The 56,112-nt window shown below is 71.2% G+C and carries 55 protein-coding genes, 1 tRNA gene and 2 pseudogenes (1 of these 58 only partly in view); 20 read left to right on the forward strand and 38 right to left on the reverse strand.

Features of this window, described 5'->3' with window-relative positions; translation table 11 throughout:
- The 5 genes from ABZS77_RS10640 to ABZS77_RS10660 form a co-directional block, all read right to left on the reverse strand.
- On the reverse strand, window positions 1–885 hold an 885-nt coding region (locus ABZS77_RS10640; protein WP_354820508.1), incomplete at its 3' end, for a non-reducing end alpha-L-arabinofuranosidase family hydrolase.
- A 280-nt stretch (window positions 886–1,165) separates the two neighbouring features.
- Window positions 1,166–1,933, reverse strand: a complete 768-nt coding sequence (locus ABZS77_RS10645) for a serine hydrolase (RefSeq protein ID WP_354820511.1) — start codon at window positions 1,931–1,933, stop codon at window positions 1,166–1,168.
- Between the two features lie 145 nt (window positions 1,934–2,078).
- Window positions 2,079–2,762 carry a hypothetical protein gene (locus ABZS77_RS10650; RefSeq protein ID WP_354820514.1) on the reverse strand — a complete coding sequence of 228 codons (684 nt, stop codon included), beginning with the start codon at window positions 2,760–2,762 and terminating at the stop codon, window positions 2,079–2,081.
- Window positions 2,763–2,849: 87 nt separating this feature from the next.
- Window positions 2,850–3,350: a SigE family RNA polymerase sigma factor gene (locus ABZS77_RS10655; RefSeq protein WP_354820517.1), complete on the reverse strand. Its 501-nt coding sequence runs from the start codon at window positions 3,348–3,350 to the stop codon at window positions 2,850–2,852.
- Window positions 3,343–4,227 (reverse strand): hypothetical protein, encoded by an 885-nt coding sequence (locus ABZS77_RS10660; RefSeq protein WP_354820520.1) that lies wholly within the window; start codon window positions 4,225–4,227, stop codon window positions 3,343–3,345. The genes ABZS77_RS10655 and ABZS77_RS10660 overlap by 8 nt, the downstream gene beginning before the upstream one ends.
- A gap of 482 nt (window positions 4,228–4,709) precedes the next feature.
- Between ABZS77_RS10660 and rph the strand changes: the two genes are divergently transcribed.
- On the forward strand, window positions 4,710–7,307 hold the full coding sequence (rph, locus tag ABZS77_RS10665) for a rifamycin-inactivating phosphotransferase (RefSeq protein ID WP_354820523.1): 2,598 nt from the start codon (window positions 4,710–4,712) through the stop codon (window positions 7,305–7,307).
- A gap of 26 nt (window positions 7,308–7,333) precedes the next feature.
- Here the strand turns inward: rph and ABZS77_RS10670 are convergent, their stop codons facing one another.
- Genes ABZS77_RS10670 through ABZS77_RS10680 form a run of 3 tightly spaced genes read right to left on the reverse strand, consistent with a single transcriptional unit; the run spans window position 7,334 to window position 11,851 of the window.
- On the reverse strand, window positions 7,334–9,061 hold the full coding sequence (locus tag ABZS77_RS10670) for an IlvD/Edd family dehydratase (RefSeq protein ID WP_354820526.1): 1,728 nt from the start codon (window positions 9,059–9,061) through the stop codon (window positions 7,334–7,336).
- 52 nt (window positions 9,062–9,113) lie between these two features.
- Complete coding sequence (locus ABZS77_RS10675) at window positions 9,114–10,643, reverse strand: aldehyde dehydrogenase family protein (protein WP_354820529.1); 1,530 nt, start codon at window positions 10,641–10,643, stop codon at window positions 9,114–9,116.
- Entirely contained in the window at window positions 10,640–11,851 is a 1,212-nt protein-coding gene (locus ABZS77_RS10680) for a fumarylacetoacetate hydrolase family protein (protein ID WP_354820532.1), read from the reverse strand. The genes ABZS77_RS10675 and ABZS77_RS10680 overlap by 4 nt, the downstream gene beginning before the upstream one ends.
- 194 nt (window positions 11,852–12,045) lie before the next feature.
- On the opposite strand from ABZS77_RS10680, the gene ABZS77_RS10685 reads away from it, so the two are divergent.
- Complete coding sequence (locus tag ABZS77_RS10685; protein ID WP_354820535.1) at window positions 12,046–12,822, forward strand: IclR family transcriptional regulator; 777 nt, start codon at window positions 12,046–12,048, stop codon at window positions 12,820–12,822.
- Between the two features lie 56 nt (window positions 12,823–12,878).
- Here the strand turns inward: ABZS77_RS10685 and ABZS77_RS10690 are convergent, their stop codons facing one another.
- From ABZS77_RS10690 to ABZS77_RS10700, 3 genes are all read right to left on the reverse strand, one after another.
- Complete coding sequence (locus tag ABZS77_RS10690; RefSeq protein ID WP_354820538.1) at window positions 12,879–13,598, reverse strand: alpha/beta hydrolase; 720 nt, start codon at window positions 13,596–13,598, stop codon at window positions 12,879–12,881.
- A 109-nt stretch (window positions 13,599–13,707) separates the two neighbouring features.
- A complete protein-coding gene (locus ABZS77_RS10695) occupies window positions 13,708–14,613 on the reverse strand; it encodes a siderophore-interacting protein (RefSeq protein ID WP_354821271.1) in 906 nt (301 codons plus the stop codon).
- Between the two features lie 109 nt (window positions 14,614–14,722).
- The gene (locus ABZS77_RS10700; protein ID WP_354820541.1) at window positions 14,723–14,989 is read right to left on the reverse strand and encodes a helix-turn-helix transcriptional regulator; all 267 of its coding nucleotides are present in this window, start codon (window positions 14,987–14,989) and stop codon (window positions 14,723–14,725) included.
- A 102-nt stretch (window positions 14,990–15,091) separates the two neighbouring features.
- Between ABZS77_RS10700 and map the strand changes: the two genes are divergently transcribed.
- From map to ABZS77_RS10715, 3 genes are all read left to right on the forward strand, one after another.
- The gene (gene map / locus ABZS77_RS10705) at window positions 15,092–15,910 is read left to right on the forward strand and encodes a type I methionyl aminopeptidase (RefSeq protein ID WP_354821274.1); all 819 of its coding nucleotides are present in this window, start codon (window positions 15,092–15,094) and stop codon (window positions 15,908–15,910) included.
- A 57-nt stretch (window positions 15,911–15,967) separates the two neighbouring features.
- Window positions 15,968–16,089 (forward strand) — tRNA-OTHER (locus tag ABZS77_RS10710).
- Window positions 16,090–16,144: 55 nt separating this feature from the next.
- Window positions 16,145–18,298, forward strand: a complete 2,154-nt coding sequence (locus tag ABZS77_RS10715) for a hypothetical protein (protein ID WP_354820544.1) — start codon at window positions 16,145–16,147, stop codon at window positions 18,296–18,298.
- Between the two features lie 177 nt (window positions 18,299–18,475).
- Here the strand turns inward: ABZS77_RS10715 and ABZS77_RS10720 are convergent, their stop codons facing one another.
- Window positions 18,476–18,691 (reverse strand): DNA-binding protein, encoded by a 216-nt coding sequence (locus ABZS77_RS10720; RefSeq protein ID WP_354820547.1) that lies wholly within the window; start codon window positions 18,689–18,691, stop codon window positions 18,476–18,478.
- Between the two features lie 195 nt (window positions 18,692–18,886).
- On the opposite strand from ABZS77_RS10720, the gene ABZS77_RS10725 reads away from it, so the two are divergent.
- Window positions 18,887–20,341: an alkaline phosphatase PhoX gene (locus ABZS77_RS10725; protein WP_354820550.1), complete on the forward strand. Its 1,455-nt coding sequence runs from the start codon at window positions 18,887–18,889 to the stop codon at window positions 20,339–20,341.
- Window positions 20,342–20,401: 60 nt separating this feature from the next.
- Here ABZS77_RS10725 and ABZS77_RS10730 read toward each other — a convergent pair whose 3' ends face one another.
- Window positions 20,402–20,971 (reverse strand): hypothetical protein, encoded by a 570-nt coding sequence (locus ABZS77_RS10730; protein ID WP_354820553.1) that lies wholly within the window; start codon window positions 20,969–20,971, stop codon window positions 20,402–20,404.
- Window positions 20,972–21,097: 126 nt separating this feature from the next.
- Here ABZS77_RS10730 and ABZS77_RS10735 point away from each other — a divergent pair, with 126 nt between their 5' ends.
- Window positions 21,098–21,307, forward strand: coding sequence for a hypothetical protein (locus ABZS77_RS10735; protein ID WP_354820556.1), 210 nt, complete (start codon window positions 21,098–21,100; stop codon window positions 21,305–21,307).
- Window positions 21,308–21,387: 80 nt separating this feature from the next.
- On the forward strand, window positions 21,388–21,630 hold the full coding sequence (locus ABZS77_RS10740; protein ID WP_354820559.1) for a potassium transporter TrkA: 243 nt from the start codon (window positions 21,388–21,390) through the stop codon (window positions 21,628–21,630).
- Between the two features lie 50 nt (window positions 21,631–21,680).
- Here the strand turns inward: ABZS77_RS10740 and ABZS77_RS10745 are convergent, their stop codons facing one another.
- From ABZS77_RS10745 to ABZS77_RS10800, 12 genes and pseudogenes are all read right to left on the reverse strand, one after another.
- On the reverse strand, window positions 21,681–22,010 hold the full coding sequence (locus ABZS77_RS10745) for a TraR/DksA C4-type zinc finger protein (protein ID WP_354820562.1): 330 nt from the start codon (window positions 22,008–22,010) through the stop codon (window positions 21,681–21,683).
- 314 nt (window positions 22,011–22,324) lie between these two features.
- A complete protein-coding gene (locus ABZS77_RS10750) occupies window positions 22,325–22,903 on the reverse strand; it encodes a dihydrofolate reductase family protein (protein WP_354820565.1) in 579 nt (192 codons plus the stop codon).
- The gene (locus ABZS77_RS10755) at window positions 22,900–24,099 is read right to left on the reverse strand and encodes an RNA polymerase sigma factor (protein ID WP_354820568.1); all 1,200 of its coding nucleotides are present in this window, start codon (window positions 24,097–24,099) and stop codon (window positions 22,900–22,902) included. Before ABZS77_RS10755 ends, ABZS77_RS10750 begins: the two co-directional genes overlap by 4 nt.
- Window positions 24,100–24,119: 20 nt before the next feature.
- Window positions 24,120–24,473, reverse strand: coding sequence for a YciI family protein (locus ABZS77_RS10760; RefSeq protein ID WP_354820571.1), 354 nt, complete (start codon window positions 24,471–24,473; stop codon window positions 24,120–24,122).
- 39 nt (window positions 24,474–24,512) lie between these two features.
- A complete protein-coding gene (locus ABZS77_RS10765; protein WP_354820574.1) occupies window positions 24,513–24,926 on the reverse strand; it encodes a DUF6069 family protein in 414 nt (137 codons plus the stop codon).
- A gap of 113 nt (window positions 24,927–25,039) precedes the next feature.
- Window positions 25,040–25,537 (reverse strand): YcxB family protein, encoded by a 498-nt coding sequence (locus ABZS77_RS10770; RefSeq protein ID WP_354820577.1) that lies wholly within the window; start codon window positions 25,535–25,537, stop codon window positions 25,040–25,042.
- A 78-nt stretch (window positions 25,538–25,615) separates the two neighbouring features.
- A complete protein-coding gene (locus ABZS77_RS10775; protein WP_354820580.1) occupies window positions 25,616–26,098 on the reverse strand; it encodes a hypothetical protein in 483 nt (160 codons plus the stop codon).
- 31 nt (window positions 26,099–26,129) lie between these two features.
- Window positions 26,130–27,359 (reverse strand): cellulose-binding domain-containing protein, encoded by a 1,230-nt coding sequence (locus tag ABZS77_RS10780; protein ID WP_354820583.1) that lies wholly within the window; start codon window positions 27,357–27,359, stop codon window positions 26,130–26,132.
- A 301-nt stretch (window positions 27,360–27,660) separates the two neighbouring features.
- Window positions 27,661–28,239, reverse strand: a complete 579-nt coding sequence (locus tag ABZS77_RS10785; RefSeq protein WP_354820586.1) for an AMP-binding protein — start codon at window positions 28,237–28,239, stop codon at window positions 27,661–27,663.
- Window positions 28,240–28,255: 16 nt separating this feature from the next.
- Window positions 28,256–28,795 (reverse strand): annotated as a pseudogene (locus ABZS77_RS10790) (AMP-binding protein); the annotation flags it as partial.
- Entirely contained in the window at window positions 28,795–29,862 is a 1,068-nt protein-coding gene (locus ABZS77_RS10795; protein WP_354820589.1) for a cytochrome P450, read from the reverse strand. The gene ABZS77_RS10795 and the pseudogene ABZS77_RS10790, both read right to left, overlap by 1 nt.
- Window positions 29,859–30,023: a hypothetical protein gene (locus ABZS77_RS10800; protein WP_354820592.1), complete on the reverse strand. Its 165-nt coding sequence runs from the start codon at window positions 30,021–30,023 to the stop codon at window positions 29,859–29,861. Before ABZS77_RS10800 ends, ABZS77_RS10795 begins: the two co-directional genes overlap by 4 nt.
- 179 nt (window positions 30,024–30,202) lie before the next feature.
- Here ABZS77_RS10800 and ABZS77_RS10805 point away from each other — a divergent pair.
- The 3 genes and pseudogenes from ABZS77_RS10805 to ABZS77_RS10815 form a co-directional block, all read left to right on the forward strand.
- Window positions 30,203–30,409: pseudogene (locus tag ABZS77_RS10805) on the forward strand (hypothetical protein); the annotation flags it as partial.
- A gap of 64 nt (window positions 30,410–30,473) precedes the next feature.
- On the forward strand, window positions 30,474–31,388 hold the full coding sequence (locus tag ABZS77_RS10810) for a thioesterase domain-containing protein (RefSeq protein ID WP_354820595.1): 915 nt from the start codon (window positions 30,474–30,476) through the stop codon (window positions 31,386–31,388).
- Between the two features lie 21 nt (window positions 31,389–31,409).
- Entirely contained in the window at window positions 31,410–32,663 is a 1,254-nt protein-coding gene (locus ABZS77_RS10815) for an MFS transporter (protein ID WP_354820598.1), read from the forward strand.
- Between the two features lie 49 nt (window positions 32,664–32,712).
- On the opposite strand, the gene ABZS77_RS10820 is transcribed toward ABZS77_RS10815, so the two are convergent.
- Both ABZS77_RS10820 and ABZS77_RS10825 read right to left on the reverse strand, forming a co-directional pair.
- On the reverse strand, window positions 32,713–34,188 hold the full coding sequence (locus tag ABZS77_RS10820) for an RICIN domain-containing protein (protein ID WP_354820601.1): 1,476 nt from the start codon (window positions 34,186–34,188) through the stop codon (window positions 32,713–32,715).
- Window positions 34,189–34,217: 29 nt separating this feature from the next.
- Window positions 34,218–35,657: a glycoside hydrolase family 43 protein gene (locus ABZS77_RS10825; RefSeq protein ID WP_354820604.1), complete on the reverse strand. Its 1,440-nt coding sequence runs from the start codon at window positions 35,655–35,657 to the stop codon at window positions 34,218–34,220.
- A gap of 222 nt (window positions 35,658–35,879) precedes the next feature.
- On the opposite strand from ABZS77_RS10825, the gene ABZS77_RS10830 reads away from it, so the two are divergent.
- Window positions 35,880–36,698: a transglutaminase domain-containing protein gene (locus tag ABZS77_RS10830; protein ID WP_354820607.1), complete on the forward strand. Its 819-nt coding sequence runs from the start codon at window positions 35,880–35,882 to the stop codon at window positions 36,696–36,698.
- A gap of 18 nt (window positions 36,699–36,716) precedes the next feature.
- On the opposite strand, the gene ABZS77_RS10835 is transcribed toward ABZS77_RS10830, so the two are convergent.
- Window positions 36,717–38,354 carry a thiamine pyrophosphate-binding protein gene (locus tag ABZS77_RS10835; protein ID WP_354820610.1) on the reverse strand — a complete coding sequence of 546 codons (1,638 nt, stop codon included), beginning with the start codon at window positions 38,352–38,354 and terminating at the stop codon, window positions 36,717–36,719.
- Window positions 38,355–38,367: 13 nt separating this feature from the next.
- Window positions 38,368–39,129, reverse strand: a complete 762-nt coding sequence (locus tag ABZS77_RS10840) for a cyclase family protein (RefSeq protein ID WP_354820613.1) — start codon at window positions 39,127–39,129, stop codon at window positions 38,368–38,370.
- 171 nt (window positions 39,130–39,300) lie between these two features.
- On the opposite strand from ABZS77_RS10840, the gene ABZS77_RS10845 reads away from it, so the two are divergent.
- A complete protein-coding gene (locus tag ABZS77_RS10845; protein WP_354820616.1) occupies window positions 39,301–40,164 on the forward strand; it encodes a TIGR03620 family F420-dependent LLM class oxidoreductase in 864 nt (287 codons plus the stop codon).
- A 24-nt stretch (window positions 40,165–40,188) separates the two neighbouring features.
- Here the strand turns inward: ABZS77_RS10845 and ABZS77_RS10850 are convergent, their stop codons facing one another.
- The 4 genes from ABZS77_RS10850 to ABZS77_RS10865 form a co-directional block, all read right to left on the reverse strand.
- Window positions 40,189–41,328, reverse strand: coding sequence for a glycosyl hydrolase 53 family protein (locus ABZS77_RS10850; protein WP_354820619.1), 1,140 nt, complete (start codon window positions 41,326–41,328; stop codon window positions 40,189–40,191).
- 31 nt (window positions 41,329–41,359) lie between these two features.
- Entirely contained in the window at window positions 41,360–42,517 is a 1,158-nt protein-coding gene (locus ABZS77_RS10855; RefSeq protein ID WP_354820622.1) for a cellulose binding domain-containing protein, read from the reverse strand.
- Between the two features lie 147 nt (window positions 42,518–42,664).
- A complete protein-coding gene (locus ABZS77_RS10860) occupies window positions 42,665–43,951 on the reverse strand; it encodes a glycoside hydrolase family 16 protein (protein WP_354820625.1) in 1,287 nt (428 codons plus the stop codon).
- Window positions 43,952–44,012: 61 nt separating this feature from the next.
- Window positions 44,013–45,137, reverse strand: a complete 1,125-nt coding sequence (locus ABZS77_RS10865; protein ID WP_354820628.1) for an ROK family transcriptional regulator — start codon at window positions 45,135–45,137, stop codon at window positions 44,013–44,015.
- A gap of 86 nt (window positions 45,138–45,223) precedes the next feature.
- On the opposite strand from ABZS77_RS10865, the gene ABZS77_RS10870 reads away from it, so the two are divergent.
- The 4 genes from ABZS77_RS10870 to ABZS77_RS10885 are packed head-to-tail and all read left to right on the forward strand — an operon-like array spanning window position 45,224 to window position 49,550.
- Window positions 45,224–46,540 carry an extracellular solute-binding protein gene (locus ABZS77_RS10870; protein WP_354820631.1) on the forward strand — a complete coding sequence of 439 codons (1,317 nt, stop codon included), beginning with the start codon at window positions 45,224–45,226 and terminating at the stop codon, window positions 46,538–46,540.
- Window positions 46,533–47,474, forward strand: a complete 942-nt coding sequence (locus ABZS77_RS10875; RefSeq protein WP_354820634.1) for a sugar ABC transporter permease — start codon at window positions 46,533–46,535, stop codon at window positions 47,472–47,474. Before ABZS77_RS10870 ends, ABZS77_RS10875 begins: the two co-directional genes overlap by 8 nt.
- Window positions 47,471–48,277 carry a carbohydrate ABC transporter permease gene (locus tag ABZS77_RS10880; protein WP_354820637.1) on the forward strand — a complete coding sequence of 269 codons (807 nt, stop codon included), beginning with the start codon at window positions 47,471–47,473 and terminating at the stop codon, window positions 48,275–48,277. The genes ABZS77_RS10875 and ABZS77_RS10880 overlap by 4 nt, the downstream gene beginning before the upstream one ends.
- A 10-nt stretch (window positions 48,278–48,287) precedes the next feature.
- Window positions 48,288–49,550: a Gfo/Idh/MocA family oxidoreductase gene (locus tag ABZS77_RS10885; RefSeq protein WP_354820640.1), complete on the forward strand. Its 1,263-nt coding sequence runs from the start codon at window positions 48,288–48,290 to the stop codon at window positions 49,548–49,550.
- A gap of 191 nt (window positions 49,551–49,741) precedes the next feature.
- On the opposite strand, the gene ABZS77_RS10890 is transcribed toward ABZS77_RS10885, so the two are convergent.
- From ABZS77_RS10890 to ABZS77_RS10900, 3 genes are all read right to left on the reverse strand, one after another.
- A complete protein-coding gene (locus tag ABZS77_RS10890; RefSeq protein ID WP_354820643.1) occupies window positions 49,742–50,149 on the reverse strand; it encodes a nitroreductase family deazaflavin-dependent oxidoreductase in 408 nt (135 codons plus the stop codon).
- Between the two features lie 236 nt (window positions 50,150–50,385).
- Entirely contained in the window at window positions 50,386–50,670 is a 285-nt protein-coding gene (locus ABZS77_RS10895; RefSeq protein ID WP_354820646.1) for a hypothetical protein, read from the reverse strand.
- Window positions 50,671–50,788: 118 nt separating this feature from the next.
- Window positions 50,789–51,667, reverse strand: coding sequence for an NAD(P)H-binding protein (locus tag ABZS77_RS10900; protein WP_354820649.1), 879 nt, complete (start codon window positions 51,665–51,667; stop codon window positions 50,789–50,791).
- A 101-nt stretch (window positions 51,668–51,768) separates the two neighbouring features.
- Between ABZS77_RS10900 and ABZS77_RS10905 the strand changes: the two genes are divergently transcribed.
- The gene (locus ABZS77_RS10905) at window positions 51,769–52,626 is read left to right on the forward strand and encodes a LysR family transcriptional regulator (RefSeq protein ID WP_354820652.1); all 858 of its coding nucleotides are present in this window, start codon (window positions 51,769–51,771) and stop codon (window positions 52,624–52,626) included.
- On the opposite strand, the gene ABZS77_RS10910 is transcribed toward ABZS77_RS10905, so the two are convergent.
- On the reverse strand, window positions 52,623–53,552 hold the full coding sequence (locus ABZS77_RS10910) for an alpha/beta hydrolase (protein ID WP_354820655.1): 930 nt from the start codon (window positions 53,550–53,552) through the stop codon (window positions 52,623–52,625). The genes ABZS77_RS10905 and ABZS77_RS10910 overlap by 4 nt on opposite strands.
- 177 nt (window positions 53,553–53,729) lie before the next feature.
- Here ABZS77_RS10910 and ABZS77_RS10915 point away from each other — a divergent pair, with 177 nt between their 5' ends.
- Window positions 53,730–54,995 (forward strand): PHB depolymerase family esterase, encoded by a 1,266-nt coding sequence (locus tag ABZS77_RS10915; protein WP_354820658.1) that lies wholly within the window; start codon window positions 53,730–53,732, stop codon window positions 54,993–54,995.
- Between the two features lie 273 nt (window positions 54,996–55,268).
- The gene (locus ABZS77_RS10920) at window positions 55,269–55,526 is read left to right on the forward strand and encodes a DUF2283 domain-containing protein (protein WP_354820661.1); all 258 of its coding nucleotides are present in this window, start codon (window positions 55,269–55,271) and stop codon (window positions 55,524–55,526) included.
- Between the two features lie 114 nt (window positions 55,527–55,640).
- On the opposite strand, the gene ABZS77_RS10925 is transcribed toward ABZS77_RS10920, so the two are convergent.
- On the reverse strand, window positions 55,641–56,112 hold the end of the coding sequence (locus tag ABZS77_RS10925) for an aldo/keto reductase (RefSeq protein ID WP_354820664.1). It continues 524 nt past the right edge of the window; 472 of the gene's 996 nt are visible here — the last part of the coding sequence; the start codon falls outside the window, past its right edge — the gene reads right to left on this strand; its stop codon occupies window positions 55,641–55,643.

Here is a 56,112-nt window from a genome sequence, read left to right on the forward strand (position 1 = left end):
GTTCTTGGGCGCGAAGTAGAACAGTGTCGGGGCGACGGTGGCCGAGTTCATGGTGTTCTGACTGGCCGAGGCCATCTCCGACCAGTTCGTGAACAGCCCGAAGTTCATCGACCCCCACGACGTGCCGGTGTTGTGGGTGGTGGCGTACACCAACTGCCGGCCGTTGTACGGGGCCACGGTGAAGTCCTTCAACGACACCCAGCCCGACTTCGGGTTCGCCAACACACCCGTGGAGGACCACCGGTACGACGACGGCAGGCTGCACGTACCCGTCGGAGGCGGCGTGGTCGGGTTGCCTCCACCGTCGACCCGGACGAGCTGCCACTGCTGGTTGCTGCCGTTCCAGTCGTCGTACTGCACGATGTTGCCACCGTCGGCGGTCGAGGCGCCCTGCACCTCCACCACCTTGTTGCTGTTCCGGTTGATCAACCGGATGTAGCCGCTGTCCGAGTCGGCGAGCCGGAACTGCTGGTTCGTCCCGTTGCCGTCGCTCCACTGCACGATGTTGGCGCCGTTGGCCGTGGAGAAGTTGTAGACGTCCAGCACCTTGCCGGACAGTCGCGACTTCAACCGGTAGTAGCCGCCGCCCGAGTCCACGAACTGCCACTGCTGCTGGTTGCCGTTGTTCCGCGCCCACTGCGTGATCCGGGCGCCGTCGTTCGTCGCCAGGTTGTACACGTCCAGGGCCTTACCGCTGTTGCGGTTGACCAGCACGTACCAGGCATTCGTGTCGACCGTCGCCGCGGCGGCGGGCGATGTCACCGCCACGGCGGCGACACCACCGGCCACCATCGCCGCCACGCCGGCGGTGACGAGTCGCAGCAACCATCCCCGCCGCCGCCGCGACGGCGGTGCGATCGATGGAGACCTATCAAGGGCAGACATGATCCTCCTCCAGTGACCAGGAGCCGAACGGTTCACCCGACCTGGGCGCTCCGCGACGCACGGCCGGGCGCATGCAGCGGAGATGTTCGCGTTAACACGCCTCCGGCATGCCCTGACGCACGTGTGATTCGAGGTCGACGTAGCAGGCTCGCCCGGTAAGCCGCGGGTGCCGTCGTCCTTGTCCATCGACTGTGAGCGATAACATGCTGTTCGTCAAGTCGTAATCCACAAGGAACATTGCCGTCGCCGAAGCGGACCGACAGCGGGGGCGACACACCACCTACCCCTGGGAGGGGGCAGCGTGCGCCGCGGCCGCGCGCAACTCCTGGAGCACGTACGTGGCGGCCTTCTCGACGACCCGGACCCCCGCCTCACGGCTCACGTGATGGTCGGAGAGCACGGCGACCAACCAGTCGTGCCGATCCTCGACGATCCGGCCGATGCTGTTGACCAGCCAACGCCCACCGTCAGCTTCGGCGGTGTCCCAGCCGTTCTTGACGTACGTCCCCCGGTTGCCCGCCTCCCGCGCGGCGGTGACCCCCCACCGCTGCTCGGGCACCACCTTCGCCATGAGACCCATGACGAGACGACGGTCATCCGGGGTCAGCGGCCCGGTCGGCGCCGTCAGCGCGGTCAGCAGACGGATCTGGTCGGCTGCCGTGGTGGTGGTGCGCCCCCACTGCGAGTTGGGTTTGGTCTCCCGCAGGCCGAGCACGCGATTCGCGGCGGTGAGCCCCCGCGATCCCTCGATCTTCTGCCACAGCGTGCTCGCCGCGTCGTTGTCGCTCGACTCGATCATCGCCTCGGCCAACCCACGGGTCGCGGAGCCCAGGGCTCTGCCGGGCGGTCGCTGGCGCAGCAGAAGTGCCGCGAGGATGTTGACCTTGACGATGCTTGCGGTCTCGAAGCGTCTGACCCCGGCCGTCACCGTGGCCGATCCACGCCGATCCAGCGCGGCGACCGCCAGGTGACCGTCGTACCGCCGCACGTAGGCCTCGATCCGCGTCCTCGCCTGCCCCATCCAGTCGACGGCCGGTGTCGTGGGCACCGGTGGGGAAGGCGAGGCACCGGGCGAGGCGGTGCCGGCTCCGTCGTGACCGCGCGTCGCGCCGTAGGCGGCCGTCGCGACGCCGGCGAGGGACATCGTGACCGCCGAGACGACCCAACGGCGCGGCAACCGCGCGCCTCTCCGCTCAGCCAAGGCGGGCCTCCACTCTCGCCGCGATGGAATCCAGGACGGCCCGACTGCCCGGGTCCGGGAGGCTGAACGTCGAGACCATCTCCCCCCGCCTCAGCACCACGAAGTACGTGACGGTGGGCGGACTCGCCGCATGCTCGATCCCGCCCCGGATGAGCAGGCCGGTGCCCGCGCGGTACCGCGAGTCGACGATGGAGAACGAGACGTGCGATCCGAGCATCCGGTAGCTCGCACAGCGCGCCAGTACGCGGCGGACGTCCTCGACATCGCGCTCCGCCCAACCCGGCTCGAACTTCTCCACCACGTGGTGCGCCGGCGACGAACCGTCCGACGGGTGGTAGAAGCGCTCCACGGCACCCTGCCGGTACGACCTGGCCGGGTAGTCGTCGCTCCGGTAGTGGGGGCAGGTGCTCTGCTCCCACGGCCAGGGCGGCAGCCCGACCCGAGCGTCACCCTCCCGCCAGTTCGAGCCGAGTTCACCCGCCCCCAGCAGCATGCTCAGGTCACGCCACTGCGCGCTCGCGGTCTGCCGCTCACCGGACACGCTGCCCGGCTCGGGCCGCTGGCAGCCGGCGGCCGACAGCACCACCGCCGACAGCACCACCGGCAGGACGGCGACCCGGCGTCGACTCCCGCCGCACCTCCGGCCTCCACCCGTCCCTCTGCTCCACACGGACACGATGGACCTCCCCAGACCCACGAAACATGGCGCGTACGCGCCCGACCGCCACGCCCGCCGCGATCACCGTCGACCGGACGGGACCGCTCAGTGGCGCTCCTCGGCGAACAGCTCGAGACGGCTCTCGCCGAGCAACTCGCGCAGACGGCTGAGGGACCTCATGCTCTGGCTCTTGACCACTCCGGTGGACACGCCGACGACCTCGGCGACGGTCTCCACGCTCAGGTCGTCCCAGTACCGCAGGACGACGATCGCCCGGTCCCGCAACGGCAGGGTCGCAATCGCGTCCAGCAGCGTCATCCGCAGCTCCGCCGGATGTTCCTCGGCCCGCTCCGGCGGCTTCGGCACGGCCAACTCGTGGCTGGAACGACGCCGCTGCTGATCGATCACGCAGCGCAGCAGGATCTTGCGGGCGTACGCGTGGGGATCGTCGGCACGCCGGACCCGCCTCCAGTTGGCGTACACCTTGGCCAGTGTCGTCTGGGTGAGGTCCTGCGCGAGATGCCAGTCGCGGCACATCAGGAACGCGGCGTCGCGCAGACGGCCGCTGGCCGCCTGCGCGAAGTCGACGAAGTCCTCGTCAGCCATTCGACCGGTCCAGCGTCGAGAATCTCTTGGTCCCTGCGGCAACGATGTCGGCCGGCAGCTCCGTACCCCAGAGCGGGTTGGACGCGATCTCCACCGCCTCCTCCACGGAGAGTGCGGGGACCGCCGCCGGACTCCCGATGCCATCGCCCGCCAGGCAGCTGGAGATCAGCACGTCGATCTGCAGGCCTGCGTAATGGTGCACGGTCACCCTCTTCGCCGCCACGCAGTCGTCCGGCATCTCGGTCAGTTCCACCGTTCCCGGGGCCGGGCCGGCGCCGAGGTCGTCCTGGTAGATGGAGAACCGCAGCACGCCCGGTCCCTTGCCCCGATCCAGGCGAAGCTGGACGAACGGCATGCCGGGGCTCGCCCCGTCGCCCGGCAGGACCGCGTAGTCGCTCGTCCTCCCCTTCGGCAGAAGCCGGGTCAGCAGCTCCAGCGCGCCCTCCGGGGAGGCGGTCCGCGTCTCGCCGACCGGCTTTCTCCTGATCGTCACGGTGCCGAGCACCCGTGTCGCGTTCGCCGGCGCCTCCGACCAGCGGAGCTGGTGCTGGGACTCCACCCCGCCCGGCGCCATGGGGGGCAGTGGCCCTGAGGGGGTACCCACCGGGCCGTCCGGCGGCCCTAGACCCGGCCCGCCGGGCGGGCCGGCGTGTCCCGGGCCGGCATCGCCCGGGACGGCCCCGATCGGGTCGAACGGTCCGACGGCCAGCCCGATGACGAGTAGCAGCACGAGAGTCGACCCGCCGCCGAGGCGTGCCAGCCGGCGTCGGCGGCGCAGCCGGCGACCCTGCGCCATCGCCTGCTGGACCAGATCACCCAGCGGCGGGGCGGGATGCCTGGCCAGATCGTCCCCCAAGAGCCTGCGGACGTCGTCCATGTCCCGTTCTCCTCCTCGGTCGGTCACCGGCACGGCGACCCCGTCACCTGACCTGACGGGTTGGCCGGCCGGTTTGGTTACCGCCGGGCCGGTCGCAATTTCGGCGCGCCCGGCGGGCGGCCCTGCGACGCGGAGGAGTCACGGGGTGCGGCGATCGAGGAGTGCCAGCACCGTCGCCGCCGCGCTGAGGTCGTCGTCCTGCTGGCCCTCGCGGCCGGGCCGGTCGGATGACCGTGAGGCGCGCTGATCCCCGGACGGTTCCTGAGGACCGTTTTTCGCGGAAGGAATTTCGCCCGGCGGCGGCGGAGAGATGAGGACGGGAAGTGCTCCCACTAAAACGTATATCGCACCCCGGGGCTTGCCACAAGACCCGGGGGGCGGCGCAGAATCGTCGGCCGGAGCCAGGAACAAAGCGAAGAATCGGGACACCGATCCGTCCGGTGGAACGCCAGCGCCGGACGGACGTCTCGGAGGGGGCCGTGATGAACGAGCGGTATGTGGTGAGCCTGCGCGAGGTCGACGAGTCGCGGATCGCCCTCGTCGGCGGCAAGGGCGCGCAGCTGGGGGCGTTGTCGCGGGTCGAGGGTGTCCGCGTGCCGGCCGGCTTCTGCGTGACGACCGACGCCTTCCGGCTGATCATGGCCGAGGCGCCGTCGATCGAGGAGCTGCTCGACGGCCTGTCCCGGCTGGACCCGGACGATCGGGAGGCGGTCCGTACGGACAGTGCGCGGATCCGCCGGACCATCGAGGGTGTCGCCCTTCCCGACGAGGTGTCGGCGGCGATCGACCGGGCGCTCAGCCAGCTCGGCGACGACGCGGCCTACGCCGTGCGGTCGAGCGCGACGGCTGAGGACCTGCCGACGGCCTCGTTCGCCGGCCAGCAGGACACGTACCTGAACGTCATCGGGCCGGCGGCCGTCCGTGCGCACGTCAGCCGGTGCTGGGCCTCGCTCTTCACCGAGCGGGCGGTGACCTACCGCCAGCGCAACGGCATCGACCACCGCGCGGTCGACATGGCCGTCGTCGTCCAGAGGATGCTCTTCCCGCAGGCGGCGGGCGTCCTGTTCACGGCCGACCCGGTCACGTCCAACCGGAGGGTCGCATCGGTGGAGGCCACCTTCGGTCTCGGCGAGGCGCTGGTCTCCGGGCTCGTGAACGCGGACGCCTACCGGGTACGCGACGACCGCGTCGTCGACCGGGCCATCGCCGCCAAGCGGCTCGCCGTCCACGCACTGCCGACCGGCGGAACGACGCGCCAGACGATCAGCTCGCACCGGCAGGACCAGCCGGCGCTGACGGACGAGCAGGTCGTGCGACTCGTGCGACTCGGACGAGGGATCGAGGCGCACTTCGGCTGCCCCCAGGACATCGAATGGTGCCTGGTCGACGACGACTTCCAGATCGTCCAGAGCCGGCCCGTCACCACGCTGTTCCCCGTCCCGGTGTCCGACGACGGGGACAACCACGTCTACCTGTCGGTCGGTCACCAGCAGATGATGACCGACCCGATGAGGCCCCTGGGACTCTCCATGTGGCAGCTGACGGCCATGGCACCCATGCACGAGGCCGGCGGGAGACTGTTCGTCGACGCCACCCGGCACCTGTCCTCCCCCGCCGGCCGCGCCGCCTTCCTGGCGATGGTGGGGAGGTCCGATCCGCTGACCAGGGACGCCCTGGAAACCGTCCTCGACCGTGCCGAATTCGTCCCGGTGCTGCCGGACGCCGCTCCCGCCGGGCCGCCGCGGGGCCCGGCCCCCACTCCGATCGAGACCGACCCGGCCATCGTCACCGAGCTGATCGAGCGCAGCCAGGAGTCCATCGCCGCCCTGCGGCGCGACATCGCGACGGTCACCGGGCCGGCGCTGTTCGACTTCCTGCTGGAGGCCTTCCAGGAGCACAAGCGGGCCCTCGGCGATCCGCGGAGCATGCAGGTGATCATGGCGGGGATGGAGGCCACCTGGTGGCTCAACGACCAGCTACAGGAATGGCTCGGTGAGAAGAACGCCGCCGACACGCTCACCCTGTCCGCGCCGCACAACATCACCTCCGAGATGGGGCTGGCGCTCCTGGACGTCGCCGACGTCGTCCGCCCCCACCCCGAGGTGGTGGCGTTCCTGCACAAGGCCGGGGACGAGAGCTTCCTCGACGACCTGGCCCGGCTACCGGGCGGCCCGCAGGCGCGCGACGCCATCCAGGCCTACCTCGACCGGTACGGGATGCGCTGCGTCGGCGAGATCGACATCAGCAGGCCACGGTGGGTCGAACGCCCGAGCACGCTCGCTCCGCTCATCCTGGACAACGTCAGGAACTTCGAACCGGGCGCCCGTGAGCGACGCTTCGAGCAGGGACGCCAGGCGGCGCGGACGAAGGAACAGGACATCCTGGAACGCCTCCGGGAGCTGCCGGACGGGCATCGCAAGGCCGACGAGACCAAGCGGATGATCGACCGGGTCCGCACCTTCATCGGGTACCGGGAGTACCCGAAGTACGCCATCGTCAGCCGGTACCTCGTCTACAAGCAGGCACTCCTGGCGGAGGCCGAACGCCTCGTACGGGCCGGTGTGCTCCGCGCGACCGACGACATCTTCCACCTGACCTTCCACGAACTGCACGACGTCGTCCGCACCAACCGGGCGGACGACCAGCTCATCCGCCGACGCAGGGACGCGTTCCGGTCGTACCTGTCGCTCACCCCGCCCCGGGTGCTCACGTCCGAGGGCGAGGCGCTCTTCGGGGCGTACCGGCGTGACGACGTACCCGCCGGCGCGCTGGCTGGCCTCGCGGTGTCCGGTGGGACGGTCGAGGGGCGCGCCCGCATCGTCCTGGACCTGGCCGAGGCCGACCTCGAACCCGACGACATCCTGGTCACCGCGTTCACCGACCCGAGCTGGTCCCCTCTGTTCGTCGCGGTCCGGGGGCTGGTCACGGAGGTGGGCGGCCTCATGACGCACGGCGCGGTGATCGCCCGGGAGTACGGGCTACCCGCCGTCGTCGGCGTCGGGCAGGCGACCACGCTGATCCGCGACGGGCAGCGGATCCGGGTGAACGGCACGGACGGGTACGTGGAGATCCTGCCCTGACCGGACGACGCGCCGGGGGCGGTGGGTCAGTGTGAGTGGCGGGGCACCGCGCTGCCGCTGCCGCCGACGAGGAAGTCGAGGTCGGCACCCTGGTCGGCCTGGAGGACGTGCTCGCTGTACAGGCGCGTCCAGCCACGGTCCGCCGTCGGTCGGGGCGGTTGCCATCCGGCACGTCGGCGGGCCATCTCCTCGTCGTCGACCAGCAGGTCCAGTCGGCGCGTCGTCACGTCGACGTGGACCAGGTCGCCGGTACGCACCAGGGCGAGCGGGCCACCCACCGACGCCTCCGGGGCCACGTGCAGGACGCAGGTGCCGTAGCCGGTGCCACTCATGCGGGCGTCGGAGATCCGCACCATGTCGGTGATGCCGTCGGCGAGCAGCCGGCGGGGCATGGGCACGTTGCCCACCTCGGGGAAGCCCGGGTAGCCGCGGGGGCCGGCGTTGCGGACCACGATCACCGTCTCGGGGGTGACCTCCAGGTCCGGGTCGTCGGCGGCGACGACGTAGTCCTCGATCCGGTCGAAGACGAGCGCCGGTCCGGTGTGCGTGAGCAGGTGGGCCGAGGCGGCGGAGACCTTCAGCACCGCACCGGACGGCGCGAGCGACCCGCGCAGCACCACTGTCCCCGAGCCGGCGGCCTGGAACGGCTCGGCCATGGTGCCGATGACGTCCCGGTTCCAGCACCGGGCGTCGCCGATGTTGTCGGCCACCGTCGTCCCGCTGACGGTGACGTGGTCCAGGTGCAGCAGCGGGGCGATCTCCGCCATCACCGCCGGCACGCCGCCCGCGTAGGCGAAGTCCTCCATCAGGTACGCCCCGGACGGCATCAGGTTGACCACCATGGGCACGTCGGCGGTGAGGGTGTCGAAGTCGTCGAGCGACAGCGGTACGCCGAGCCGCCCGGCGATCGCGAGCAGGTGGACGACCGCGTTCGTGGAACCGCCGATCGCGGCGTTGACGCGGATGGCGTTCTCGAACGCCTGCCTGGTGAGCACCGAGGACAGCCGTTGGTCCTGCGCGACCATGGCGACGATCCGGCGGCCGGCGGCGTGCGCGAGCGCGTACCGGCGGGAGTCGACCGCCGGTACGGCGGCGGCGCCCGGCAGTTGCACGCCCAGCGCCTCGGTCACGCAGGCCATCGTGGAGGCGGTGCCCATGGTCATGCAGTGGCCGCGGCTGCGGGACATGCCGACCTCGGCCTCCGCGCAGTCCGCCGCGGTCATCCGACCGGCCCGCATCTCCTCGGTGAAGCGCCAGACCACGGTGCCCGAGCCGATGTCCTGGCCCCGGAACTTGCCGTTGAGCATCGGGCCGCCGGTCATCATGAGGGTCGGCAGGTCGACGCTCGCCGCACCCATCAACAGGCCGGGGGTGGTCTTGTCACAGCCGGAGAGCAGGACCACCCCGTCGAGCGGGTTGGCGCGGACGGACTCCTCCAGCTCCATCGCCAGCAGGTTGCGGTAGAGCATCGTGGTGGGGCGCATGAGGGGCTCACCCAGGCTCATCGCCGGGAACTCCAGGGGCAGGCCGCCGCTCTCCCACACGCCCCGCTTCACGGACTCGGCGAGGTCCCGCAGGTGGGCGTTGCAGGGTGTCAGCTCCGACCACGTGGTGGCGATGCCGATGACCGGACGACCGTCGAACACGTCGTCGGCGAATCCCTGGTTCCGCATCCAGGACCGGTGGATGAACCCGTTACGGCCCTGGGCACCGAACCACTCGCCGCTGCGCAGCGAACCGTCGGTCGTCGACATCGGCGCACCTCTCTCCTCGTGAGTCCGACCGCGAAGCCGCGGGACTGGTGACCTACCGGCGTGGTTGGTCCGTCCCCGGTTCCCATCTCCCGTCGACCCGCCGGGCAATGGCTGTGTGTTCGTCCCGCAGTTCCTCGGGGAGGATCCAGGCCGGGGCGTCCTGCCACGCCAGGGGGCGCAGGAACCGTCTGATCGACGTGGCGCCCACCGACGTGTGCACGGTGTTCGTCGACGGCCAGGGCCCGCCGTGGTGCTGTGCCCACGACACCCGGACCCCGGTGGGATAGCCGTCGAAGACGAGGCGACCCGCGCGGGCCGCGAGCACGTCGACCACTCGGCGCACGCCGTCGGCGTCGTCAGCCGGGCCGTGGTGGACCGAGCCGGTCAGTGACGGTGGGACGGTGGCCAGCGCGGCGTCGAGGCCGGCGACGTCGCCGTACCGGACGACCACCATGAGCGGGCCGAAGCACTCGTCGGCGATCTCGGCGGTCAGGCCCGGCAGGCCAACCTCCAGCAGCGTCGGCGCGACGGTGAACCCCGCGCCGGGCTCGACCCGGGCCTGCGCCGAGACGCGCGCGCCGGCCCGCTCGAACGCCGAGGCCCCGCTCTCGTACGCGTCCCGGATGCGCTCGTTGAGCAGGACCGCGCCGCCGCAGGAAGCGACCCGCTCCCGTAGCCCCTCGACGAGGCGGTCGCCGCCCGGGTCGGACGGGATGAACGCCAGGCCCGGCTTGGTGCACAGCTGGCCGCCCGACGCCGTGAAGGAGGCGAACAGCCCCTCGGCGATCAGGTCTCCCCGGTCGGCCGCCGCCCCGGGCAGGACGACGATCGGGTTCACGCTGCTCAGCTCGGCGTACAGGGGAATGGGGTCGGGCCGTTCGTCGATGGCCGCCTGGATGGCGCGGGCCGCGCTGAGGGAGCCGGTCAGGGCGGCCGCGCAGATCGCCCGGTGGCGCACCAGCGCACGGCCGGCCTGCTCGCCGTACACGATCGCGGTCACGCCCTCGGGTCCACCCAGCTCGCGGATGGCCGACCCGATCGCCTCGGCGGACGCCCGCGAGGTCAGCGGGTGTGACGGATGCGCCTTGAGGAGGGTGGGGCAGCCCGCCGCGAGGGCGGCGGCGGTGTCGCCCCCGGCGACCGAGAAGGCGAACGGGAAGTTGCTCGCGCCGAAGACGGCGACCGGCCCGAGGGGTACGAGCATCCGCCGCAGGTCCGGGCCGCGCCCCAGCGGTGTGTCGGCGGCGTGGTCGATGTGCGCCTCGACGTATCCCCCGTCGCGCAGCACCTCGCCGAACATCCGGAACTGGAGTGCCGCACGGGTGAGTTCCTGGTCGAGTCGTGCGTGGGCCAGTCCGGTTTCGGACTGCGCGGCCGCGACGAGGTCCGCCCGGCGGGACTCAAGTGCCGCCGCTGTCGCGTCCAGCATGTCCGCTCTGCCGCTCCGGCCCAGGTCGGACAGCCACCGCGCCGCCGCTGCCGCCCGGGAGGCGGTGGCCTCCAGAGTGGACTCGTCGGTCTCGACGAGGTCCGTCGCGCGACGCCGACCGTCGCGCGGGTCGACAGTGCTGACCACGTTCACAGCAGTCCTCTCCGTCCCAGATTGCCCATCAGATCGCGGATGCCGAAGTGCCAGGGCTCGCACTCCTGGGCGTGCCGCACCCTGTTGACCAGGGCGCCGAGTGTCGGGCAGGCGATCCGTACCACGTCGTCGATCTTGTGGGTGAAACCCTCGCCGGGGCGGTCCCGGTCCTGGATGGGCGCGAACATCGTGCCGAGCATCAGCACGGCGCCGTCGGGATACTGGTGGTGGGGGCCGACCAGCTGACGCACCAGCGCCTCCGGGTCGCGTGACATCCGGGTCATCTCCGAGACCGCCTCCAGGCGGAAGCCGTCGACCCCACGGATGGTCAGACCCACTTCCAGGCCGCGCACCCGGGCCAGGTCGAACCGTTCGTCGAACAGCCGGATCAGGGGACCGAGGGCGCACGAGGCGTTGTTGTCCTTCGCCAGGGGAAGCAGGAGCGCCGAGCGCCCCTCGACGTCCCGCAGGTTCACGTCGTTGCCGAGGGTGGCACCGACGATCCGGCCGCTGGACTGGATGACGAGCACGACCTCGGGCTCCGGGTTGTTCCAGGTCGACGTGGGGAGCACGCCCACCGGAACGGCGGTGCCGACGGCGGAGAGGATCTGACCCTTCGTGAAGATCTCCGCGTCCGGGCCGATCCCCACCTCCAGGTACTGACTCCACATGCCCTCGGCGACCAGCAGATCCTTGAGCCGCTGCGCCCGCGCCGAACCCGGGGCCAGAGTGTGCAGGTCGGCACCGATGTCGGCGACCATCCGGCCCCGGAGGTCCGCCGCGAGCGCCAGGTCTCCCCGTGCCCGCTCCTCGATGACGCGTTCGATCATCGAGACCGGAAAGGTCACCCCGGCGGCCTTGAGCGCCTGGAGGTCGACCGGCGCGAGCAGCCACGGCCGGGTGCGGTCGCGGGTCGCGGCGCCGGTGTTGGCCAGCACCGCCGCGAAGCTGCCCACCAGCGGCCCGTCCAGCCCGGCGACCGTCGCGGCGGGGTCGGGCAGCTCGCAGATGTCCCGAACGGTGGGGAACCGGTGGCTGATGTCGACGACCTGCCCGTCCCGGACGGTCACGGCTGAGGGGCCGTCGACCGACGGGTCCCAGATCCGGCCGACGAGGACGCTCTGCGCGGCGTCATCCGGCAGCGCTTCGGCGGCCGTCCCGAACCAGTCCTCGTCGGCCGCCCGCCCTCGGGGCTCGGGCACCGTCATGAACCGCTCCCCGGGTTGAAGAAGCACCGCTCGTCCCGGGACGGTGGTCGGAGGCGACACCACGGAACGCATTTGCAACGATCGTAGCGACATATGCAACGACGTCAAGGTGTTGTTGCGTATCGCGTCCGCTACATTGCACATTACGCAACGCTCAGCGCCGCGCAGCCGTCGCACGAAGGGAGACCTGGCCGGTGGCCCAATCCATCCGCCGCGCGATCGACCTGATCCGTCGATCCGCGGAACGCCCGCTGTCACTCACCGAGGCGGCGGACGTGCTCGGCGTTCACAAGTCCACGGCCCTGCGGATCCTGCGGACGCTGGAGGCCGAACGCTTCGTACGCCGCACCGGCGCCGGCACCTACGTGCTCGGAAGCGGGCTCATCGAACTGTCCGAACTCGCGCTCGGCTCGATGGACCTGCGCCAGTTCGCCGCCGCGCCCCTGCGGGCCCTGCAACGCGCGACCGGCCACACCGTGCACCTGGCCCAACTCACCGGCGACGAGATCATCTACATCGACAAGGTGGACAGCCAGGCGTTCGACGCCGTGACGCTGCCGTCCCGGGTGGGGCGTGCGGTGTCGGTCTACGCCAGTGCCGTCGGCAAGACGATCCTGGCCTACCTACCCACCGAGGACCGCGACCGCCTCCTCTCGCACGTCACCTTCGAGAGGTTCACCGCCACCACCCTCGCCGACCACGACCTGCTCGACGCCGAACTCGATCGGATCCGTGAACGCGGCTGGGCCGCCGACAACGGCGAGCACGACGCGTACGTCATGTGTGTCGCCGCGCCGATCCGGGATTCGCGTGGACGTGTCATCGCCGCCGCCTCGATCACCGCGATCGAGGTCATCGCCGACCTGGACCAGCTCAAGAGCAACCTTCCCCTGCTCCTCGCCACCGCGAACCAGATCTCGTCCGAACTCGGCTACACGGCCTCCGCCGACGGGAGCCGCGACGGCGTGTGACGCGGCGCGCGTCCCCGCCGCACGACGGCACCGGCGGGGACGCCACGCCGCGATGGTCAGGCCCCGACGCCCCGCATCGCCTCGATGACGGACTCCGCGACCTCGGCGGGCTGCGACACCGCCATCGCGTGGGAGGCGCCGGCCACCTCCCGGACCCCGCGCGCGTCGGCCCGTTCGGCCATGAAGCGATGCACGGCGACCGGGATGTTGCGGTCCCCGTCACCGAAGACGAACCAACTGGGCAACGTCTGCCAGGCCGGGGCCGCCGTCGGCAGACCCTCGCCGAGCGCCTGCTCGGTGATCGGCCGCTGCGTCCGGGCCATCAACGCCGCCATGTCGTCACTGACGTCGGCGGCGAACTGCGCGTGGTAGGCGTCCTGGCCGATCGCCACCTCGTTGCCCCCGCTGGACACCGGGTAGGAGACCAGGGTGTCGCCGAGCGTGCTGCCCGGGAACTTGGCGGACAGCGCCAGCGCCGACTCCCCCGTCTCGGGCGCGAACGCGTTGACGTAGACCAGGCCACGCACCGTCGGGTCGCCCGCCGCCGCCTCGGTGACGACCATTCCGGCGTACGAGTGGGCGACGAGCAGGACGGGGCCGCCGACCCCCCGGACGACGTCCCGCAGGTACGCGGCATCTGCCGTGACGCTGCGCAGCGGGTTGGCGGCGGCCACCACCGAGTAGGCGGAACCGAGCCGCTCGATCACACCGTTCCAGCTCGCCGACTCGGCGAACGCGCCGTGCACGAGAACGACTGTGGGCTTCTGATCCGACACGGCTGGCCGCTCCTTTGCTCCAGGACGAGGATGCCGAGGCGTCCCGCCCGACTGCGTGGGCGCGGCTGATTACCCGCCGTACGATCGGGAAACGTCCCGACCGGCCGGGTCAGATCGGGTCGGCGCGGCCGAGCCGCCAGTAGCCCATGAAGGCCACCGCCCGCCGGTCGAGACCACGCTCGACGACCAGGTGCCGACGCAGCGACCGGATGACGCCCGCCTCCCCCGCCAGCCAGGCGTACAGCGGCGACGGCGGCACCTGCTCGGGCACCTCCCAGAGGATCTCGGTGTCCACGTCCACGTCGGTGATGGGTTGCGCGGCCACCGGCGTACCCCCGGTCAGGAGTTCCCCCGTCGCCGCGGCGACGGCCGGCACCAGGCGGCTGCCGTGCCCGCCCGCGCCCCGGGGCAGCCACCGCACCTCGATACCCGGAGGCGTCACCAGCGGCAGCACGTCACCGGCGTCGGGCACCTCCAGCAGGACCGTGCCGCACGCGTCGAGCGGGAGGCGTTCGCAGATGGCACCGATGGCCGGCACGGCCGTCTCGTCCCCGGCCAGCAGCAGACGCCCGGTCGACGGGGGCCGGAACTCGACGCCACCGTGGTCACCGTCGTAGCCGGCGTCCGGGCCGAGGAGGGAGATCTCGTCGCCGGGGCGCGCCCGCCGCGCCCAGCGGGTGGCCGGGCCGCCGTCGCCGTGCAGGACGAGGTCGACGTCGACCTCGGACAGGTGCGGACGGACCGCCCGGACCGTGTAGGTGCGCAGCGGACTGCGCTCGGTCGCGGGCAGGGCGCGCCACCTCGCGTACCAGTCCGGGCCCTCGGGCATGTGCACACCGAGTTGGCCGGGCACCGGCAGCGCCAGCTTGATCCGCTGGTCGTAGCCGTTGTCGGCGAAGTGGTGCAGATCCGGGCCGGTGAAGGTGACCCGGGTGAAGGACGGGCTGAGCTGGCGTACCGCCCGGACCTCCACGGCGAACAGGCGCCAGGGTGTGATGGGCAGGGTCTGGGTCAGGCTGCTCGGCGCCGATCCGACTGTCATGAAGGGTAGGCTAACCTAAGCCGTTTTCACGGTCGCCGAGGGGGCGTCGGCCCGACGCGGATGCCGGTCCGGAGCCGTGCCCTCAGGAGGCTTCGCGCAGGCGCAGGTCGGCCAGCCACACCTCGGCCAGGTCGCTGAGCGCGACGCCGAGGACCTCGCTGAGGCAGACCACGGTGCCGAACGCCGGTGCCGGAAGCCGGCCCACCTCGATCTTGCGCAGCGTCTCCGGTGAGATGCCGGCCGCCAGGGCCACCTCGACCAGACTGCGGCCACCTCGCGCGACCCGCAGCGCCGCACCGAGACGCTGCCCCGCTGCGATCTGGGCCGGTGTGAGTGGTGGGCGGACCATGTCAGCAGGATAGATCCGCCCTCACGGACCAGCAACGCCGACCCGCCGGACGCGCCGACCTGCGTGGTATAAATATACCGCTACGGAGAGGGAGTGTTGATCGTGATCGAACTCAAGTCCGCCCAGGAGATCGGCCTGATGGCAGTCACCGGGCGGTTCGTCGGCGAACTACTGGCGGAGCTGCGCGAGATGGCCGCCGTCGGGGTCAACCTGATGGACCTCGAACACCACGCCCGCCGCCGGATCAAGGAGCGCGGCGCCGAGTCCTGCTACTGGGACTACACGCCGTCGTTCGGGCGCGGCCCGTTCCGTAACGTCCTGTGCCTGTCGGTCAACGACGCCGTGCTACACGGTCTGCCGCACCGGTACGCCCTGCGCGACGGTGACCTGCTGAGCATCGACATGGCCGTCGGGATCGACGGGTGGGCCGCCGACTCCGCGCTCTCCGTCGTCGTCGGCACCCCCACCCCGGACGACCTGAAGCTGATCGAGGCCACCGAGGTCGCCCTGGAGGCCGGAATCGCCGCCGCCCGACCGGGCAACCAGCTCGGCGACATCTCCGCCGCCATCGGCGAGGTCGCCCGCCGCTACGGCTACCGGGTCAACAACGAGTTCGGCGGGCACGGCATCGGCCGCACCATGCACGAGGCCCCGCACGTACCCAACGACGGCCGCCCCGGCCGGGGCATGAAACTCAAGCCCGGCCTGACGCTCGCCATCGAGCCGTGGCTCTGCCAGAGCACCGACCGGATCAGGTACGACGACGACGGCTGGACGATCCGGTCGGCGGACGGCTCGCGCACCGCCCACTCGGAGCACACCGTCGCGGTCACCCCGGACGGCCCGCAGGTGCTGACCCGCCGCCCCGGGCACGACACGAGGTCGGGCGACCGCAGCGGGCAGCCGGCCGCGACGAGCTGACGCCCGGCGGCAATCTCGATAGCCACACCGCCTCGATCGATGCGATGATCGACATCTGGGTCGCTAGCTCAACTGGCAGAGCAATCGGCTAGCGCGTCCGCCCTCCGCCCGGTGCGGCGATGGGCGCGCTTCCTTCTCTTCGGATCGAAGGGTTCGGGGTTCGAGTCCCCGGCGACCCACGTGTGCCACGGCGTCGACCGGCACCCGTCGGAGTCGACCGGAACGGAGGACCGCGTGCTCGCCAAGTTGCTCATCCAGAAGACCCTCCGCGTCCCGGCCAGCACGGGCGCGGCAGGCGACGGCACGCCGGTGGCCCGGCAGCTGGACGCGGCGCTGCTCGACGTCGGGTTCTCGGCGTCGCGGGCCCTGCTGGACCACATCGGCACACTGGCCCCCGCGCCGGCGATGGACCTCGCCGCCACCGTCGTCTCGGCGGTCCGCGAGCTCGTCGGCGACCACGTCCCGCACAACGCGTACTTCATCGGCTTCCCCGACGACGTGCCGGACACCATCGAATTCTGGACGGACCGGCTGCGCGCGGCGGTCCTCGCCGGCGGCGCGACCGACGAGCGCCTGCGAGAGGCCCTCGCCCGGGGCGAGGTGAACCTGCTCGACCTGCCGGCGTACGGCACCTACCAGCACACCTACGCCGAGCTGCTGGCCGCGCACGACGACCTGATCGGCGCGGCCGGTGACCGGGTGACCGTGCTGCGCCTCGGTGACACCGTCGACGTCGAGGCCGAACGGCTCTACCTGGCTCTGGCCGGCAGCGCGACGCCACTGGGCGAGACGGACCTCGCGCTCCTGGGCGAACTCGCGGTCGCCTGCGCCGACGGCCCCCAGCCCGCCGGGATCCCGGTCCGCGAGAACCGGGCCGTCCTCAACGGGATCCGGCTGGTCCTCGGCCGGCCGCTGATCGGTGTGGACACGACGACCGACGTGCTGCGCCTCGCCTGCCAGGTCTCCGGCGGGGACACCTCACTCGTGACACCCACGCGGTTTCGCGCCTTCAGGCGTCCGGAGCGGCGCGTTCTGCTGGCCGCGCTCGACACGGTCGTGGGCGCGAACGCGCACAAGCTCGGTGACGTCGCGCGCTACGCCGAGCGGTGGAAGCGGCTCGCCGAGCGGCTGCACCCCCACGAGTACGACAGGTGGCCGCACGCCCAGGCGGTGTTCGCGGTCGCCCGTGGCGAGCAGCGCGTACGCGGTCTCGCCGGCCGGGCGGAGGCGGCGATCAGCGCCGGCGCGATCGGTCCGGCGGCCTCGGTGCTGTCGGCCGCGCCCGGAATGCTCCTGCGATCCGCGGACCGGCTGCTGCGGCTGGCGTCACCGTCGGAGCGGTCCACTGTGGTCGACGCGGTCACCGGTGCGCTCGGCTCGGCGTCCGGGCGGGTGCTCCTCTCGCTGCGCGAGCACGTCGACAACCGGTCGGCTCCCGTGTCCGCCCGGATGTACGCGAGCCGCTCCCGCACCGGTTGGGTCGGTCCCGACGTACGTCCGCCGCTGCCGGCCGGGCTGGTGGCCGAGCTGTCGTCGTTGCTCGACGCCGAAATCGACGCCCGGCTGCCGGCGCCGGAACGGCCGCTGCTGGTGGATCCGGAGGTGCTCGACGTCGCGCTGCCGCTGTCCGGCAAGGCGTCCGAGGGCGGTTTCGCGGTGCTGCCGCGTGGCTCACGGGGGTCGGTGTCGGGTGAGTTGCTGCGCTTCTTCACGTACTGGCGCCAGACGGGTCGTCGCACCGACTACGACCTGTCGGTGCTGCTGCTCGACGACGAGTTCCACGGCGCGGGCCAGGTGTCCTGGACCAACTACCGCCGCGGCGGCGTCGTGCACTCCGGCGACGTGACCGACGCGGCGAACGGCGCGACCGAGTTCATCGACGTGCGGCTGACCGTCGGCGCGCGCTACGTGGTGCCGCAGGTGAACATCTACGCGGGCGAGTCGTTCGACGAGGTCGCCGAGTCGATGTTCGGGTACCAGACCCGCTCCCGGGACCAGCGCGGTGCGCCGTTCGACGCGCGGACGGTCCGGGCACGGTCGCAGATGCGTGGCCGGGGCCGGGTCGCGCTGCCGGTGGTGTTCGCCCGGACCGAGGCCGGTTGGCAGGCCGTGTGGCTGCACCTCTACCTGCGGGGCTTGCCGTCCTTCAACCGCGTGGAGGAGAACGGTTTCGGTACGGCCGAGCGGGTACGGGCACTCGTGGAACGGCGCTACCTCACCGTCGGCTACCTGGTCGACAGGTGGCGGGCACGGGCCGACGTGTCGACATGGGACGGACGGCTCCCCGAGGAGCCGGTCACCTTCGTGGGCATCGAGGCCCCCGAGGGTCTGCCCGACGGATCGGAGACCTATACACTTGATCGACTCAGCGAGCTGATCCCTGGGTAAGCGGCGACAGCCGAGGCCATGCGGGCGCTTCCTTCTATTTCCGTTCAACTCGGAAACCTCCGCGTCAGCGGAGGATGTGGTGATTCCAGTGCCCGCGCTCTCCTCGGCTCGTCCGCGAATCGCCGCCGACCCGACCGGACCCGACCCGATCAGGGCGGCGTCGCGTCGCGGCCCCGCCTACAGATCGTCGAAGGCAAGACCGCGCTCGGCGAGCGCGGTGGCCAGCATGCCGACCGCCCTGGGCCCGACTCCGTGCAAGGCCAGGAGATCGCGGCGGCTGTGGGTGGCCACCTGCGCGAGCGTGGTGATGCCGGCTTCGAGCAGTGCCCTGGTGGCGGGTCGCCCGATCGGCGGCAGGTCACCGGTCTGCGCGGGCGTGTCATGAGTACTCACGGCCTCACGATAGTTCGCGCCTCGCCACTGGTCCCGTACCGGCGGGCAGGCCCTGGGTGCGGTGACCGTCGTTAACGAGACCCCGATTCTTCACTCCGCTGTCACCACCAGACCCCCCCGGGTGACGTGTCGGCGTCCGCCTGCGGGGGTTGGCTGTCGGTCGTCGCACTTGATCCTGACCAGGAGCTGATCCCCGTGCCTTCCTCCCGCCGTACCTTCCTCGCCAGCGGTGCCGCCGCCGGCGTGGGCCTCGCCGTCGCCGGCGGCCTGCCGTCCCTGGCCCAGGCCAGCCCGGGCCGGCCGCAGCCGCCGGTCAAGGGCGGACATGCGCCCTTCCCGCCGCTCGTGGACGACCCCGACGGCATCCTCGCCCTGCCCGAGGGCTTCAGCTACACCATCGTCACCCGGACCGGCGTCACCCGGCTCGACCGCGGCCAGGGCACGACCCCGGCGGACCACGACGGCATGGCCGTCTACGACGCCGGCCACGGCCGGTACACCCTGATCCAGAACCACGAGATCGACCCGGGCGCCGAGTTCGGCGTCCCGCACGTCAAGGGGACGGTGTACGACCCGGGCGCCGTCGACGCCGGTGGTTGCACCGTGATCAGGACGGACCGTACCGGCCGGAACCTGGGCGAGTTCGTGGCCCTCTCCGGCACGATCTCCAACTGCGCCGGTGGGCCGACCCCGTGGGGCACCTGGCTCACCTGTGAGGAGACCGAGGACCGGGCCGGCGACGTGTGGGAAGAGGACGGTCGGTCCGGCGTCTACCAGAAGGACCACGGCTACGTCTTCGAGGTCTGGGCCGACGGCAGCGCCGACCCGAGGCCCGTCAGGTGCCTGGGCCGCTACTCCCACGAGGCGCTGGCCGTGGACAGGGACCGCACCCGGATCTACCTCTCCGAGGACGCCGACGGACCGAACGGCCTCTTCTACCGCTGGACCGCGCCGCGCGGCGTCAAGCTGGGCCCCGGCGTACTGACCCGCCTCGCACCCGACGCCGGTGTCCTCGCCGCCATGCAGATCATCATGGACGACGGCTCGGTGCTGCCGGACGTCGCCTACCTGACCTCCGCGCAGCTCGGCCGGCCCTTCCCCGTGCGGTGGATCGAGGTGCCGGACCGCGACGCGCGCACCACGTCCGTCCGCGAGCAGTTCGCCGACGGTCAGGTCACCCGCGGCCGCAAGTTCGAGGGCGTGTGGGGCACCGACGAGGGCGTCTACGTCGTCAACTCCTACGCCTGGGACGACGGCGACCTGCCGGCGGACGCCGCCCCGCACGACGGCATGGTCTGGTTCTACGACTACAGGGCCCAGACCATCCAGCTGGTCACGTACTTCCCGCACCAGACCGCCTCCGAGGAGGGGACGCCGGTCAGGTACACCGACCTCACCTTCGACGGCCCGGACAACGTGACGGTCACCCCGTGGGGCAGCCTCGTGCTCGCCGAGGACGGCTCGGGCGCCTCCCACGTGCTCAGTGCGATCCCGGGCGGCCCGACGTACGCGATCGCCCGCAACCAGCTCAACGACTCGGAGTTCTGCGGGCCGACGTTCACGGCCGACGGCCGGGTGCTCTTCGTCAACATGCAGGACCCCGGCCTGACGCTGGCCATCACCGGTCCGTGGGAGAAGTACCTGGGCTGACCCGGTACGCGGTGGGGGCCGGCGGACCGCAGGCCTCCACCGCCACCAGGCGAGCTGGTCTCAGGCGGGCACCGCCGCGTATTCGCGGTCGGTGAACAGGTCCACGTCGCGCGGGCCCAGCTTCGCCACCCGGCGGGCGTGCAGGGCGAGTTGCCCGCGTGCCTCGCCGAGGCGGCGGGTGGCGACCACCATCTCGTCGGTCGCCTCGAACGACTCCGTGCCGCTGGACGTCATGGCGGCGTCCATCACCCCGTTGAACGCGGTCATGAGCCCGTTCGCCAGGGCGATGCCGTCCTGGTCGCCGCTGGTCCAGATCTGCGACCAGGCGTCCTCCACGGTGGTCATGTCCCTGGCCAGCCAGTCGTGCAGCACCATCGGATCCAGCGGCTTCTGCCCTCCGAACAGCTGGTCGCCCACCTCCCGCAGGCCCGAGCGCCAGTACCTGGTCTGCCGCAGCGCCTCGACCTTGTGGGCCAGGCGCAGGGCGCCGGACAGCATGAGGACGTACGCGCGTTGAAGGTCTGTCTGCTTGCGGTGTCGCCGCCTCAGTCGGCTCTGCACCAGGACCAGGAACAGGGATGCGCCGGCGGTGATCGCGGAGCCGAGCAGAGCGGCGACTGTCGAATTCACGCCGACATGATGCCCGTCGATGGTGGACGCCGACGCGCGGGGTGGCTCCGCGCCGAGGTCGCACGCGACCGACCGTCACGTGACGCGGATGTGGCCGGCACTCTGGGCGACGGCTATGTTTGCGGCATGCACGATCGACGCGGCCGGGCGCGCGTCGGCGAGCGTCTGCCGCTGCCGACGATGCTGGTGCTTGCCGTGGTCGTGATGGTGCTCGCGGCCACCCGGTCGATCGGGCTGTGCATCGTGTTCCGGTCGACGCGACGGGCGATCCCCGGTTGTGTGCCGGCCTGGTCGGCGGACCGCGCTCCGCCGCGGCACGCGTCCGCCGCCGCCTGACCAACCCGCACCGGCTCGCGCCGGCCCGCACCCGCTGCCGGCCGCCGCGCGAGGTCCGTCGCGTCGCCCCTGGAGACGTCATGATTGTCGAACTGACCCCGCTGCCCGGCATCGGGGTGCGCCGCATGTTCACCACCGCCGAAGGCCGCCGCGTGGGGGTGGTCACGCACCATCCGGGCGGCCGGCGGGATCTCGTGTACGAGTCCCACGACGATCCCGACGCCACCTGCTCTCTGACCCTGACCCGTTCCGAGGCGGTGGCCCTCGCCGGGCTCCTGGGCATCCTTGACGTCCTGGACGTCGTCACCGTCGCGGACAGGTGAGGGACCGTGGCTGCCGTGCCACAGACGTGACACGGCAGCCACGCGGGGTGTCACCTGTTGTGCTTCTCCTGGCACGACACGCAGAAGCGGGCGTGCGGGAGGATGTCGAGCCGCTCGGCGGGGATGTCCTTCCGGCACTTCTCGCAGGCGCCGTACGTGCCGTCGCTGATCCGGCTCAGCGCACCGGTGATCTGCTCGATGTTGCGACGGGTGGCCACCAGCAGGGCGGCCCGGTGGTGGGCCTCACTCGGGTCGCCGGTGTCCGCGTTGAGCTCGGTCAGTTCCCGCAGCCGCGCCGTCTGCGTGGCGAAGTCGTCCGCCAGGGACGCTCGCAGATCGGCCAGCCAGCCTTGGTCGACGGTTCGGTGATCGACGCTCATGGTCTACCTTTCGAAGGAGAGGGCGTGGAAAAAGAAAAAGGCCGAAGCTTGACAGCTTCGCCCTGGCGGTCGTTCTGGGATGCAACGATTCCGCGGGGGGCCTCGGCCGGTTCGCGCCGGGCTCGCCAGCCGGGACGTGGGCGCGATGGGCAGCACGCGGACGACAGGCACGCGCATGCCGGCCATCAGGCGCGCCGCTGTCGCCAGACGGACAGCACCGAATGCCGCCACATCAGTGACGGCAGCGGAGCGGAACGTGACCGGAGACATGCCTCCACCATAGGGCGGAACCGCGGCAAAGCCAACGCCGGCTTTCAGACGTGCGGGGTGGGCCGGTAGGTGAGTTCCTGGGAGCGACCGTCGAGCGTCCGGCTCCCGATCAGTTCCAGATCGAAGTCGTCCGCCCCCTGGAAGATCGGCTCCGTTCCCGTCCGACCGGTGATCACTGGAAAGATCGTCACCTGGACGGCGTCGACGAGGCCGGCGGCCATCAGCGCCCGGTTCATCGACAGGCTGCCGTGCGAGCGCAGGGGAACGTCGGACTCCTCCTTGAGCCGGGTGACGACCTCGACGGCGTCACCGCGGACGAGCGTCGCGTCCGGCCAGTCGAGGGGTTCCGCGAGCGTGTTCGACACCACGGTCGCCGGGAGGCTCCTCATCCGGTCGACCCAGGCGTCACGGACCTCGGACTCCTCGGTGCTCGCGGCCAGCATCCGCGCGAACACCCGGTACGTGCTGGCCCCGAGGACCATGCGCTGCTCCTCGGTGTAGACGGACAGGCGGTGCGCCAGCAACTCGGGGCCCTGCTTGCCCCAGTAACCGCCCCAGTTGCCGCTGGCGGTGCCGAAGCCGTCGAGGCTGGAGAAGACGTCGACGGTGTAGGTGGCGGTCATGATGGTCTCCGTTCCCGGGTGAGTGCGGTACGACGGGTCCGCAGGTGGGCCCGCTCGGTCTCGTTGCTGGCCAGCGCGATGGCCTGGTCGTAGGCGGCTCGGGCCTCGTCGTCCTGTCCGACCCGGGCCAGCAGCTCGGCCCGGGTGGCGGGCAACCGGTGGTAGCCCGGCAGGTCGATGCCCTCCAGCGCGGCGAGGGCGACAGCAGGTCCGTGCACCTCGGCGACGGCGACCGCGCGGTTGAGCGCGACGACAGGCGTCGGCGCGAGGGCGAGGAGCTGGTCGTACAGTGCCAGGACCTGCGGCCAGTCGGTGCCGGCGCCGTCGGTGTGCACCGCGTTGATCGCGGCCTGGATCTGGTACGGGCCGGGCCGGTTGCGCCGCAGGCAACGACGGACCAGGTCGTGGCCCTCGGCGATGAGGGCCGGGTTCCACAGTGACCGGTCCTGGGCGGCCAGCGGCACCAGGTCGCCGTTCGCGTCGAGCCGGGCCGGGCGGCGTGCCTCGGTCAGCAGCAGCAGGGCGAGCAGGCCCAGCACCTCGGGCTCGTCGGGCATCAACGCGGCGAGTTCGCGGGCGAGCCGGATCGCCTCGGCACACAGGTCCGTCCTGATCAACGGACCGGCGGTGGCGGCGTAGCCCTCGTTGAACATCAGGTAGAGCACGGTGAGGACGGGCGGCAGCCGGTCCGGCAGCTCGTGTTCGGCGGGTACCCGGTAGGGGATGGCGGCGTCCCGGATCTTCCTCTTGGCGCGCACGATCCGCTGGGCGACGGTGGCCTCCTGGATGAGGTACGCCCGGGCGATCTCCGGCACCTCGAGACCACCGAGCAGGCGGAGCGTGAGGGCGGTCCGCGCGTCCGGGGCGAGCGCCGGGTGGCAGCAGGTGAAGATGAGCCGCAGCTGGTCGTCCTTCACCGGTCCCACCTCCTGGGGTTCGTCCTGGTGATGCAGCAGCAGTGCCTGGGCGTGCCGGGCCTCGCGGGTCGACTCTCGGCGGAGCCGGTCGACGGCCCGGTTGCGGGCGGTGGTCACGATCCAGGCGCCCGGGTTCGGCGGCGGGGTCCGCCACTTCTGCAACGCGGTGGTGAAGGCGTCCTGGACCGCCTCCTCGGCGAGGTTGATGTCACCGAGGAGGCGGGCCAGGGTGGCGACGCAGCGGCCGTACTCCGCGCGGTAGATGCTCGCCAGGTCCATGTCCGGTCGACGGCTCCCGCTCAGGCCTGGGACAGGTCGTCGAAGGGGCGCACCTCGACCGGGCCGCAGGCCGCCGCGCACTTCCCGGCCCAGGCCAGCGCCTCGTCCAGGTCCGCGCATTTGATCACCCAGAACCCGGCGATGTGCTCCTTCGTCTCGGCGAACGGCCCGTCGCTCATGGTGGTCGCGCCGTTCTCGATCCGGACGACTGTGGCGCTGTCCGGCGGCCGGAGCCCTCCGCCGAAGACCCAGGCACCCGTCGCCTGCATCTCGTCGTTGATCCGGCCGGTCTCCCTGAACACGATCTCCATCTCCTCGTCGGACGGGTCCGGTGCGCCCTCGACGACGTGCACGGAAAGCAGGTACTGCTGCATGACGGTCCTCCGGTAACTCGGTGGTGGGTTGACGACAGGTCAGGCGGCCAGGCGGCGGGCCACAGCGGGGATCACGATCGCGGCCGCGACCAGGTGGGTGAGCATCAGCAGCGCCTTCGTGCCCACGCCGGCGTCCGCGATCAGGTCCGGCACCAGCGACAGGGCCGTCAGCATCACGGTCGTACGGACGAACGTGCGGCGCGGGCGCCGGGCGAAGCGGGACATCAGCGCGGCGACGACCACGCCGATCAGTGAGAACGTCGCGGTCAGCACGCCGAAACCGGACACGGGGATCGGGGAGCCCCCGACGTCCAGGCTGACCCCCGCCGCGTGGCCGGCCGCGGCGACGGCCATGGTGGCGGCGCTCGCGGCGACCGTGGCGACGACACCGGTCCGGGTCACCGCGCCGACGGTCGACGTGGTGGCGGGGGTCGTGTTCGCAGTGGTGGTCATCGTGCCCTCCAGCGGGTGTGTGGCCCGTCTCGTGCCGGGCTCTCACCAGGGCTACGAACGGCACCTGCCCCGATCGACACGCACGCCCAGATTTTTTTCGACGATCACCGGTGTCACCGACCGTCGAGCAGCCCTCGCCCGGCCATGAAGACCCGCAACGTCTCGGCGTCCTCGGCGGACATCAACCGGCGAGGGATCACGGTCGCCGGCATCCGCCCCACATACACGATCCAGAACTCGCGGGTGTCCTTCACGTGGCTGACGCCGTCCCAGGCGATGCCGCCGGACTCCGAGCCGCTGCGCATCATGATGTTGTCGTCGGTGATGTCGTAGGCACCCTCGACCGCGTAACGACCGGAGCGGCGCCGGGCCCGCAACACCACCCACGGCCGGTACAGCGTCGACAACACGCCGCCCACGATCATCGCCAGCCACAATGGCGAGGCCTGCTCGCTCCAGCCGAACCCCCGCGAGGCGGCCAGACCGACCGCCCCGACCGCCGCCAGTGCCGCGCCGACATAACCGAACCTGCGCAGCCGGACACCACCGAGCGCGGCGGCCACCCGGCCCGGGTAGGTGGGATCGGCAGGTACGCCAAAACGGATGTGCACGCCAGAACGATAGTGCCGCCGGTGACCGGTGGTCAGCTCATCGCCACCTCACCGGCCCGGGACGGCGGCGAGGCGAGGTCACGTCCGGCGCCACACCCGGAACGACTGCTGCAGACCCCACGCCCCGTCGGACCGGCGCGCCTCGTTGCGCCACCGGAAGGCGTCGGACCCGATGTCGAAGAAGGTCCAGCGCAGGTCGCCACCATCGAGCACGATGTCCCCGCCGACACGCGAGGCCAGGAACGTGTGCACCCGGCGACGTCCCGGACCCACCCACGTCGAGCGCCAGACGTCCGCACCCGCCGAGGGATCGGGGAAACGCACACTGACGCCGTGTTCGACCCCGGGGAGGATCCAGACGTCCGTGGTCGCCTGGCCGCCCAACGCGTACCCGAAATGCCACTCGCCTCGCCGTACCGTCGTCGAGCCGTCCGGCTCGTACTCCGTGCAGTCCAGGTCCCAGGACCCGGCGAACTGTCCGAACAGGCTGAGGTCGACGCCGTCGGCGGGACCGTCGGCGAGATACGCCGCACCCACGGACACGATCGGTTGGATGTCCATGCCGGCACCGTAACCCGCATCACCGGGTGGGTCAGCAGCCGATCCGGCTGGACCCGACCGCGACGTCGTCGTACCAGAGGGTGTCGGCTCCCCCGCCGTAGCTCTCCCAGCCCAGCTTCAGGTCGGTGAGCTGCGGCCGCCAGGTGCGGTTGTACCACTGGCCGTCGATGTCGTGCGTCGGTGCGCCGTCCGCCGTGAGGCCGGTGACGGCGGTGCCGTCCAGCCAGGTACGGAGCTGACCGGCCGAGCCGTCCACCATGAACTCCAGGCAGGCCCACCGGTTGGTGGGCAGCGGCAGGCTCTGCGCCACGCCGGCTGGGCTCTGCTCGGGCAGGGTCGCGTCGTCGGATGCGCGGTTCCACTGCAGGGCGCCGTTCTGGCCACCCAACCGCAGGTCCCTGTTGCCGTCGGCGGCGTCGGCCATCGTCACCATCGTGGTGTGGTCGGTGGGCTGGGCGGTCGTGTGCCGTACCCAGATCCGGGCGTAGCGGACACTACCCACGCTGCTGAGGTTCTTCGCGGACCGGATGAAGACGTGGTTGCAGTAGCCCGCGGCGCCGTTGATCCGGACCGCCCGGCTCCCGCTGTGCGTGGTGGTCGTGTCGATGGTGGCCGTGCCGGCGCCGGAACAGTCCGGGCTCACCACGGTCCAGTCCCCGGACGGCGTCGAGCCGGTCTGGTTCTCGAAGCCGTCACAGAGCACCGCACCGGCGCAGCCAGCCGGCGGCGGCGTGGTGGGCGGGGGCGTCGTCGGCGGCGGGGGCGTGGTGGGCGGTGGCGGGGTGGTCGGCGGGGGCGTCGTGGGTGGGGGCGTCGTCGGCGGCGGGGTGGTCGGCCCGGCGCCGTTGCACGGTACGCCGTTCAGGCTGAACCCGGTCGGCGCGCCACCGCTGGTGCCGAACGTGCCCTGCACCCCGAACTCGGTGGAGCCACCGGCCGGGACGCTGCCGTTGTACGACATGTTCCGGGCGGTGACCGTCGAGCCGGACTGGCTGACCGTGGCGCTCCAGCCGTTCGTGACGCGCTCGTCCCCGGCGTACGTCCAGGTGACGGTCCAACCGGACACGGCGGTGTCGCCGGGGGAAACCTTGACGGTGGCGGTGAAGCCGCCGGGCCACTGGTTGGGCGTGTAGTCGACCCGACAGCCCTGGGCTGCCGTTGCCGGGCCGGTGAGCAGGGCCGTTCCGGTCGCGGTCACGGTGGCGGCCAGCCCGGCGACGACCGCCAGGGTCAGGGCGGGGCGGGCGCGGAAAATCGTCATGGGAGGTCCTTCTGGCATCAAACGAGCTGGACGGAGGCGGCGTGGCGACGCGCGCCCGTCAACGGACGCGGCGCGACAACGCGCCCTGGGTGCGGTGCGGCGGTGCGCGACAGCGACTGGTCGGCGCGTACGACCGATGTGCCCGGCTCGGGGTGGACCTGTCAGCCGCCGACGGCCCGGTCCCCCGGACCCCGGCGGCGCCCACACCCAATCTATTGACGAATCCCGATCCAATCAAGCCTGCGCCGGTGCTGTCGGCCGATCGCCCGACCGGACACCGGCGCGGGCGGCACCGACCGGCTCAGGACGAGCGGAGCCGCTCGCGGAACCAGGCCCGGTCGGGGTTCACGAAAGACTTGCCGGCGAGCACGACGGTGGGCACGGTCTCGTTGCCCCGGGCCAGCGGACGCCCGATCGGGACGTCGCCGTCCGTACCCGTCAGCTCGCGCAGTGGGAACCAGGTGGCGAACGTGGTGGTCTCGGTGGGGCCGTATCCGTTGATCACCTCTGGCGCGGCCGGGACCTCGCGGGCGTGCCGGACCATGCGCCGCGCGTGCGGCAGCGCCAGGCGCTCGCCTCCGACGAGGACCTGCCGGAGGCCGTCGAACGTCGTGACGTCCAGGTCGACAAGCTCGTGAAAGAGCGAGGTCGTGACGAAGGCGACCGTGACGCGCTGACGGCGCAGCAGTCCGGGCAGGTCGGCGAGTACGTCCATCCGGGGCGGCGCGACGACCAGCCGCGCACCGCAGAGCAGCGCCCCCCATATCTCGAGCGTCGACGCGTCGAACGACAGCGCCGACCAGTGCAGGAACGTCTCGTCGGGTTCGAATCGCGCGTACGCCTGGCCGCAAACCAGTTGCACGACGTTGCCGTGGGTCACCTTCGACGCCCTTGGGCGTGCCGGTGGTGCCCGAGGTGAACATGACGTACGCGACGTGGGGAACTGACGGCGGGAGGACGGGCGCGGCGACGGCCGGGCGCAGCACGGCGCCGTGCTCGTCGACGACGCCGAACCGCGCCGGAAGGACGTCCCGCACGGCCGCCGGGGCGACCACCAGTCCGACTCCGGCGTCGCTCAGCATCGTCGCCGCCCGTCGCGTGCCGAGGTGCTCCGGCTCGACCGGTACGTACGCCCCGCCGGCCTTGAGGATGCCGAGCAGGGCGACGATGGACTCCACCGAGCGCCGCACCGCCACGCCGACCCGTGCGCCGGGGACCACGCCCGCGTCCCGGGGCCGGCCCGCGAAGGCGTCCGCGGCGGCGAGCATCCCCGCGTAGGTCAGCTCACGCCGGTCGTCCACGACGGCCACGTGCCGCGGGTACGCACCGGCGACACGATCGAACTCGGTGCCGATGTCGGCGCTCGCGAACGGGTGCCCGGTGGGCCCCGCCACACCGTCGCGCGCGTCGACGTCGCTCTGGACCACGTGCGTCATCACTCCTGCACCCCCGTCATCCGTACCGGTAGTCGGCTCACGCCGCTGAGAAAGTTCGACCGGATCCAGCTCACCTCTCCGGCCAGGTCGATCCGGCCGGCGCGCCGCAGCAGCGTCTGCAACAGCAGCCGCAGTTCGAGGCGTGCCATGGAGGCGCCGAGGCAGTAGTGCCGGCCGGCGCCGAAGGTCACGTGCCGGTTGGGCGTACGGGCGACCTCGAAGGCGTCCGGCCGGGCGAATACCGCCGGATCCCGGTTGGCCGCGACGTTCCACAGGATCACCGGGTCGTGTCGGCGGATCGACCGACCGGCGACCGTCAGGTCGCGCACCGCCCGGCGGGCGACGTGCGTGACCGGCGTCGTCCAGCGCAGGATCTCCTCGACCGCGGTCGCCAGCAGGCTCGGATCCCGGCGGATCGCCGTGAGCTGAGCGGGATGCTCCAGCAACGCCAGCAGACCGGTGGCGATGGACAGCCGGGCCGTCTCGTCCCCTCCGATGATCAGGTTGTAGCAGTTGAGCAGTAGCTCCTGATCGGTGAGCGGGCCGCCGGCCACGTCGGCGCGGGCCAGCATGCTGACGATGTCGTCGCCCGGGGTCGACCGGCGTTCCGCGGCGACGCGTGCGTAGTACTGCAGCAGCTCACCCTGCGCGATCTTCGCGCCGACTCCGCCGTCGTGGGAACGGTCGGAGGACATCGCGGTGGCGGTCAGTCGTAGGATCTCCGCGCGGTCCTTCTCCGGAACCGCCAGCAGCTCACAGATCGCCGTCAGGGGGATGACGGCGGCGACGTCCCCGGCGAAGTCCACGGTTCCACGAGCCACCGCCCGGTCGACGGCGATGGCGGTGGCGCGGGTGATGGCAGCCTCGACCGGCCGCAGACCACGGGGGCTGAAGCCGCTCCCGAGGAGTTGCCGCAGGGACAGGTGACGTGGCCCGTCGGAGACGACGAGCATCCGACCGGCCGCGGTGTCGCCTCCACCGAGCACGGTGTCGGCCATGTTCCCGGATTCGGAGCTGAGGGCGTGGGCGTCCCGGTAGAGCGACTCCACGTGCGCGTGGCCGGTCACCGACCAGAATCCCGGGCGGTCACCCGCGGCGGGATGCCACCAGAGCCGGCGCGCAGTCGTTCCCACACCTGGCGCAGGCCGGTCCCACCGCCGGCGTGCGAGTCGGGGTCCAGCAGGTCCACGCCGACCGGGTCGGACAGGACCGCGCCGTTCATCTCCATCCCCGTTCCTTCCCTGCTGCGGCGGCTCGGATCGGACCCGGAGAGCCCGACCGAACCCCACGGTGGCCGGTGCGGCTATCGGCGTCCTTTCACGGCTGCGCGACCCGGCGGGATACCGGCGAGATAGCCGTCGCTGGTGCGGTGAACCGGTCCGCTTGGCCCGGGAGAGGAGCGACCTGATGGCGGTACGCCCGACCGTTGAGGAGCTGGACGCGCGGTGGAACGCCACCGCCGCGCCGTTTCCGGCGGACCGGTGCCTGCACGACCTGGTCGCCGAGGCGGCGCGTCGGACACCCACGGCGACGGCTCTCGTCAGCGGACCGGTACTGCTCACCTACGCGCAGCTCGTGGCGGCGGATCGGCTGGCGCAGCGACTCCGGCACCTCGGGGTGTCGACCGACACTCCCGTGGCGCTCTGCGCCGAGCGGGGGGTCGAGATGGTCGTCGGCCGTGACGGTGGACGTGGCGGACCCGATCCGATCACCCGTCGTCGCGCTCGGCGCCCCCGTCGGCGGGACCCCGGTGCTGCTGGTGCACGGCAGCACGGGCACCGCCGCGGCCTTCCGGTCCGTGGCTCGGCACCTCGGTCAGCACCGGCCCTGTCTCGGCATCGAGGCCGAGGAGGTCCCGCCGGACCTTCCCGCGCCGAGCGTCGACGCCCTGGCCCGACGGTACGTACGCGCGATCAGGCACGTCCGGCCGGACGGCCCGTACCATCTCGCCGGTTGGTCACTCGGCGGCGCCATCGCCTGGTCGATGGCGGCCCGGCTGCGCGCCGAGGGCGACGACGTGACCCTGATCCTGATGGACACCCGACCCCCGGTCGCCGGCGCCGAGCCGACGGACCACGCCGAGGCGCTGTGCGACTTCGCCGAGACGTTCAGCCAGGCGGTCGGTGGTCGGCGCCTGCTGGTGGATCCGGAGCGCCTGCGGCGGTTGCCGGACGAGGACCGGCAGTACGCCGAGATCCTGCGCCGGTTCACCGATGCCGGCCTCGTCGACCCGGACGACCACGGCTACGTGCTGGGACGGGCGCGTACGGCCGTCGCGTTGACGGTCGCCGTCTCCGCCTGGCAACCCGAGCCCTACGGCGGGGCGGTCCACCTTCTCGTACCGGAGCGGCCGGGGGCCGTCCACCAACTCGTGGCCGGCTGGTCGCGTCACTGCGGCGGGGCGATCAGCGCCAGGTCCGTCCCCGGCGACCACATCAGCATGCTGGAACCGGCGAACGCGGCGCAGCTCGCCGATGCGCTCCGCCGGGTGGTCGTGGCCGCTGAGCAGCCGCCGCCCGGAGAGGAATCCCTGGTCGCGGAGCCGTCCGAGGGGTGTCGGCGGTTCGGGCGCAAGGACCCTTCGCTACGGTGATCCGACCGAGGGGGGTGGGACATGGCGCCGGAGCTGTCGCCGCGAAGGGCATGGGCGGTGCTCGTCGCGCTGTCCCTCGCCGCGTTCGCGTTCATCACGACCGAGTTGCTCCCGGTGGGTCTTTTGACCCATATCGCGCCCGATCTCGACCGGTCCCTGTCGCAGGTGGGCCTGCTGGTCAGCGGGTACGCCATCGTGGTCGTGCTGGCGTCCGTGCCGCTGACCCGGCTGACCCAGCGGGTACCCCGGCGTCTCCTGCTCGGCGTCACCATGGTCCTGTTCGCCGCCGCCAACGCCGTCGCCGCGCTCGCGTCGACGTACGCCGTGCTGGCCGGCTCCCGCGTCGTGACCGCGCTCGCCCAGGCGCTGTTCTGGTCCGTCGCCACGGCGACCGTGACCGGGCACTTCGCGGTCGCGGTGCGCGGTCGGGTGGTGGCGCTGTTCGCGACCGGGGCGACGCTGGCCCCGGTGCTCGGCGTACCCCTCGGGACCTGGCTCGGGCAGCAGGCCGGTTGGCGCACGGCGTTCGCGGTGCTGGCCGGGGTCGGTCTGGTGATCGCCGCCGCGGTGCTCGTCCTCCTTCCCTCCTATCCCCCGGCCGCCGGTGGAGCCGCCCGGGGCACCGCGCCGGACCGCCGCCGGTTCGCTCTGTTGCTGATCGCGACCGCCTTCGGCATCGGCGGCTTCATGACTCTGCAGACCTACGTCGCGCCGTTCCTGCTCGACGTGAGCGGTTTCGCCGACGCGGTGCTGGCGCCGCTGCTGTTCGTCTCCGGGGCCGCCGGCATCGTCGGCACCCTGGCCGCTGCCCGGACCCTGGACTCCCGGCCGGTCACCTCCCTGCTGACGCCGCTGAGCATCGGCACGGCCTCACTGGTCGGCCTGTACGCGCTCGGCGCGCTCCGGCCCGCCGTGGTCGCCCTCCTCGCCGGGTTCGGCCTCGCCTACGCGGCGTTCGGCTCGGCCGTGCAGAGCCGCATGCTGCAACTGGCCCCGGGCAGCACGGACATCGCGTCGGCCGGTGTCAGCACCGCCTTCAACGCGGGTATCGCCGGCGGATCGCTGCTCGGCGGCGCCCTCCTGCCCGCCTGGGGGGCGCGCCCGCTGGCACTTGTGGGCGGGCTGCTGACGCTTGTCGCCCTCACGCTGCTCGCGGTCGACGCGCGGCGGGCCGGCACCGCCGGGACGCCGACCGCCACCCGTCCCGACGGTTCCGCGGACACGTCGCAGAGCCGGACGCGACGATCGCCGACGCGGACCTCACCCTCGACCTGAACCGTCGCCGTACGCTCCGACTCCTGTACGGCACCGCTCGGGTGAGCGGTCAGACCGCCGCCCGCGACCACTGCTGGTTGGCGCCGGTGTTGCACGCGTACTGCTTGAGGACCACGCCGTCCACGGTCGATGCGGCCGGCACGTCCACACACTTGCCGCTGTGTCGTGCCCGGAGCTGGAAGTAGCTGCCGTTGGCGACCATCTGGAACTGCTGGTTGCCGCCGGTGCCGCAGGTGTACTGGACGAGTTCGGCGCCGTCGGCGGTCGAGGCGCTCACCACGTCGAGGCACTTTCCGCTGTGCCGGCTGACGATGCGCCAGTAGCCGCTGCCCGCGTCCTGGAACTGCCACTGCTGCCAGGCGTTGCCGCCGTACGTGTACTGCCCGACGCGCGCGCCGTTGGCGGTGTTGGGTTGCTGGACGTCCATGGCCTTGCCGCTGTGCCGCACGGTGATCCGGTAGAACGTCCCCGTCGACGGCGGGGGCGTCGTGGGGCCTCCCCCGATGGTGTCGCCCCACGCGTACCGGATCTGGTCGGCGCCGGAGGCATTGCGGATGGTGAGGTCAAGGTTGGTGCCGCTGCCGCTGAGGGAGAACATCGAGTACCAGTCGTACCCGATGGTGCCCGGCTTGCCACCGAGGGCGGGCCAGTAGGTGCCGCCCATCTGGTTGTCGCGCATGACCTGGGCCATGGCGCGGATGTGGCGGACGAAGTTGTCGGTGCTGCCCGCGTCGGCGTAGTTGCGGCCGTCGTTCATGGGCGCGCCGAACTCGGTCGCGACGGCCCGGGAGGCGCAGTTGCCGAGGCGGGTCTGGATGTGGCTGCGGAAGGCGTCGTAGGTCATCGCGCCGTAGAAGAAGGCGTAGTGGTGGAAGGACAGCAGCGTCGAGGCAAAGCGGCTGTCGTTGCAGACGTCCCGCAGGTCCTGACTGAAGCCGGTGCCGCCGATGAGCACCCGGGCCGGCACCGCAGAGTAGTGGTAGCTGAGCCAGTTCGCCGCGACGTCGCGCCACTCCGCCGAGCTGTAGCCGTGCGGTTCGTTCATCGGCTCGAAGTAGACGTTGGGATTCGAGCCGTACGTGTTGGTCACCGTGGACCACATCGCGTTCCACGCGGAGAGGTTCGTGATCCTGCCGCCGGACGCCGCGCCGTCCTCCCAGTACGCCAGGATGACCTTGAAGCCGCGGGCGGTGGCGGCGTCGATGGCGCCCCGGTAGGCGTCCCACCAGTCCGTACCCACGGTGTGGGTGTTGATGGGCAGCCGGACGGTGTTGACGCCCATGGCGGAGGACATGTCGTCGTAGAGGGCGTTCGCCTTGGCCCGCACCGTCGCGTTGCTGTCGGAGGCGCTCAGGCCCTGCACGACGAGCGGCCCGGTGCTGAAGTTGTCACCGAGCACCGCCCAGTTCATGCCTCGGAATCCGCTTGTCGCTGCCGCGGCCGGCGCGGCCACGGTGACGACGACGCCGACCATCGCGGTCAGCACGGCCACCAGGGCGGACATCGTCCGTCGATGTGTTGCCACGTCGGAACTCCTTGGAACGGGGACCAGCCTCAGCTGGTCACGCGGAAGGTGGCGTCGGCGCGGCTCTGCGCGTCGGTGACCGGATCGAGCCGGAGCAGGTAGTTGTAGTGCCTGATGTACCGGTCCGGATGGCTGTAGGACTGGAACGACGTCCACGAGGAGTTGGCGAGGCCGACGACCTGCCGGAACGTGGCGTCGGCGGCGAAGGTGGCGGTGCCGTCGTTGGCCTCGAGCCGGAAGTCGAACCCGTAGTGGCGCAGGTAGTGGCCCGGGTAGTTGACCGACTGGAGGGAGACCGTGCCGGAGCCGGTCAGGCCGGGCACCAGCCGCCACTGGCCGTCCTGCGCGGGGCTCACGTTCGCGTCGATGCGGGCGTCGTAGTCGGCGTGCCGTACGTACCGGTCCGGGAAGTTGTACGACTGGATCCGGTTGACGGCGGTGGCGGGCCAGCGGGCGAGCACCCGGCTCTGCTCGGCGGCGGTCAGGTTGAGGATCGAGCCGTGCCGCTTGCGGGTGCCACCCATGGCGTACGAGCCGGACGCCGGCAGCCGGTAACTGCCCGGGCTCGACGGGTCGGTGGTCAGCACGGGCAGGTAGCCGCGACCGCTGGCGTACTGGTCGAGGTAGAGCACCCATTCGTTGCGGGCGTTGAACCGCATCCACATCGGACCCTCGACCTGCGAGCCGGTCAGCCCGATGCCGGACAGGTTCCCGATCGTGGTCCAGGTGCCCAGGAGGGAGTTGCTGCCTTCGAGGGTGATCTGGCCGTCGCGGGAGGCCCGGACATAGCGGTAGGCACCGACGCCGGCGGGCACCTCGACGATCTGCGTGTCGATGATCTCCTGGCCACCGGGCCGGTCGACGTACACCTGGGGGGTGGTGATGCTGCGGAAGTTCGCTGTGCGTGCCTGGTAGATGCGGTGCTTGGTCGCCCCGTTGAGCGGGACGTTCGTCGCCCAGTACAGGACGTAGTCGCCTGTCGCCGGGTTCCAGATCGCCTCGGGGGCCCACGCGTTGCGGCCGTCGGGGATCGCGCCGGCGACGTTGAGCAGCCACGGCGCCGACCAGGTGACCAGGTCGGTGGACTCCCACACGACCAGGTTGCGGCTGCCGTTGTTGATCGCGGCCGACCAGTCCTGGCCGCAGCCGATGCACAGGTCGGTGGCGATGATCCAGTACCTGTCGCCACCGGGCGAGCGGACCAGGGCGGGGTCGCGGACGCCGCGGGTGCCGACAGTGGACCGCAGGACGAGCCCGCCGTTGTTCAGGTCCGTCCACCGCAGCCCGTCGGTGCTGTGCGCGAGGTAGATCTGCTGGTCGGTCGACGACTCGCCGGTGAAGTGCGCCATCAGGTAGCCGACTGTCGGGTCGAGTGCGGACGCCTGCTTCGGCATCGCCGCCGACCAGGTGGTGAACAGCAGGCACGCGGCGACCGCCACCGCACAGATCCGGGCGAGAGATTTCCGCACTGGCCTGTCTCCTTCTCGCGCGCACGCACGTCGGCGTTAGCGCTAACAGCGTGGGAGCCTCGCACGGCTCAGGGACATCGAACCATCTCGTTACATTCGTGTTGCGGACAAGTGTTAGCGACCGCATCAGGAGTGTCAAGGGATCGACCATGGTCATTGGACAACGCGTGACCCCCAGGTCCGGGGCAGCGGCTCCGGGTCGCGACGCCTAATCTGCCCGGCATGACGGGGACGATCGACTACGCCACGGCGGGTCCACTGACGAGGATCGACCCGGCCCACGAGCCGGCGCTGACGAACGTCCCGAGCGGGCCCGTCGAGATCTGCCGCCTCGTGCGCGGCCTCGTCATCCAGCCCCGAGACGCCACCGGCCTCGGCATCGCCGACGAGCGGTTCGCCGAGAACCAGCTCCGTCCGGTCGCCGGCATGATCGACGCCCTCCTCGCCCTCGACCCGGCCCCGCTGACCGTGCCACGCGACCCCGACCGGCGACTCATCGGCACCTGCCGTCACTTCGCCGTGCTCAGCTGTGCCCTGCTGCGCCACCGCGGGATCGCGGCCCGAGCCCGCTGCGGCTTCGCCACGTACTTCCAACCCGGGTACGGCGTGGACCACTGGATCACCGAGTACCGGCACGACGGGCGGTGGGTGCGGATCGACTCCGAGGTCCTGGGCCTCTCCGTCGTGGCGACACCCGAGAACCTCGCCGCTGGCGAGTTCCTCACCGGTGGGGAGGCGTGGACGGCCTTCCGTACCGGCCGGATCGATGCCGCGCGCTTCGGCGTGCACGGCACCGACAACTGGGGGCCCGCGGAGATCCGGGGAAACGCCATCAGGGATCTCGCCGCGCTGAACCGGGTCGAGACGCTGCCGTGGGACGAGTGGGGCCGCATGGAGGCCTCCTACCAGGGCAGGACCGGCCCCGACTACGACGACCTCATCGACGCGATTGCCGCCACCTGCGCCACCGACGACGCCGGCCCCGTCGCGGACCTCTACGCCTCGGCGGACCTCGCGGTGCCCCCCACGCTCCTGAGGTGACAACCGGGCGGCGGTGGCTCAGTGGCCACGGAACGCCTCCTCCAGCCACCAGGACGCACGCGCCGAGCTGACCTTGGCGTCGACCACCAACGGCCGGGTACGGGGACCGGCGAGCCATCGGCGTACCGGCCCGAGATCGTCGACGGTTCGGACGGTCACTCCGTCGCAGCCGTAACCTCGGGCGATCGCGGCCAGGTCGGTGTCCGGGAAGGTGACCGCCTCCAACGGGTACCCGTCCGGGCCGAAGTGGTGCACCTCGGCGCCGTACGCCGCGTCGTTGTAGATCACCACGACGAGGGGTGCCGCCAACCGGACGGCGGTGACCAGTTCGGTCGCGGACATCACGAACCCACCGTCGCCGAGCGCGGCGACGGTGAGCCGGTCCGGTCGGGCGACCGCCGCGCCGAGGGCACTGGCCAGGCCGAGCCCGACCGACTGGAACGCCTGGGTGAAACAGAATCCGGCCACGTCCGGCACATCGAGCCACATGGACGGGTAGCCCATGAAGTTGCCCGAGTCGACCACCACCGTGCGGTCGGGCGGCAGCAGGTCGTCCAGGGCTGCCGACAGCGTCCTCGGGTCGATCGTCGCCGGTACGCCGCCACCCTCGTCCTGGTAGGGGACCGTCCGCCACCGGCCGTGGTCGCGAATGCGCTGGGCCAGCTCGGCCGTTCGCCATCCGCCGTCCACGGTCCCCGTCGGGTGGTCGCCCAGCCCACCGAGCGCCGCCTCGGCGACCGCCGCCACCTCGCCGGTGACCGTCAGGTCGACCGGGCGGTTCACCCCGAACGCGGCCGGGTCGTGGTCCACCTGGACGACGACGGCCGAGGGCGGGATCAGTTCCCCGTGCCGGGTGGTCCACATGTTCAGCGTGCTCCCCCACGCGACGACCAGGTCCGCCGCGCCGATCAGTTCGGCGGCGAGCGGGGTGGCGAAGCCGCCTGCCACGTCGAGGTTCCACGGGTTCCCGGCGAACAGTCCCTTCGCCGCCGCCGACACCGCGAGCAGCGCGCCGCACGCGTCCGCGAGCCGGATCAGCGGGTCCTGTGCCGTCCGGGCGCCCCGCCCGGCGATGAAGACCGGTCGGCGGGCGGCCCGGAGCGCGGCCAGTAACGGCTCGACCCGCGGGGCGGCGGCCGGGGTCGGCGCGAGCGCCGGGACCGGGCCGGACCACGGTTCGGTCGCGCTGTGCTGCACCTCCAACGGCAGGCCCAGCACCACCGTCGCACCCCGGGCGGCGGCCCGGTACGCCGCGTCCGCGTCCTCGGCCGCGTGCGTCGCGCGTACCCGATGGAAGTCTGCCCCGACCGCGGCGGCGAGCGCCGGCAGGTCGATGAAGAAGTTCGACCGCGGCGCGGTCGCCTCCGGGGCCAGGACCACCATCGGGGTACGACTCTTCGCGGCTTCGGTGAGGCCGGTCAGCGCGTTGGTGACACCCGGACCCTGGTGCACCGACAGCACGCCCACCGTCCCGGAGGTGCGGGCGTACCCGTCGGCCATGCTCGCCGCGCCGCCCTCGTGGGCCGCCGCCACGAACCGGGCGCCGGCCGCCACCAGGGCGTTCGTGACATGGAAGTTGCCGCTGCCGACCACCCCGAAGACATGCCGTACGCCGTGCCCGTACAGAACACGCCCGACCACCTCGGCTACCAACATCCGGGGTCCGGTCCTACCGTTCGACAAGCGCGAGTACCCGGCACGGGCTGCCGGAGCCGGAGACGATCGGCAGCGGCCCGGCGATCACCACCGCGCCGGTCGCCGGCAGCTGCGCCAGGTTGCGGAGCTGGGTCAGGCCGTACTTCTCCTGGCCGAGCAGGAACGAGTGGCACGGGAACGGCGGGTCGAACGAGTGCGCCGCGCCCGCGTCGGTGCCGACCGTCTCCACGCCGACGCCCTGGATCGGCGACTCCTCGGCCAGCCAGCGGGCGCACTCGACGGAGATGCCCGGGGTACGGCCCGCGTTGGCGTACCGCTGCGGGTCGTCGCCGTACGCGTCCCAGCCGGTGCGGTAGAGCAGCCAGCCACCGGCGGGCAGGGCACCGTGCGTCGCCTCCCACGCCTTGACGTGCTCGACCTCGAGCAGGAAGTCGGGGTCGGCGGCGGCGTCGGCGGTGTGGTCGATCACCACGGCCGGGGCGATCAACTGGCTCACCGGCACCTGCGACACGTCCGCGCCCTGCTGGCCGCTGACCCAGTGCACCGGGGCGTCGAAGTGGGTGCCGGTGTGCTCGCCGGTGGAGAAGTTGTTCCAGTACCAGGCGGGACCACGGTCGTCGTACCTGCTGATCTCGCTGAGCTGGAACGGCCACGTCTGGCCGAACTGCTCGGGCAGACCGAGGATCGGGGTCTGGTCCGACAGCGGAGCGGTGAGGTCGACGACCTGGATCCGGCCGCTTGAGAGAGCGGCGACAAACTCCTGCAGCACCGTCATGCGGCGACGGTACACCGCGTCGTGATCCACGCTGGACCGTCGAACGGAGGGTATGTGGGCGACTGGACGTCAGGTCACCGCGCTGACAGGTACCGGTCGGTGGAGGAACAGCCTGTGTGATCCTGCCGGGCGATGCGGTTGCACGGACGCTGATGGTCGTAGTGTTCCGGTATGGCACAAAGACTCGTCAGCGTGTGGCAACCCTTCTTCCTGGCCTGCGAGAGTCAGGGCGCGGCCATCGATGCCGCGACCGAGTTGGAGGATCTCGGCTACGCACGGATCTGGTTCTCCGGCGGTTTCGGAGAGAACGTCGCCCCACGCTTCCGGGAGCTCCTCGACGGGACCGCGCGCATCGGGGTCGCGTCGGGGATCGTGAGCATCTGGCACTCGTCGCCCTCCGAGGTGGCGGCGTTCGCCCAGGAAGCGGAGCGGGCACATCCCGGCCGGTTCCTGCTCGGTCTCGGCGCCAGCCACGCCGTGGTGGTGGAGGGCGGCGGCACCGACTACCGCAAGCCGTACTCGAGAATGGTGGAGTACCTCGGCGGCCTGGACGCCGCCGGGCTCCCTGCCGAGCGGCGCGTCCTGGCTGCGCTCGGCCCCCGGATGCTCGGACTCTCCCGCGACCGTTCGGCAGGGGCGCACCCGTACTTCGTCCCCGCCGAGCACACCGCCGAGGCCCGGACGGCGATCGGACCGGACCGGCTGCTCGCTCCCGAGGTCGCGGTGGTCCTCGACGCGGACGCCACCACCGCCCGTGCCACCGCGCGGCAGTACACGAGCGGCTACCTCGCACTGCCGAACTACACGAACAACCTGCGGCGATTCGGCTGGACCGACGACGACTTCGCCGACGGCGGCAGCGACCGCCTCGTCGACGCCCTGATCCCGTGGGGCACAGTGGAGCAGGTCGCGGCCGGGCTGGAGAAGCACTACCAGGCCGGCGCGGACGAGGTGGCGATCCAGGTACTCAACGGTGGCGACGCAACGACGTTCCCCGCCGACGCGTTCCGCGCTCTCGCCGCAGCCCTGATCTGACCCCCTCCCAGGGCCGACGAAGCGTCAGGGTGTCCAGCGCACGCCCGGGTTCACCCGCCCGGACCAGTCGAAGAGCGCCATGTTGTCCCACTGGTTCCCGGTGCCGTTGATGTTGGCCGGGTCCCAGCCGTTGCCGCGGACGGCGTACCAGGTCGGTTCCCAGTAGAAGACACCGACGGCACCCGCGTTGCGGGCGGTGTTCTGGACCCAGTCGAACTCCTGGGCCTGCCCGGACCAGGTCGCGCTGATGCCGTCGCAGGTCGCGTCGCCGATGGCATTGGGCTCGCTGTCCGCGTTGTTCCGGGTGAAGGGGTACGCGGTTTCCACGATCACCACCGGCTTTCCGTAGCGGCCGCGCAGGTCAACGATGTTGTTGTAGAGGTTCGTCAGGCTGCCGTGCCACATGCAGTAGTAGGACAGTGCTGTCATGTCCCACTGCACGCCCTGGGCGCGGATGCCGTCGTAGAACCAGCGGGCGTTGGCGTTGCTGTCGGCGTTCGCGGTGTGGATCATCACGGGGATTCCGCTGCCGCACGCCTTTGTGGCGTTGTAGCCCTGCTTCAGCAGGCCGGCCAGCGGGGCGAAGTCGTTGTTGACGACCCTGCCCTCGTTCCACAGCATCCCGACGTTGATCTCGTTGCCGATCTGCACACTGTCCGGCGGGGTGCCCTGCCTGCTGAGGCTGGAGCAGACGTCGTAGGTGAAGGCGTACACGTCGGCGCGCAGCTGACTCAGGCTGTGGCCGGCCCACGCGGCCGGCTTGTACTGCTTGCCGGGGTCCGCCCAGGTGTCGGAGTAGTGGAAGTCGACGAGCACCTTGAGGCCCTTCGCCCTGGCCGTCGCCGCCTGCGCCAACACCCTGCTCTTGTTGTTGTAGCCGCTGACCGGGTTGTTGAAGACGCGCAGTCGGACGTAGTTGACGCCTACGGACTTCAGGATGTCCAGTGGGTCGCGGGCGACACCGCCGGCGTCGTAGTACCTGGCGCCCACATCCAGGCTGCGCTGCAACGAGGAGACGTCCGCGCCCCGCATGCTGAGCGTGTTCACGGCCGAGGCGGGCGCGGGCGTACCCGCGAGCGTGGCGGAGACGGCGAGCACGCCTGCCGCGACAGCCCCGACCACTGCCCGGGCGCCACGGCGGGATGCGACCGAAGGTGTGCTCACGGGTCTTCCTTTCACAGCTGACGGGCCACGCTCAGCCCACGGTGCACGCGGCGCCGTTCAGTGAGAAGCCGGTCGGGGGCGTGTCGCTGACACTCCACCGGCCCTGGATGCCGAAGGTGGCCGAGCCGTCCGGCGCGAGGACGCGGTTCCAGTCGACGTTGCGGGCGGTCACGACGGCGCCGGTCTGGCCGACCGTGGCGTTCCATCCCGAGGTGACCTGCTGGTCTCCGGGGAAGCTGAAGGTGACGGTCCAGCCGTCGATCGGCGCCGTCCCGGTGTTCTGGACCGTCACCGCGGCCACGAAACCGCCAGGCCACTCGGACTGGTTTCGGTAGGTCACCCGGCAGGTCGAGGGCGGCGGGGTGGGCGTCGTGGGCAGGGTGACCGTGTTGGACGCGATCGACACGTTTCCTGCGGCGTCTTTTGCGCGGACGTAGAACCGGTTCCGCAGCGGATTCGACAGGGGTAGCGACACCGTGTACGTCGTCTCCGGCACGGTGGCGGCAAGCCTCGACGTGAACCAGCCGTCGAACTCGTAGACGTTGTACCCGAGCACGCCGACGTTGTCCGTCGACGGGGACCAGGACAGCGTGGCGGTCGAGGCGGTCACCTCGCCGAGGGTCAGGCCCTGCGGCGCGCTCGGCGGGGTGGTGTCCGGGCCGGTGTCCGTCACCGGCGTGACCACTGTCAGCAGGTTCGACCCGGTCGAGCGTTGCCCGAGGCTGTCCCGGGCGATCAGTCGGAACGAGAACTGCGCGCCCGGCCCGATGTAGTTGGTGATCGTGGTGGTGGTGACCGCACCGACGGTGGCGCTGTAACCCAGGTCGCCGAACTCCTGGTAGTACATGATGTCGTAGCCGGTGATGGCGCAGCAGTTTGACGTGGCGGCCGTCCAGGTGAGGGTGATCGACCCCGTCCGGACCTCGCTGGCGGTCAGGTTCGTGGGCCCGCTCGGCGGCAGCGGCGAGGTGTTCGGTGTGCTGGGCGCCGCGGTCGGCGTCGGCGGCGCGGTCGCGGCCGGCTCCGCGGCCACACCGGCCGCCGGGGCGACCCCGGGGTACGCGGCGGGCGTCGCGGTGCCGGCGTCGGCCGCTGGTGCGGCGCTCAGAGCAGTGCCGAGCGCCACCGTCGACAGGGCGACAGCGGCCACCAGCAGGCGGAACGGCGGGGACGAGGAGACGCCTCTCATACGTCGACAATGCGGCAACACATCGATGATTGCCAACGTATCTCAGCACTTGGTCGGCAGGCGCACCGGAGCGACGCGGCACCCGCCCTTCGACAACAGCGGCGGGAACCGCGTCGCTCCGCTCACGAACAGGCCGGTCGCGGTTCGTCAGGAGACGGGTTCGAGAACCCACTGACTGGTCCACCAGTTGGCGGGCGCGGCGCCGTACTGGATGCGGCCCGTCATGTTTTCGGTATGGGCGTAGGTGCCCTTCCAGCGGTTCTTCAGGCGCAGGCGACCGTCGACGGACTCCTGGACCCACTGCGCCGACCAGTAGGTGCCGGGCACCGCACCGGTCTGCACGTTGCCTGTCTGGTTCTCCACGTGCAGGTAGTTGCCTGTGGCACGGTTCTTGAACCGGACGTGACCGTCGACGTTCTCGACGGCCCACTGGGCGGACTGGTCGGTGGTGGCGGCGGCGGCGTACCTGGCGGTGCCGCTGCCGTCGTCCTTGGCGTACTGGCCGGTCTGCCGGTTCTTCAGCCGCTGGTAGGACAACGGGTAGCCGCCGTCCTTCTTGTAGACGCGGAGGTAGTCGACGCTCCAGGTCTTGGGCCAGACGTCGTTGTGCTGACCGGAGCCGGCGTCGGTGTAGATGCCCATGATCAGCCCCATCGGCATGTTGGGGGCATCGTTGATCGTCCGGTAGAGCTGGCCGTCGTAGTAGAACTTGATGTCGGTGGGAGACCACTCCATGCCGTACGTGTGGAACTCGGTGGTCGGCGACCCGCTGGGAACGGGGGCGATCGACGCGTACGAGCTGGACAGGAAGTTCGGGTCGCCCCAGCCGTGGGCGGCGATCCGCCAGTTGTTCGGCTCGGAGAAGAACGTCTCGACCATGTCGACCTCGGGGTTGCGCGAGGCGCTTGAGGTGTCCCCGGTGCCGACCAGCCAGAGGGCCTGGTGGCCACCTCCTCCGACGTTCGACTTCTTGGCGCGCAGCTCGACGTAGCCGTACTGGAACGTGTAGCCGTTGAAGTCGGGCTCGTGGTGGTTCAACGGCATCGAGCTGTTGAACTTGTGCCAGTAGTCCTTGTTGTAGGTTTGGATCGAGGAGATCTTGACCGTGCCGTCGTACTGCGGATTCCACGCCGGGGTGTCGGCGTCGAGCCGCTGGGTGAGCACGCCGTCGGCGATCGTGTAGCGCGCCTTGGCACCCAGCTCGCGGTTGGCGGGGGAGGTCCAGTGCGGCAGGTAGTAGGGCAGCCAGCGGTTCGTGTCGAGGGTGCTGACGTTGAACTCTTCGGAGAAGTCGAGCGTGTAGCCCGGCTTGGCGAGCGGGCTGGGCGGGGTGTCTGCTGCCTGGGCCGACGGGGCGGTGACGACGCTGGCGAGGGTGACACCGAGGATCATCGAGCTGGCTGCGGCAAGAACTCTTCGAAGGCGATGCGCCACGCGGCACTCCCGGATATCGAAAGAAATGTTCTTTCGAATATGCGGGTGAGCCTCGCCGCCGTCAAGAGCCGTCCGTGAAGAGCTCCGCGCGGACCGCGTCCCGGGCGGTCTCGACCGCCCCGATCGCCACCGCGTCGTCTCCGAGAGCGGAGATCGCCAGGCCTGGCAACTCGTACAGGATCTCGGCGAGGTGACGCCGCACCGGCTCCATCACCGTCTCGCCGGCGCGCGCGATGCCACCGCCCACCACGACCAACTGCGGGTCCATGGCGAGAACCATCGCGCCCACTCCCTCGGCGAGCGCCCGGGCGTAGTCGTCGACGGCCTGGACCGCGCGCCTGTCCCCCCGTCTGGCCTGCGCGAAGACCCATTCGCGGGAATTCATGCCGGGAGCCACCCCCGCATCGGAGAGCAGTTTTCGGGGAGCCGCCTCCCAACCCAGGCCCGGGTGTCGACCGATCTCCCCGGCAGCCCCACGGCCGCCGCCGAACGGCCTGCCGTCCACCAGGACGCCGACGCCGAGGCGGTGCCCGGCATGCACGTACAGGACGTGGTCGACGCCCTGCGCGGCACCGACCCGGTGCTCGGCGAGGACCGCGAGGTTGGCGTCCTTGACGGCGCTCACCGGACAGTCCAGGCGGGCGGTGAGCTCCTTGGCCAGCGCCGTGCCGGTCCAGTCCGGGATGGCAACGCTCAGTCGCACGACGCCGTCGGCGATGATGCCCGGGGAACCGGCACAGGCCGCCCACAACCGCGGCGAGTCGGCCGGCATCGTGCGTCGCAGCAGGTTGACAGCGGCGTCGATGCGGCCGGCGGGCTCCAGATCCGGGTCGATGGCGGCCCGAGCGGCCGCCACTTGCGCGCCGGCAAGGTCGGTTATGCGCACCGACACCGCGTGCGCCCCGATGTCGAGGCCGGCCAGGATGCCCGCGTCCGCGGCGAAGCGGTACCGCTGCGCGGGCCGCCCTCCGGTCGGGGCGTTGTCGAATCCGTCCAGGAGCAGCAGTCGGGACTCGACAAGTGAGGTCAGGATGCCCTGCACGGTGGGGCGGGACAGCCCGGTCTCCCGGGAGACACCGCTGATGGTCAGCGAAGGCCCCTCGTAGAGCAGTCGCAGCACACGACGCGTGTTCAGGTGCCGTAGGGCGCTCTGGTCCCCACCCGGAAGAGCGTCACGTACGGTCATTCGCTGCCCCTTGACGTGGGTTCCTCGACGGCTCACTATAGCGAACGCAAGTTTCCTTCGAAACTACTCCTGCCCTGGGAGACCTTATGAAGTCCATGACATCCGTCAAGAGTGCGCTCAGCGCGGCAGCGGTGCTCCTCGCGCTCGGAGCGTGCGCCCCCGGCAGCTCGCCCGACGGAGAACCGGCCGCCGACCCGAACGCGCCCGTCCAGACCGGCGTTCCGAGCGGATCTGTGGAACTCAAACTGATCGCCACCCCCGAGTCGGGTGCCGCCATGAAGGACATCATCCCGGCGTTCCAGACGAAGCACCCCAACGTCAAGATCAATTACGTCGACACGACGTACGACGACTACAACAAGTCGCTAAACCTCGCGCTGTCCAGCGACACCTCGCCCGACATCGTGCTGCTCAACGCGGTGGGCACCACGGTCAAGGACCAGCTGATCCTCAACCTCCAGCCTTATGCCAAGGCGTACGGCTGGGAGTCGGCGTACCCGGCCGGACAACTCAACCAGTGGCGGGTCGCCAAGGACGGCACCACCCTCGGCTCCGGCGACCTGTACGCGGCACCCGCGTCCTTCTCGCAGGTCGGGCTCTTCTACAACAAGGCCAAGTTGAAGAAACTCGGCATCGCCGCGGCTCCGGCCTCACTGGAGGACCTGGAGGCCGCTCTGGCCAAGGCAAAGGCCGGCGGTGAGACCCCGCTCCAGCTCGGCAACAAGGAGGGCCACGCCTCCTTCCCGATCCAGCTCATCGGCCAGTCCACGGACGGCCCGGCCGCGTACGCCAAGTGGGTCTTCGGCGAGGGCGGAGCCACCTTCGACACCGCCGGAAACACCAAGGGCGCCCAGAGCATCACCGACTGGGGCACGAAGGGCTACTTCTCCAAGGACGCCAACGGCATCGACCTCCAGGGTGCCGTGGACAAGTTCACCAAGGGCGACGGCGTCTTCTTCGTCGACGGCTCGTGGGACTCCAAGAAGATCGGCGACGCGCTGCGGGGCGACGCCGGCTTCGTGCCCTTCCCCGGCCCGAAGGCCACCGCCATCGGCACCTCGGTCGCGTACGGGATCTCGCGCAAGTCGAAGAACGCTCAGGCCGCTGCCGCCTTCCTGGACTTCCTGCGCGGCCCGGAGGCCGCCAAGGCCTCCTTCGCGCAGGGCTTCCTGCCCTCGGACGCCTCGACCGTGACCGCCGAGCCCGGCACGATCTCCGCCGAACTGGTCGCCGCGTGGAACAAGGTCAACGCCGACGACGGGCTCATCGGGTTCAACAACAACGCCACCGCGACCATGAACGACACCCTGGTCGCCGAGACCCAGAAGCTGGTCGCCGGCAAGAGCGACCCCGCCACGTTCATCCGGGCCGTCCAGGCGGACTGGGCAAAGACGCATGGCTGACGGCCTCGCGAACAGCGCGGCCGTCCGGGACCGCACCGTCGTCGCATCCGCGACGCCGGTGCGGGCCCGGCGGTCGCGGGCACGACTCGTACCGCTGCTCTACACCGCGCCGGCGCTGCTCTTCTACGCGGCCTTCGTGATCGCACCGTGGGTGCACAGCCTGTGGATCTCGTTCTGGAACTGGAACGGGATCGGCGTCGCCACCTGGGCCGGGCTCGACAACTACCGGGAGATCCTCGCCGACCCGGCGCTGCGGCTCTCCCTGGTCCACGCCTTCGGGCTGATCATCTTCTACTCGGTCATCCCGATCGGTCTCGGGCTGGTGCTGGCGGCGCTCGTCGCGAACGTGCCGTGGAAGGGCATGCCCTTCGTCCGCACCGTCATCTTCCTGCCGCAGATCCTTCCGCTCGTCGCGGTCGGCAGCGTGTGGAAGCTGTTCTTCGACGACGACGGGCCGTTCAACACGTTGCTGCGCGAGGTCGGCCTGTCCGACCTGACCCGGGCCTGGCTGGGCGACTTCACCTGGGCGTACCCGGCGGTCGGGGTCGTCGGGACCTGGGTCTCGACCGGGCTCTGCTTCCTGCTGCTGTACTCCGGAATCGGCAAGATCGATCCGGCCCTGTACGAAGCCGCCCGGCTGGACGGTGCCGGCGCGGTCCACGAGTTCTGGCACATCACCGTGCCGGGCCTGCGCCGGGAGATGTCGGTGGCGGCGACCGTCACCGTGATCGCCGCCCTGGCCAGCTTCGACGTCGTCTACGTGATGACCGGCGGAGGCCCCGGCGAGTCGACGATGGTGCCCGGCGTCGCCATCTACCGGCTGACCTTCACCGCCGGACAGGTCGGCACCGCCTGCGCGCTCGCCGTCGTCCTGTCCCTGTTGACCTGCGCGGTCATGTTCGCCCTGAACCGCCTCACCCGGGAGAAGGCATGATTCGGTCGCTGACCCGGTTGTCACTGCTGGCTGCCACAGCCTCGGTGCTCGTCCCCTTCTACGCGATCCTCGCCGCGTCGCTGCAACCACAGGACAATCTCAGCCCGGGCCTCGCGTGGCCGTCGGATCCGCAGTGGCACAACTACGCCGACGCCTGGTCGACCGGCGGGTTCGGCGACCTCATGCGATCCAGTCTGATCATCGCGCTCGGCGTCGTACCCCTCGCACTGGTCCTCGCGACACTCGCCGGCTACGGCCTGGCGATGATGCGACTCGCCGTGCGGGGGCCGATCTTCGCGTTGCTCATGCTGGGCCTGGCCCTGCCGTACGAGTCGATCGTCATCCCGCTCTACTACGACCTCAAGTCGATCGGCCTCCTCAACACCTACTGGGCGGTCATCCTGCCGCTCATCGGGGCGTTCATGCCGTTCGGGGTGTTCTGGATGCGCAGCCACTTCGAGTCGCTGCCACCGGAACTGACCGAGGCCGCCGAGATGGACGGCGCGTCCAGCAGGCAGATCCTGCGACTGGTCCTGCTGCCCACCGCACGGCCGGCGCTCACCACCCTCGGCCTTCTCTACTTCATGTGGGCGTGGAACCAGTTCCTGCTCGCGCTGATCCTCATCCAGGACCCGGCGATGCGTACGGCGCCATCCGGGCTCGGCAAGTTCATCCAGGCCTACGGCCGCAACATCCCGCTGCTCAGCGCCGGAACGATCATCGTCATCGTGCCCGTGGTCATCCTCTACCTCTTCTTCCAGCGCCACTTCGTCAAAGGCATCCTTTCCGGCGCCATCAAATAGGAGACACCTGATGTCCATCACTCTGGCGATCGTCGGTGCCGGAGCGCGAGGCGCGGCCTACGCGCGGCTCGCCGCCGCCACCACCAAGGCCACGATCGCGGCTGTCGCCGACCCCGACCCCGCCCGTCGCATCGCCCTGGCCGACGAGTTCGACGTACCCGCCGAGCGCCGCTTCGCCTCGTGGGAGGACCTCGCCGCCCATCCCCGGCTCGCCGACGCGGTGATCGTCGCGACCCCCGATCGCGGGCATGTCGAACCGGTGGTGGCCCTCGCCGGACTCGGCTACGCGATCCTGCTGGAGAAGCCGATGGCGCCGCTGCCCGAGCAGGCGGAGCGCATTGTCGCGGCGGCCGTCGACAACGACGTCCTCCTCGCCGTCTGCCACGTGCTGCGCTACACGCCCTACTCGCGGATCCTCAAGGGGTTGCTCGACACCGGACGGATCGGCGCGATCGTCAGCATCGACCACCTGGAGCCGGTCGGCTGGTGGCACCACGCCCACAGCTACGTACGCGGCAGCTGGGCGGTGGAGGCCGAGTCGTCGTCGATGCTGCTGGCCAAGTCGTGCCACGACATCGACTGGCTCGGCCACCTCATCGGCCGGCCGGTCCGCCGGGTCTCCTCCTTCGGCGGCCTCGCCCACTTCCGGCCGGAGAACCGCCCGGCCGGAGCGACAGCGCGCTGCGTCGACTGCCCGGTCGAACGATCGTGCGTCTACTCCGCGGTCCGCATCTACGAACGGTTCCTCGGCGACCCTGTGCACGAGGCGTGGCCGCTCGGCGTGCTCACCGACGACGTCAGCGCGGACGGCGTCCGCAAGGCCCTGGCGGACGGCCCCTACGGCACCTGCGTCTACTCGGGCCGCAACGACGTCGTCGACCACCAGGTGGTGAACCTCGAGTACGAGGGCGGCGTCACCGTGGCGTTCACGATGACGGCCTTCACCGCACTCGACTTCCGCAAGACCCGGATCTTCGGCACGCGCGGCAGCATCGAGGGCGACGGCCGGGCCCTGCGCGTCCACGACTTCCTCACCGACACCGTCGAGACCATCGACCTCGACCCCGAGGGCGACGCCTCGGCCGCCGACGGACACGGCGGGGCCGACGGGGCACTCATCGAGGCGTTCATCGCGGCGGTCGCCACCGGGGACCGCTCACTTGTCACCTCCGGGCCCGAGGAGAGCATCTCCTCGCACCGGGTCGTCTGGGCGGCCGAGCGGTCCCGGGCAACCGGCAGCGTCGTCGAAATCGGTCCCGTCACGGCGGCGTAGGAGGCCACGCACCTGACGGACCCGGGGCGATCGAGCGACGATCGCCCCGGGAGGACGGCACCGTGCACCCACATCTGCAATGGATGGTCAGCCGTCGTCGACGTGTTCCGCCACTCGGTCGGGTGTGCACGAGAACGCGCGACCCAGCAGATGGACGATGCCGGTCAGCCCGTCGACCGCATCGTCTCCACCTAGGCCGCCGGTTCCAGTACGACGACCGGGATCTCGCGGGTGGTCTTGCGCTCGTAGTCGGCGAAGCCCGGGTACGCGGTCTTCTGCGCGCTCCAGATCCGTTCGCGCTCGTCCCCGGTGGCAACTCTCGCGACCAGATCGACCTTGTCCGTGCCGATCTCGGCCTGGGTGCGCGGGTGGGCGAGCAGGTTGTGGTACCAGTCGGGATTGGTGGGCGCACCGCCCTTGGACGCGAAGACGGCGTAGCCGCCGTCCACCTTCTGGTACATCATCGGGTGCACGCGAGGCTCGCCGCTCTTGGCGCCGACCGTGTGCAACAGCAGCAGCGGCGCGCCAGCGAACTGGCCTCCGACCTGCCCACCGTTGGCGCGAAACTCGGCGATGATCTTGTCGTTCCAGTCGCTCATGCTTCTCCTCGACCCCGCGCACCCGTTCCTTGGACACGATTCTGCCAGTCTCCGGGCGCAGCGGCACCGCGGACGCGGGTTCGCTTCGCCTTGGTGTGCCGTCGTGGACGCGGCTTGCGGCGGCGCGGTCGACTCCCGAACGGGGCCGACCAGGCGCGACACCACCGCCCTCGCCGGGCGTGTCCGCCGCGGGCCCCGGTGCCGGTCGGCATCGGGTGCGCCCATGCGGGAGCGGGTTATCCCTCGCCGACGGGTCGGCCGCGCACCACCAGCTCGTCGATCTCCAACCGGCCGACGCGCAGCTCCCGCACGACCGCCCGGCGCACAGTCAGCCGCCCGATGACCAGAGCCCCGACGGCCACGGCCCCGACAGAGACCGCCCCGACGGCCAGCGCCCCGACCGCGACGGCCCCGACAGAGACCGCCCCCGCAGCCCGCGCGCCGGTAGCCGAGACGCCCGTCGCCACCGCGCCGTTGGCACGCGTCCCCGTGAACCGCATCAGGCGAACATCACGCTTCATTCCCCCATTGTCCGCGCAACCCCGATCATCCGCTCCCTGGTTCCGCCACCCTGCGGACCCGCCGACTCCAACGCCGGCCGTCCGGCTGCCCGACGCCGGGCAGCCAGATGGCCGCACGTCAGGCGTCGGCGGCGGGCTTCAGCACATCGAGGCACCACCGGCGGAAGGTCGTCGGCGTGCTCCGTTCGGGGGTACGGGTCACGCCGTTGTCCAGGCCCTCGTTCTTGGCCACGGCCATGTCGAGCAGACCCTGCGCGATGGCGTCGGAGAGGCCGGCCCGCAGCGAGTTCTCCTTGAAGGCCGGTCCGGGGACCTGCTGGTAGCGGACGGGACGGCCGAGCACGTCGGCGATGATCGCGGCCATCTCGTTCTGGGTGAGGTCCTCCGGGCCGAGGACTGGCACCTCCTCGAAGCCGGTCCAGGTGTCGTCGCGCAGCAGGCGCGCGGCCACCGCGGCGATGTCCCTGGTGGCGACCGTGGGCGCGGACAGGTCCGGCGCGGCGGGGCCGTACAGGACGCCCTGCTGCGTGATCGGGGTGAGCTGCCACAGCACGTTGTCCATGAAGGACGGCATGGTCAGGGCCCGGTACGGCACGCCGGTCCCGGCGATCAGGTCGTCCATCGCCAGCGTCCCGGTGACGTGCCCGGCCCGGTCGGCCATCGGCGTGCCGCGCCCCAGCGCCGAGATGCCGACCACGCGCGGGACGGCGGCCAGCGCGTCGAGCACCGGCCGGGTGAAGCCGGAGTAGGCCTCGTCCAGGCTTGTCGAACGCGGGTCGGCCTGCACCAGCCAGAAGACGGCAGTGGCGCCGGCGAACGCCTCGGCCACGACGGCCGGGTCGCGGTGCGAGCCTCGGACGACCTCGACCCGCTCGGCCACGCCCGGCGCCAGTCGCGCGGGGTCCCGGGCCACCACCCGCACGGGCGCGCCGGCCTCGAGCAGACCCTGGACCAGGTGGCCGCCGATGTGACCGGTCGGAGCGGTTACCACAATCATTGCTTTCATCCCTGTTCGGTGGGAAAACTGACGTCCTCAGTCAACGCCGACCGCGCGCCGATCGGAAAGACCATCTCCCTCTGGATTGATACCGTGGCGGTATGAGTGATCTGGAGACTCGCCAGCTCCGCTACTTCGTGGCGGTCGCCGAGGAGCGGCACTTCGGCCGAGCCGCCGAACGGCTCGGCATGGCCCAGCCGCCACTGTCGCGCGCCATCCGCGACCTGGAACGGCAGCTCGGCGTGCAGCTCCTGATCCGCACCACGCGGCAGGTGGCGTTGACCCCGGCCGGCGAGACGCTGCTGGCCGACGCCCGAGTCGCGCTCGACGCCATCGGCACCGCCCAGCGCCGGGCCCGCCGAGCCGGGCAGGAGACACCGGCTCTCCGGCTGGCGCTCAAGGCCGACTACGACGGCGGGCTGCTACCGCTGATCCTCGACGCGTACGACGTCATGCCGGTCGACCTGCTGCTCGGCGGGCGCGGCGAGCAGGTGCCGGCACTGCGCGACGGGCGCGCCGACGTGGCACTCGTACCGGCGCTCGACGACGAGGACGGGCTGGACAGCGAGCTGCTGCTGACCGGGCCGAGCATGGTGGCGCTACCGGCCGCCGACCCGTTGGCCGCGCGGACGGCCATCCGGCTGGCCGACCTGACCGGCCGGCGACTCCCGGACGGTTCGCCGGCCGAGCGCGCCCGCATGACGAGCACCGGGCGGCCGCTGGACCTCGCGCAGATCTTCAACCTGGTCGAGGTGGGCACCGCCGTGTGGTTCCTGCCGGAGTGGGTGGCCCGGCGGTACTCCCGGCCGGGCACCGCCTTCCGCCCGGTGCCGGAACTCGAACCGGTGACGCTGAAGGTGGCCTGGCCGGCCGCGTCGCGCTCGCCCGCGGTCGCGGCATTCGTACGGGTGGCCCGGCAGATCGCGGAAACGCCCGAGAGGCATCTGCTCCGCAGCTAGCCGCCTGCACCGTCATCGCGCCCGGTCAGCGGCACGTGCGGACCCTCGTCCGGCCGGGACCGCTCGGCGAGGAAGTGATGCAGCGCGGCGGTCAGGTCGTCGGGATTCTCCTCCGCGACATGGTGTCCGGACTCGATCGGGCCGCCCCGGAGATCGTTGGCCCACCGCCTCCAGATGGCCAGCGGGTCACCGTACAGGCTCTCCAGGTCGTCCCCGGTCGACCAGAGGAAGAGCGTCGGGCAGGCGACGGTACGGCCGGCACGCATGTCGGCCTCCTCGTGCTCCCGGTCGACTCCGAGGCCGGCGCGGTAGTCCTCCAGCATCGCCCGTACGGTGGCGGGATCGTGGATGGCCTGCCGGAACTCCTGGTGGTTCTCGACTCCCATGCTCTCCGGCCGTGCCCTGCTCGCGTACCAGGCGTCGGGATCGGCGGTGATCACCCGCTCCGGCGTCTCGGGCTGGGCGAAGAAGAACCAGTGGTACCAGTCGCGGGCGAAGGTGGCATCGCACCGGGCGAGGGCCTCGCTGATCGGCACACCGTCGAGAACGACGAGGCGGCTGACCGCGTGGGGATGGTCGAGCGCCAGGCGCAGCGCCACGTAGCAGCCCCGGTCGTGACCGACGGCGGAGAATGTCGGGTGGCCGAGGGCGTTCATCAGCCGGACCAGGTCCGCCGCCACGGCTCGCTTGGACTGCTGCGAGTGGTCGGGGAGGATGCGCGCCTTCCCGGAGCGCCCGTAGCCGCGCATGTCCGGGCAGACGACGGTGAACCCCCGATCCACCAGCTGCGGTGCCACCCGGTGCCACGTCGATCCGGTACGCGGATGCCCGTGGATGAGGAGGACCGGATGCCCCTGCCCGGCGTGCCGGACCCGAAGCTCCACCTCCCCGACGTCGATCCGCTCGTCCACGAAGTCGTCGAACACGAGCGACAAGTGTCCAGACGTCCCGGCGGACAAACGTCCGCTCGGCGACGTGCGCGGACACCGAGGGAACCCGGGTGCCCTGTCCCGGCGCGGCGGCCCCGGTTGCCAGCGGATCTCTGCGGCGTTAGGTTGAATTGCCATCGATGAACATCAACATCGCGAGGTACGGGGGACCGCATGTCCACGTCTGTCACCCGCCGCACCGTCCTGGCCGGCGGCGCCGGCGCCGCCATCGGCCTCGCGCTGCCCGGCCCCGCCGCCCACGCCCACGGCGACCACCCCACAAGCGTGCGGTTCACCCTCGACGCGAGGACCCTCGACGGCGGCGAGCAGGTCACCTCGGTCACCCTCGACACCGGCCGGCTCGGGCCGATCGACCCCGCCGCGCTCACCCCCGGCACGTTCACCGTGCACGCCAGGGCCACCTCGCCGATCCCTGTCGCTCCCGGCGACCTGATCTTCAGCGAGTACGACCTGGACCGGGCGGTGACCGAGGCCCGGCTCGACCGGCACGGAAACATCGTGCTGGAGCTGAGCCACGCCGAAGGTCAACTCGGCGGTGGCACCCTCGGGTACATCGTCAGCAGGGGCCGCAACGTCCGGCTGAACCTCGTCTACACCATCACGCAGAACACCCCGCTCGTCCGGCGCCACGGCTCGCCGCTCACCATCACGCGCTTCGTGCAGGGCCGACTGTCGAACCCCGAGGTGGACGCGTTCACCCATCACGTCTCCGGCTCGGGCCTGAAGTACCGGCTGTACTCGCCGGAGCGTTCGCCCCGCCACGGGCGACGACCACTGATCCTCTGGCTGCACGGCGGCGGCGAGGGTGCCTCACTGCCCGACGACTACTACGACAACGAGACCACGCTGCGCGCCAACCGGGGCGCGCTGGGCTTCGCCACCCCGGAGGCCCAACGGATCTTCTCCGGCGCGTACGTCGTCGCTCCGCAGAGCACCTCCTACTGGATGGAGGACGGCCCTCGGTTCGCCCCGCTGATCCGCGAGATCGTCCGGGACCTCGTCCGCCGCAAGCGTGTCGACCCCGACCGGATCTACGTGGTCGGTTGCAGCAACGGCGGCTACATGTCCCTGGAGATGACAGTCGCCTATCCCGACCTGTTCGCCGCCTCGGTGCCGATCTGCGGCGTTGTCGAGCCGCTCAGCGGGGAGGGCCCGCCGCTGATCACCGACGCGGAGCTGGCAAAGATCCACACCCCGACCTGGCTGGTCACCTCGCGCGACGACGACACCGTGCCACCCGAGACCAACACGATCCACGCCCACGACCTCATCCCGGGATCACTGCTCACCCTGTACGACCACGTCGTCTGGAACGGCTACCAGTTCCCCGGTCACTGGTCCTGGATCTACGTGGCCCGCAACGACCCGAGCAGCAACGGCACCCACATCTGGCAGTGGATGGCCCGCCGTCACCGGTGATCAGCCGTCCGGGTTCGAGCGGGAGGGTCGTACGCGACCAGGGCGCTCAACATCGGTGCTGCCGGCGGCCCCGTCGTCGCTGCGGCGACCCTCGGGACCCATGCCGGCAACGTTGGCCCGGTGTGGGTCAGCGGCCTTCTGGTCACCGTCGCACTGCTCATCGCCCTGCCGCTCCGGCGATTCATCACACCCCGCGTCGGTCAGACGATTCGTTGACCACGCGAACGCCCCGTCGGAGACGCGACACGTCAGCCATGTGCCAGCCTGATGGCCATGTACACGGAGACACGCGTCGCGCTGGTCTGCTCCTACGACAGCGACGCCGATGCCGCCTACCTCTACCTTGATCACCCGATTCCGGCGGCGGGGGTACGGCGAACGGTGCCCTTCGACCCTGCTGACGGCGAGTACACCCTTGACCTCGACCCCGAGGGTCGTGTCGTCGGCCTGGAAATCCTCGGCGCTGGCACGCGGTTACCGCCCCCGCTCCTGCGGGCGATCCTCAACCAGACCCAGGAGCAGGGCGAGTGACGTACCCCTGGTAGCTCGGAGGTTTTCGATCGTGCGCGTCGCGGGCCGTTGCCCGTCCGCCTCCCCGTGCGGCCCAGGCCGCTCCGATGCGGCGGTCGGCACCGTGCCGCGGTGTCAGTTGCCGGCGCCGAGGTTGGCCATCATCGCGGTCGGGTAGCGGTCGCCGCGCGCCGCGCCGGTCGGCACCGCGTTCTCGATCTCCGCCAGGTCGTCCGCGGAGAGCGTCAGGTCCGCGGCGGGCAGGGCCTCGTTCAACCGATCGCGCGTACGGGCGCCGACGAGCGGGACGATGTCGTCGCCCTGCGCCGCCACCCACGCGATCGCCAACTGGGCCACGGTGCAGCCCTTCGCCTCGGCCACCCGGCGCAGCGCCTCCACCAGGGCCAGGTTGTGTTCGAGGTTGTCACCCGAGAACCGCGGCATCCGTCCGCGGTTGTCGCCCGGCCGCGCTTTGGTGTTCTCCCAGTGCCCGGAGATCAGGCCTCGGCTCAGGACGCCGTACGCGGTCATCCCCACACCCAGCTCCCGCAACGTCGGCAGCACGTCGGCCTCCGCCCCGCGCGAGATCAGCGAGTACTCGATCTGC

Origin of the sequence: Micromonospora sp. NPDC005298 (assembly GCF_040607375.1) — a bacterium.
Lineage (GTDB): Bacteria > Actinomycetota > Actinomycetes > Mycobacteriales > Micromonosporaceae > Micromonospora.

What these genes read in the sequence shown, in the direction of transcription:
- ABZS77_RS10655 (WP_354820517.1), bottom strand. Translation starts at nt 3,350, where the DNA reads ATGGCTGACGAGGACTTCGTCGACTTCGCGCAGGCGGCCAGCGGCCGT.
- ABZS77_RS10660 (WP_354820520.1), bottom strand. Translation starts at nt 4,227, where the DNA reads ATGGACGACGTCCGCAGGCTCTTGGGGGACGATCTGGCCAGGCATCCC.
- rph (WP_354820523.1), top strand. Translation starts at nt 4,710, where the DNA reads ATGAACGAGCGGTATGTGGTGAGCCTGCGCGAGGTCGACGAGTCGCGG.
- ABZS77_RS10670 (WP_354820526.1), bottom strand. Translation starts at nt 9,061, where the DNA reads ATGTCGACGACCGACGGTTCGCTGCGCAGCGGCGAGTGGTTCGGTGCC.
- ABZS77_RS10680 (WP_354820532.1), bottom strand. Translation starts at nt 11,851, where the DNA reads ATGACGGTGCCCGAGCCCCGAGGGCGGGCGGCCGACGAGGACTGGTTC.
- ABZS77_RS10700 (WP_354820541.1), bottom strand. Translation starts at nt 14,989, where the DNA reads ATGGTCCGCCCACCACTCACACCGGCCCAGATCGCAGCGGGGCAGCGT.
- ABZS77_RS10735 (WP_354820556.1), top strand. Translation starts at nt 21,098, where the DNA reads ATGCACGATCGACGCGGCCGGGCGCGCGTCGGCGAGCGTCTGCCGCTG.
- ABZS77_RS10740 (WP_354820559.1), top strand. Translation starts at nt 21,388, where the DNA reads ATGATTGTCGAACTGACCCCGCTGCCCGGCATCGGGGTGCGCCGCATG.
- ABZS77_RS10745 (WP_354820562.1), bottom strand. Translation starts at nt 22,010, where the DNA reads ATGAGCGTCGATCACCGAACCGTCGACCAAGGCTGGCTGGCCGATCTG.
- ABZS77_RS10750 (WP_354820565.1), bottom strand. Translation starts at nt 22,903, where the DNA reads ATGACCGCCACCTACACCGTCGACGTCTTCTCCAGCCTCGACGGCTTC.
- ABZS77_RS10755 (WP_354820568.1), bottom strand. Translation starts at nt 24,099, where the DNA reads ATGGACCTGGCGAGCATCTACCGCGCGGAGTACGGCCGCTGCGTCGCC.
- ABZS77_RS10760 (WP_354820571.1), bottom strand. Translation starts at nt 24,473, where the DNA reads ATGCAGCAGTACCTGCTTTCCGTGCACGTCGTCGAGGGCGCACCGGAC.
- ABZS77_RS10765 (WP_354820574.1), bottom strand. Translation starts at nt 24,926, where the DNA reads ATGACCACCACTGCGAACACGACCCCCGCCACCACGTCGACCGTCGGC.
- ABZS77_RS10775 (WP_354820580.1), bottom strand. Translation starts at nt 26,098, where the DNA reads ATGGACATCCAACCGATCGTGTCCGTGGGTGCGGCGTATCTCGCCGAC.
- ABZS77_RS10780 (WP_354820583.1), bottom strand. Translation starts at nt 27,359, where the DNA reads ATGACGATTTTCCGCGCCCGCCCCGCCCTGACCCTGGCGGTCGTCGCC.
- ABZS77_RS10800 (WP_354820592.1), bottom strand. Translation starts at nt 30,023, where the DNA reads ATGGAGATGAACGGCGCGGTCCTGTCCGACCCGGTCGGCGTGGACCTG.
- ABZS77_RS10815 (WP_354820598.1), top strand. Translation starts at nt 31,410, where the DNA reads ATGGCGCCGGAGCTGTCGCCGCGAAGGGCATGGGCGGTGCTCGTCGCG.
- ABZS77_RS10830 (WP_354820607.1), top strand. Translation starts at nt 35,880, where the DNA reads ATGACGGGGACGATCGACTACGCCACGGCGGGTCCACTGACGAGGATC.
- ABZS77_RS10835 (WP_354820610.1), bottom strand. Translation starts at nt 38,354, where the DNA reads ATGTTGGTAGCCGAGGTGGTCGGGCGTGTTCTGTACGGGCACGGCGTA.
- ABZS77_RS10840 (WP_354820613.1), bottom strand. Translation starts at nt 39,129, where the DNA reads ATGACGGTGCTGCAGGAGTTTGTCGCCGCTCTCTCAAGCGGCCGGATC.
- ABZS77_RS10845 (WP_354820616.1), top strand. Translation starts at nt 39,301, where the DNA reads ATGGCACAAAGACTCGTCAGCGTGTGGCAACCCTTCTTCCTGGCCTGC.
- ABZS77_RS10855 (WP_354820622.1), bottom strand. Translation starts at nt 42,517, where the DNA reads ATGAGAGGCGTCTCCTCGTCCCCGCCGTTCCGCCTGCTGGTGGCCGCT.
- ABZS77_RS10865 (WP_354820628.1), bottom strand. Translation starts at nt 45,137, where the DNA reads ATGACCGTACGTGACGCTCTTCCGGGTGGGGACCAGAGCGCCCTACGG.
- ABZS77_RS10870 (WP_354820631.1), top strand. Translation starts at nt 45,224, where the DNA reads ATGAAGTCCATGACATCCGTCAAGAGTGCGCTCAGCGCGGCAGCGGTG.
- ABZS77_RS10875 (WP_354820634.1), top strand. Translation starts at nt 46,533, where the DNA reads ATGGCTGACGGCCTCGCGAACAGCGCGGCCGTCCGGGACCGCACCGTC.
- ABZS77_RS10880 (WP_354820637.1), top strand. Translation starts at nt 47,471, where the DNA reads ATGATTCGGTCGCTGACCCGGTTGTCACTGCTGGCTGCCACAGCCTCG.
- ABZS77_RS10885 (WP_354820640.1), top strand. Translation starts at nt 48,288, where the DNA reads ATGTCCATCACTCTGGCGATCGTCGGTGCCGGAGCGCGAGGCGCGGCC.
- ABZS77_RS10890 (WP_354820643.1), bottom strand. Translation starts at nt 50,149, where the DNA reads ATGAGCGACTGGAACGACAAGATCATCGCCGAGTTTCGCGCCAACGGT.
- ABZS77_RS10895 (WP_354820646.1), bottom strand. Translation starts at nt 50,670, where the DNA reads ATGAAGCGTGATGTTCGCCTGATGCGGTTCACGGGGACGCGTGCCAAC.
- ABZS77_RS10900 (WP_354820649.1), bottom strand. Translation starts at nt 51,667, where the DNA reads ATGATTGTGGTAACCGCTCCGACCGGTCACATCGGCGGCCACCTGGTC.
- ABZS77_RS10905 (WP_354820652.1), top strand. Translation starts at nt 51,769, where the DNA reads ATGAGTGATCTGGAGACTCGCCAGCTCCGCTACTTCGTGGCGGTCGCC.
- ABZS77_RS10915 (WP_354820658.1), top strand. Translation starts at nt 53,730, where the DNA reads ATGTCCACGTCTGTCACCCGCCGCACCGTCCTGGCCGGCGGCGCCGGC.
- ABZS77_RS10920 (WP_354820661.1), top strand. Translation starts at nt 55,269, where the DNA reads ATGTACACGGAGACACGCGTCGCGCTGGTCTGCTCCTACGACAGCGAC.